Source organism: Streptomyces sp. NPDC005774 (assembly GCF_042871645.1).
Taxonomy (GTDB): Bacteria; Actinomycetota; Actinomycetes; order Streptomycetales; family Streptomycetaceae; genus Streptomyces; species Streptomyces pratens.
The window spans coordinates 1-56,014 of record NZ_JBIAIV010000047.1 but is presented as its reverse complement, the minus strand read 5'-3'; the positions used below and the strand labels follow the sequence as shown (position 1 = coordinate 56,014).

The 56,014-nt window shown below is 70.5% G+C and carries 48 protein-coding genes, 1 tRNA gene and 6 pseudogenes (1 of these 55 cut by a window edge); 26 read left to right on the top strand and 29 right to left on the bottom strand.

Going from position 1 to position 56,014, the window contains the following annotated elements; translation table 11 throughout:
- Positions 1 to 1,293 carry the 5' portion of a recombinase family protein gene (locus tag ACFYQA_RS31180; protein WP_388924974.1) on the bottom strand. It extends 156 nt beyond the left edge of the window, so 1,293 of the gene's 1,449 nt are visible here — the first part of the coding sequence; the start codon lies at positions 1,291 to 1,293; the stop codon falls past the left edge of the window.
- A 25-nt stretch (positions 1,294 to 1,318) separates the two neighbouring features.
- On the opposite strand from ACFYQA_RS31180, the pseudogene ACFYQA_RS31175 reads away from it, so the two are divergent.
- A pseudogene (locus tag ACFYQA_RS31175) lies at positions 1,319 to 1,437 on the top strand (EamA family transporter); the annotation flags it as partial.
- Between the two features lie 202 nt (positions 1,438 to 1,639).
- Positions 1,640 to 1,924 (top strand): DUF1876 domain-containing protein, encoded by a 285-nt coding sequence (locus ACFYQA_RS31170; protein ID WP_388924971.1) that lies wholly within the window; start codon positions 1,640 to 1,642, stop codon positions 1,922 to 1,924.
- 40 nt (positions 1,925 to 1,964) lie between these two features.
- Here ACFYQA_RS31170 and ACFYQA_RS31165 read toward each other — a convergent pair whose 3' ends face one another.
- From ACFYQA_RS31165 to ACFYQA_RS31150, 4 genes are all read right to left on the bottom strand, one after another.
- Positions 1,965 to 3,173: a serine hydrolase domain-containing protein gene (locus ACFYQA_RS31165; protein WP_388924968.1), complete on the bottom strand. Its 1,209-nt coding sequence runs from the start codon at positions 3,171 to 3,173 to the stop codon at positions 1,965 to 1,967.
- Between the two features lie 124 nt (positions 3,174 to 3,297).
- A complete protein-coding gene (locus ACFYQA_RS31160) occupies positions 3,298 to 4,083 on the bottom strand; it encodes an energy-coupling factor ABC transporter ATP-binding protein (RefSeq protein ID WP_388924965.1) in 786 nt (261 codons plus the stop codon).
- An 8-nt stretch (positions 4,084 to 4,091) separates the two neighbouring features.
- Positions 4,092 to 4,853: a cobalt ECF transporter T component CbiQ gene (cbiQ, locus tag ACFYQA_RS31155; protein WP_388924962.1), complete on the bottom strand. Its 762-nt coding sequence runs from the start codon at positions 4,851 to 4,853 to the stop codon at positions 4,092 to 4,094.
- Between the two features lies 1 nt (position 4,854).
- Positions 4,855 to 5,934 (bottom strand): energy-coupling factor ABC transporter permease, encoded by a 1,080-nt coding sequence (locus tag ACFYQA_RS31150; RefSeq protein WP_388924959.1) that lies wholly within the window; start codon positions 5,932 to 5,934, stop codon positions 4,855 to 4,857.
- Positions 5,935 to 6,119: 185 nt separating this feature from the next.
- Here ACFYQA_RS31150 and ACFYQA_RS31145 point away from each other — a divergent pair, with 185 nt between their 5' ends.
- Complete coding sequence (locus tag ACFYQA_RS31145) at positions 6,120 to 6,491, top strand: SsgA family sporulation/cell division regulator (protein WP_388924956.1); 372 nt, start codon at positions 6,120 to 6,122, stop codon at positions 6,489 to 6,491.
- A gap of 77 nt (positions 6,492 to 6,568) precedes the next feature.
- On the opposite strand, the gene ACFYQA_RS31140 is transcribed toward ACFYQA_RS31145, so the two are convergent.
- The 3 genes from ACFYQA_RS31140 to ACFYQA_RS31130 all read right to left on the bottom strand — a co-directional run bounded on the left by ACFYQA_RS31140 (position 6,569) and on the right by ACFYQA_RS31130 (position 10,663).
- On the bottom strand, positions 6,569 to 8,239 hold the full coding sequence (locus ACFYQA_RS31140; protein WP_388924953.1) for a penicillin-binding transpeptidase domain-containing protein: 1,671 nt from the start codon (positions 8,237 to 8,239) through the stop codon (positions 6,569 to 6,571).
- A gap of 158 nt (positions 8,240 to 8,397) precedes the next feature.
- Positions 8,398 to 10,065: a penicillin-binding transpeptidase domain-containing protein gene (locus ACFYQA_RS31135; protein WP_388924950.1), complete on the bottom strand. Its 1,668-nt coding sequence runs from the start codon at positions 10,063 to 10,065 to the stop codon at positions 8,398 to 8,400.
- 229 nt (positions 10,066 to 10,294) lie between these two features.
- Positions 10,295 to 10,663 carry a hypothetical protein gene (locus ACFYQA_RS31130; RefSeq protein WP_388924947.1) on the bottom strand — a complete coding sequence of 123 codons (369 nt, stop codon included), beginning with the start codon at positions 10,661 to 10,663 and terminating at the stop codon, positions 10,295 to 10,297.
- A gap of 209 nt (positions 10,664 to 10,872) precedes the next feature.
- On the opposite strand from ACFYQA_RS31130, the gene ACFYQA_RS31125 reads away from it, so the two are divergent.
- A complete protein-coding gene (locus ACFYQA_RS31125) occupies positions 10,873 to 11,187 on the top strand; it encodes a hypothetical protein (protein WP_388924945.1) in 315 nt (104 codons plus the stop codon).
- On the opposite strand, the pseudogene ACFYQA_RS31120 reads toward ACFYQA_RS31125, so the two are convergent.
- The 3 genes and pseudogenes from ACFYQA_RS31120 to ACFYQA_RS31110 all read right to left on the bottom strand — a co-directional run.
- Positions 11,184 to 11,442 (bottom strand): annotated as a pseudogene (locus ACFYQA_RS31120) (hypothetical protein); the annotation flags it as partial. The gene ACFYQA_RS31125 and the pseudogene ACFYQA_RS31120 sit on opposite strands and share 4 nt — an antisense overlap.
- 27 nt (positions 11,443 to 11,469) lie before the next feature.
- Positions 11,470 to 11,926 (bottom strand): annotated as a pseudogene (locus tag ACFYQA_RS31115) (ATP-binding protein); the annotation flags it as partial.
- A gap of 129 nt (positions 11,927 to 12,055) precedes the next feature.
- Positions 12,056 to 13,798 (bottom strand): dolichyl-phosphate-mannose--protein mannosyltransferase, encoded by a 1,743-nt coding sequence (locus ACFYQA_RS31110; protein ID WP_388924942.1) that lies wholly within the window; start codon positions 13,796 to 13,798, stop codon positions 12,056 to 12,058.
- 241 nt (positions 13,799 to 14,039) lie between these two features.
- Here ACFYQA_RS31110 and rsmI point away from each other — a divergent pair, with 241 nt between their 5' ends.
- The 5 genes from rsmI (at position 14,040) to ACFYQA_RS31085 (ending at position 18,348) form a co-directional block, all read left to right on the top strand.
- On the top strand, positions 14,040 to 14,888 hold the full coding sequence (rsmI, locus tag ACFYQA_RS31105) for a 16S rRNA (cytidine(1402)-2'-O)-methyltransferase (protein WP_388924939.1): 849 nt from the start codon (positions 14,040 to 14,042) through the stop codon (positions 14,886 to 14,888).
- 308 nt (positions 14,889 to 15,196) lie between these two features.
- Positions 15,197 to 15,541 carry a hypothetical protein gene (locus ACFYQA_RS31100; RefSeq protein ID WP_388924936.1) on the top strand — a complete coding sequence of 115 codons (345 nt, stop codon included), beginning with the start codon at positions 15,197 to 15,199 and terminating at the stop codon, positions 15,539 to 15,541.
- Positions 15,542 to 15,591: 50 nt separating this feature from the next.
- Positions 15,592 to 16,533 carry a TatD family hydrolase gene (locus ACFYQA_RS31095; protein ID WP_388924933.1) on the top strand — a complete coding sequence of 314 codons (942 nt, stop codon included), beginning with the start codon at positions 15,592 to 15,594 and terminating at the stop codon, positions 16,531 to 16,533.
- A gap of 34 nt (positions 16,534 to 16,567) precedes the next feature.
- A complete protein-coding gene (gene rsmA / locus ACFYQA_RS31090) occupies positions 16,568 to 17,455 on the top strand; it encodes a 16S rRNA (adenine(1518)-N(6)/adenine(1519)-N(6))-dimethyltransferase RsmA (RefSeq protein ID WP_388924930.1) in 888 nt (295 codons plus the stop codon).
- Positions 17,452 to 18,348, top strand: coding sequence for a 4-(cytidine 5'-diphospho)-2-C-methyl-D-erythritol kinase (locus tag ACFYQA_RS31085; protein ID WP_388924927.1), 897 nt, complete (start codon positions 17,452 to 17,454; stop codon positions 18,346 to 18,348). The genes rsmA and ACFYQA_RS31085 overlap by 4 nt, the downstream gene beginning before the upstream one ends.
- Positions 18,349 to 18,360: 12 nt before the next feature.
- Here the strand turns inward: ACFYQA_RS31085 and ACFYQA_RS31080 are convergent, their stop codons facing one another.
- Entirely contained in the window at positions 18,361 to 18,966 is a 606-nt protein-coding gene (locus tag ACFYQA_RS31080; RefSeq protein WP_388924924.1) for a Uma2 family endonuclease, read from the bottom strand.
- Positions 18,967 to 19,111: 145 nt separating this feature from the next.
- On the opposite strand from ACFYQA_RS31080, the gene ACFYQA_RS31075 reads away from it, so the two are divergent.
- From ACFYQA_RS31075 to ACFYQA_RS31060, 4 genes are all read left to right on the top strand, one after another.
- Positions 19,112 to 20,935 carry an ABC-F family ATP-binding cassette domain-containing protein gene (locus tag ACFYQA_RS31075; protein ID WP_388924921.1) on the top strand — a complete coding sequence of 608 codons (1,824 nt, stop codon included), beginning with the start codon at positions 19,112 to 19,114 and terminating at the stop codon, positions 20,933 to 20,935.
- A 299-nt stretch (positions 20,936 to 21,234) separates the two neighbouring features.
- The gene (locus tag ACFYQA_RS31070) at positions 21,235 to 23,082 is read left to right on the top strand and encodes a PQQ-binding-like beta-propeller repeat protein (protein ID WP_388924919.1); all 1,848 of its coding nucleotides are present in this window, start codon (positions 21,235 to 21,237) and stop codon (positions 23,080 to 23,082) included.
- Between the two features lie 123 nt (positions 23,083 to 23,205).
- On the top strand, positions 23,206 to 25,227 hold the full coding sequence (locus tag ACFYQA_RS31065) for a PQQ-binding-like beta-propeller repeat protein (RefSeq protein ID WP_388924916.1): 2,022 nt from the start codon (positions 23,206 to 23,208) through the stop codon (positions 25,225 to 25,227).
- A gap of 286 nt (positions 25,228 to 25,513) precedes the next feature.
- Positions 25,514 to 26,206, top strand: coding sequence for a LuxR C-terminal-related transcriptional regulator (locus ACFYQA_RS31060; RefSeq protein ID WP_388924913.1), 693 nt, complete (start codon positions 25,514 to 25,516; stop codon positions 26,204 to 26,206).
- 475 nt (positions 26,207 to 26,681) lie between these two features.
- On the opposite strand, the pseudogene ACFYQA_RS31055 reads toward ACFYQA_RS31060, so the two are convergent.
- A pseudogene (locus tag ACFYQA_RS31055) lies at positions 26,682 to 27,326 on the bottom strand (Na+/galactose cotransporter); the annotation flags it as partial.
- A 221-nt stretch (positions 27,327 to 27,547) separates the two neighbouring features.
- Between ACFYQA_RS31055 and galT the strand changes: the two are divergent.
- The 3 genes from galT to galK all read left to right on the top strand — a co-directional run bounded on the left by galT (position 27,548) and on the right by galK (position 30,808).
- The gene (gene galT, locus ACFYQA_RS31050; protein WP_388924910.1) at positions 27,548 to 28,609 is read left to right on the top strand and encodes a galactose-1-phosphate uridylyltransferase; all 1,062 of its coding nucleotides are present in this window, start codon (positions 27,548 to 27,550) and stop codon (positions 28,607 to 28,609) included.
- Entirely contained in the window at positions 28,606 to 29,565 is a 960-nt protein-coding gene (gene galE / locus ACFYQA_RS31045; RefSeq protein ID WP_388924907.1) for a UDP-glucose 4-epimerase GalE, read from the top strand. The genes galT and galE overlap by 4 nt, the downstream gene beginning before the upstream one ends.
- A 64-nt stretch (positions 29,566 to 29,629) precedes the next feature.
- Positions 29,630 to 30,808 (top strand): galactokinase, encoded by a 1,179-nt coding sequence (gene galK / locus ACFYQA_RS31040; RefSeq protein WP_388924904.1) that lies wholly within the window; start codon positions 29,630 to 29,632, stop codon positions 30,806 to 30,808.
- 193 nt (positions 30,809 to 31,001) lie between these two features.
- Here the strand turns inward: galK and ACFYQA_RS31035 are convergent.
- Positions 31,002 to 31,183, bottom strand: a pseudogene (locus ACFYQA_RS31035) (transposase); the annotation flags it as partial.
- 370 nt (positions 31,184 to 31,553) lie between these two features.
- Here ACFYQA_RS31035 and ACFYQA_RS31030 point away from each other — a divergent pair.
- Both ACFYQA_RS31030 and ACFYQA_RS31025 read left to right on the top strand, forming a co-directional pair.
- Positions 31,554 to 31,829, top strand: coding sequence for a hypothetical protein (locus ACFYQA_RS31030; RefSeq protein ID WP_388924901.1), 276 nt, complete (start codon positions 31,554 to 31,556; stop codon positions 31,827 to 31,829).
- Entirely contained in the window at positions 31,826 to 31,984 is a 159-nt protein-coding gene (locus tag ACFYQA_RS31025; protein ID WP_388924898.1) for a hypothetical protein, read from the top strand. The genes ACFYQA_RS31030 and ACFYQA_RS31025 overlap by 4 nt, the downstream gene beginning before the upstream one ends.
- Before the next feature lie 56 nt (positions 31,985 to 32,040).
- Here the strand turns inward: ACFYQA_RS31025 and ACFYQA_RS31020 are convergent, their stop codons facing one another.
- Positions 32,041 to 32,529 (bottom strand): GNAT family N-acetyltransferase, encoded by a 489-nt coding sequence (locus tag ACFYQA_RS31020; protein ID WP_388924895.1) that lies wholly within the window; start codon positions 32,527 to 32,529, stop codon positions 32,041 to 32,043.
- A 322-nt stretch (positions 32,530 to 32,851) separates the two neighbouring features.
- On the opposite strand from ACFYQA_RS31020, the gene ACFYQA_RS31015 reads away from it, so the two are divergent.
- Positions 32,852 to 33,619 carry a LuxR C-terminal-related transcriptional regulator gene (locus ACFYQA_RS31015; RefSeq protein ID WP_388924892.1) on the top strand — a complete coding sequence of 256 codons (768 nt, stop codon included), beginning with the start codon at positions 32,852 to 32,854 and terminating at the stop codon, positions 33,617 to 33,619.
- Here ACFYQA_RS31015 and ACFYQA_RS31010 read toward each other — a convergent pair.
- Positions 33,578 to 34,075, bottom strand: a complete 498-nt coding sequence (locus ACFYQA_RS31010) for a MarR family winged helix-turn-helix transcriptional regulator (protein ID WP_388924889.1) — start codon at positions 34,073 to 34,075, stop codon at positions 33,578 to 33,580. The genes ACFYQA_RS31015 and ACFYQA_RS31010 overlap by 42 nt on opposite strands.
- A gap of 125 nt (positions 34,076 to 34,200) precedes the next feature.
- Here ACFYQA_RS31010 and ACFYQA_RS31005 point away from each other — a divergent pair, with 125 nt between their 5' ends.
- The gene (locus ACFYQA_RS31005; RefSeq protein ID WP_388924886.1) at positions 34,201 to 35,028 is read left to right on the top strand and encodes a trans-aconitate 2-methyltransferase; all 828 of its coding nucleotides are present in this window, start codon (positions 34,201 to 34,203) and stop codon (positions 35,026 to 35,028) included.
- Between the two features lie 6 nt (positions 35,029 to 35,034).
- Here the strand turns inward: ACFYQA_RS31005 and ACFYQA_RS31000 are convergent, their stop codons facing one another.
- Genes ACFYQA_RS31000 through ACFYQA_RS30985 form a run of 4 tightly spaced genes read right to left on the bottom strand, consistent with a single transcriptional unit; the run spans position 35,035 to position 37,278 of the window.
- Positions 35,035 to 35,283: a type II toxin-antitoxin system RelE/ParE family toxin gene (locus tag ACFYQA_RS31000; RefSeq protein WP_388924883.1), complete on the bottom strand. Its 249-nt coding sequence runs from the start codon at positions 35,281 to 35,283 to the stop codon at positions 35,035 to 35,037.
- Positions 35,280 to 35,531: a type II toxin-antitoxin system Phd/YefM family antitoxin gene (locus ACFYQA_RS30995; RefSeq protein ID WP_388924880.1), complete on the bottom strand. Its 252-nt coding sequence runs from the start codon at positions 35,529 to 35,531 to the stop codon at positions 35,280 to 35,282. The genes ACFYQA_RS31000 and ACFYQA_RS30995 overlap by 4 nt, the downstream gene beginning before the upstream one ends.
- 41 nt (positions 35,532 to 35,572) lie before the next feature.
- Complete coding sequence (locus ACFYQA_RS30990) at positions 35,573 to 36,250, bottom strand: TetR/AcrR family transcriptional regulator (RefSeq protein ID WP_386400347.1); 678 nt, start codon at positions 36,248 to 36,250, stop codon at positions 35,573 to 35,575.
- A complete protein-coding gene (locus tag ACFYQA_RS30985; RefSeq protein ID WP_388924877.1) occupies positions 36,247 to 37,278 on the bottom strand; it encodes an acyl-CoA desaturase in 1,032 nt (343 codons plus the stop codon). The genes ACFYQA_RS30990 and ACFYQA_RS30985 overlap by 4 nt, the downstream gene beginning before the upstream one ends.
- Before the next feature lie 293 nt (positions 37,279 to 37,571).
- On the opposite strand from ACFYQA_RS30985, the gene ppc reads away from it, so the two are divergent.
- Positions 37,572 to 40,313, top strand: a complete 2,742-nt coding sequence (gene ppc, locus ACFYQA_RS30980; protein ID WP_388924874.1) for a phosphoenolpyruvate carboxylase — start codon at positions 37,572 to 37,574, stop codon at positions 40,311 to 40,313.
- Between the two features lie 95 nt (positions 40,314 to 40,408).
- On the opposite strand, the gene ACFYQA_RS30975 is transcribed toward ppc, so the two are convergent.
- The 7 genes and pseudogenes from ACFYQA_RS30975 to ACFYQA_RS30945 form a co-directional block, all read right to left on the bottom strand.
- Complete coding sequence (locus tag ACFYQA_RS30975) at positions 40,409 to 40,897, bottom strand: hypothetical protein (protein WP_388924871.1); 489 nt, start codon at positions 40,895 to 40,897, stop codon at positions 40,409 to 40,411.
- Positions 40,898 to 41,045: 148 nt separating this feature from the next.
- Positions 41,046 to 41,642 (bottom strand): aminoacyl-tRNA hydrolase, encoded by a 597-nt coding sequence (gene pth / locus ACFYQA_RS30970; RefSeq protein WP_388924868.1) that lies wholly within the window; start codon positions 41,640 to 41,642, stop codon positions 41,046 to 41,048.
- Positions 41,643 to 41,759: 117 nt separating this feature from the next.
- On the bottom strand, positions 41,760 to 42,347 hold the full coding sequence (locus tag ACFYQA_RS30965) for a 50S ribosomal protein L25/general stress protein Ctc (protein ID WP_388924865.1): 588 nt from the start codon (positions 42,345 to 42,347) through the stop codon (positions 41,760 to 41,762).
- 266 nt (positions 42,348 to 42,613) lie between these two features.
- Positions 42,614 to 43,594: a ribose-phosphate diphosphokinase gene (locus tag ACFYQA_RS30960; RefSeq protein WP_386400356.1), complete on the bottom strand. Its 981-nt coding sequence runs from the start codon at positions 43,592 to 43,594 to the stop codon at positions 42,614 to 42,616.
- A 144-nt stretch (positions 43,595 to 43,738) separates the two neighbouring features.
- Positions 43,739 to 45,187, bottom strand: coding sequence for a bifunctional UDP-N-acetylglucosamine diphosphorylase/glucosamine-1-phosphate N-acetyltransferase GlmU (gene glmU / locus ACFYQA_RS30955; RefSeq protein ID WP_388924863.1), 1,449 nt, complete (start codon positions 45,185 to 45,187; stop codon positions 43,739 to 43,741).
- 109 nt (positions 45,188 to 45,296) lie between these two features.
- Positions 45,297 to 45,369, bottom strand: a tRNA-Gln gene (locus ACFYQA_RS30950).
- A gap of 8 nt (positions 45,370 to 45,377) precedes the next feature.
- Positions 45,378 to 46,240, bottom strand: a pseudogene (locus ACFYQA_RS30945) (hypothetical protein).
- A gap of 167 nt (positions 46,241 to 46,407) precedes the next feature.
- Between ACFYQA_RS30945 and ACFYQA_RS30940 the strand changes: the two are divergent.
- A complete protein-coding gene (locus ACFYQA_RS30940) occupies positions 46,408 to 47,727 on the top strand; it encodes a sensor histidine kinase (RefSeq protein ID WP_388924860.1) in 1,320 nt (439 codons plus the stop codon).
- A 141-nt stretch (positions 47,728 to 47,868) separates the two neighbouring features.
- On the opposite strand, the gene ACFYQA_RS30935 is transcribed toward ACFYQA_RS30940, so the two are convergent.
- Both ACFYQA_RS30935 and ACFYQA_RS30930 read right to left on the bottom strand, forming a co-directional pair.
- On the bottom strand, positions 47,869 to 48,402 hold the full coding sequence (locus tag ACFYQA_RS30935; RefSeq protein WP_388924857.1) for an SUKH-3 domain-containing protein: 534 nt from the start codon (positions 48,400 to 48,402) through the stop codon (positions 47,869 to 47,871).
- Positions 48,403 to 48,543: 141 nt separating this feature from the next.
- Entirely contained in the window at positions 48,544 to 49,062 is a 519-nt protein-coding gene (locus tag ACFYQA_RS30930; RefSeq protein ID WP_388924854.1) for a YwqJ-related putative deaminase, read from the bottom strand.
- Between the two features lie 354 nt (positions 49,063 to 49,416).
- Between ACFYQA_RS30930 and ACFYQA_RS30925 the strand changes: the two genes are divergently transcribed.
- The 4 genes from ACFYQA_RS30925 (at position 49,417) to ACFYQA_RS30910 (ending at position 55,953) form a co-directional block, all read left to right on the top strand.
- Positions 49,417 to 50,403 carry an SMI1/KNR4 family protein gene (locus ACFYQA_RS30925; protein WP_388924851.1) on the top strand — a complete coding sequence of 329 codons (987 nt, stop codon included), beginning with the start codon at positions 49,417 to 49,419 and terminating at the stop codon, positions 50,401 to 50,403.
- A 9-nt stretch (positions 50,404 to 50,412) separates the two neighbouring features.
- The gene (locus ACFYQA_RS30920) at positions 50,413 to 52,977 is read left to right on the top strand and encodes an SUKH-4 family immunity protein (RefSeq protein ID WP_388924848.1); all 2,565 of its coding nucleotides are present in this window, start codon (positions 50,413 to 50,415) and stop codon (positions 52,975 to 52,977) included.
- 551 nt (positions 52,978 to 53,528) lie between these two features.
- Complete coding sequence (locus ACFYQA_RS30915) at positions 53,529 to 54,917, top strand: IS1380 family transposase (RefSeq protein WP_388924845.1); 1,389 nt, start codon at positions 53,529 to 53,531, stop codon at positions 54,915 to 54,917.
- 280 nt (positions 54,918 to 55,197) lie between these two features.
- On the top strand, positions 55,198 to 55,953 hold the full coding sequence (locus ACFYQA_RS30910; protein ID WP_388924842.1) for a LysR family transcriptional regulator: 756 nt from the start codon (positions 55,198 to 55,200) through the stop codon (positions 55,951 to 55,953).
- Positions 55,954 to 56,014 lie beyond the last annotated feature (61 nt).

Sequence of the window (56,014 nt, the reverse complement as noted above, 5' to 3'; positions counted from 1 at the left end):
CTCGGCGTCCGGTCCGGCGATTCCCTCCAGGACGGCGACGGGCCGCTTGACGGTCTTCCGCTGCCGCTCTTTCATCCGCTTGACGATTGGCGTGCGCATGGCCTGAAAGTCGGCGGTCGTGAAGTCGTCGTCGTTGAGCCACAGTTCCTTCAGCTCCCGCAGCTTCTCGCGGTCCTTCTCGTCCGCGATGACGTCGGCCTCGGGGCGCGTGGTCGTGGCGGGCTCGTAGCCGGCGGTGTCCAGCTTGGTCAGGACCTTGATCGCCACGTCCCGTACGAAGGCTTCCAGTGGCTCGGCTGAGATGGACCGGTTGCACTTCTGCTGGTCGGTGTTGTCGGCGCGGGTGCACCGGTAGTAGGCATACCGGCCGCTGTTCGTACCGCCCATGCGCGCGCCACACGCGCAAGTGGCGACTCCGCGCAGGAGGTAATTCCGGATCGGGCGCTTCTTCGTGTCCTGGTGCTTTTGGGCGCGGTACTCCCGGAGCCGCTGTACCTCGTCCCACTGCCCTCGGTCGATGATGGCGGGCCACGTCCCGACGGCCACTTCCTCGCCCAGGTGGAACCGCAGTCCGGCCACGAAGTGCGACGACAACAGATGGCGAACGTTCTCGGGGTTCCACGCCTTGCCCTTCGACGTGGGGATGCCGCGTGCGGCGAGATCCTGCGCTATGTGGTTCGGCGACTCGCCGTCCAAGTAGCGGCGGTAGACCTCACGGACGATCTCCGCCTCCTCCTCGACGATCGCGCGGCCGTCGCGGGTGTAGCCGTACGGCCGATTGCCCACGTGCGGCCGGCCTGCGCGGGCATGGTCCTTCAGAGCGTCCTTGAGACGGCGGGACGTGTCATCGGAAGAGCGGCACGCGTGGGCCACCTCGATACGGAGGATGAACCGGTCGTCGGGGTCCGACAGATCGCGCCGGTTCGCCTCGCCGTGCAGGAGGACGCGTTTGTCGTCGGCTACGGCGAGTAGTTCTTCAAGATCCTTGGGCTGCCTCATGAGGCGGTCGGGGTGGTAGACGATGACGTGCCGGATCTCTCCGTCCCCCATCGCCTTCAGCATCTCCTCCCACCCCGGCCGCTTGCGGTTGCGCTGCCATGCAGAACGGTTGTTGTCCACGTAGATGCGGGTCGGCTCAACGCGGAGCTGAAGGCGTTCGGCGATCTCCCGGCAGATGCGCTCCTGGCGGTCGACGCCGGTCTGATCCTCTTCCCTGGCATGGGAGATGCGGCAGTAGATCGCTGCGGGCTCGCCCGGCGTGATGGTGGCCTTGCCTAACTTGGATCGACTCATGGAAACACTGTATGAGCCGGGTATGACATCGGTCATCGTGGGGGCCGGCACCGGGGCGCTGTTCTTCCGGGAACGGTTCGGTGCTCCATGTGTCCCGGAGCCGGGCTGCCGGTCGTCGGCATCGGGTTGATGCCGAGAGCGGGACAGGGGCGGCGGCGTGAGCACAGGCGGTCGCGCTGTCCGAAGTGGCCTCGGACGGGCGGGCCGTGAGCACTTTCCCGGAAAGTACCCACGGTTTCCGGTCAGAGGCCACCCCGGGGCGCGCGGGATGCGGCGGGCCCCGGCCGGGTGCGGCCGGGCAGGGGGAGGAGCACCCTGGAATCAGGACTTTCCGGAGGTGACCGTCATGACGCACACCAGGCACACCACCGTGGGGTGGCACGTCGAGATGGAGTTCATGGAGGACGACCAGCACACGCGGGCGGCGGCGATGGTGCGCTTGCCCGACGGGACCGAGGTACGGGGCCACGGGCACGCGAGCCGGCACCGGATCGACGAGAACCAGCCCAGGGTGGGGGAGGAGGTCGCCGGTGCCAGGGCGCTCAACGAGCTCGCGATGCAGTTGCTGACCAAGGCGCACGACGAGATCGACGAGGTGTCGGGCCGCACCTCGCACCCGATCCACGTCTGAGCGACGGCGTCTGAGCGACGGCGTACGAGCGGCGCCCCGGCTAACCGAGGACGACGGAGCGCACCGCCCGTACCAATGCCTGGGCGCGGGGGTCCGACGTCACGGTGGTGCGGAAGCCGTTGGTGACGTAGCCGAAGGCGATGCCCGCCTCCGGGTCGGCGAAGCCGAGGGAACCGCCGCGGCCGGGGTGGCCGAAGGAGCCCGGAGCCAGGAAGGGCGACGCGCTGCCGTGCAGCATGTAGCCGAGGCCGAAGCGGGTGCCGACGATCAGGACGCGGTCCGGGCCGGCCGACTCCTCGGCGCGGGCGCGTTCGACGGTGGCCGCATCGAAGAGGCGTACGCCGTCGACCTGCCCGATGAGCGAGGCGTAGAAGCGGGCCAGCCCGTCCGCCGTCGCGATGCCGTTGGCCGCGGGGTGGGGCACCGCGCGGAACTCCGGGGCATTGTGGTCCGGGAACGGGTCGATCGCGGCGAAGGCCCGGCGGGTGACGGAGGCGGGGTCGGCGTAGGCCTCGGCGACCGAGCGCTTGGGACGGGCGCGCAGCACGCCGGACGGTTCGGACCCCTCGACCGGGCCGACCCTGCCCACCCGGCCGGCCTCCGCGTCCGGCAGGCCCAGCCAGAAGTCCAGCCCCAGGGGAGCGGCGATCCGCTCCGCGATCCACTCACCGGCGCCCCGGCCCGACACCCGCCGTACCAGCTCGTCCAGCAGCCAGCCGTAGGTGAGGGCGTGGTAGCCGTGGTCCGTGCCCGGCTCCCACACGGGTGCCTGGGCGGCGACGGCCTCGGCGCCCCGCAGCGGGTCGAGCGCCTCCCGCGGGGTGAGCGGGCGGTCGAGGAGAGGGAGCCCGGCCCGGTGGTTCAGCAGGTGCCGGACGAGCACCCGTTCCTTGCCCCGGGCCTTGAACTCGGGCCAGTAGTGGCCGACGGGCGCGTCCAGGTCCAGCTCGCCGTACTGGTGGAGCAGCAGGGGGACGGCGGCGGCGACGCCCTTGGTCGCCGAGCGGACGAGCTGGGCCGTGCCCCGCTCCCACGGCTCGGCGCCGGCGCGGTCGTCATCGCGTACGCCATCGCCGTCGGTACCGCCGTCGACGTCCTTCGTGCCGGCCCACAGATCGACGACCCGCTGCCCGTCCCGGTACACGGTGACGGCCGCGCCCCGCTCCCCGAGGCGCTCGAAGTTCCTTTCGAACGCTTCCCCGACCGGCTCGAAGCCCTCGGTCACCGTGCCGTGCACCTCGACGCCCACGTCCGTCGATCCCTTCCGTTCGCCCGTCGCCGGGCATGCGCCTGCGACACGAGGTGCAACAGAGGCCTTCCGCCTGGGATTCCTCGCCCGGTGGGGAGGGAGACGAAAGGTCTGGGGCCTGGCCCTAACCGGGTGTGGCCGGCACCGAGCGGGGATCGAAGCCGTACGGCAGCTCCAGGCGGTTCGCGCGCATCAGGGTGTCGTCGGCGAGCAGGTCCGCCGTCCGGCCGTCCGCCGCGATCACTCCGTCGCTCAGGACCAGCGAGCGCGGGCACAGCTCCAGGGCGTACGGCAGGTCGTGCGTGACCATCAGGACGGTCACGTCCAGCGAGCGCAGGATGTCGGCCAGTTCGCGGCGGGAGGCGGGGTCCAGGTTGGAGGACGGCTCGTCCAGGACCAGGATCTCCGGCTCCATCACCAGCACCGTCGCCACGGCCACCCGGCGCCGCTGCCCGTAGGAGAGATGGTGCGGCGGCCGGTCCTCGAACCCGGCCATACCGACCAGGCCCAGCGCCCGGCCCACCCGTTCCTCCAGCTCGGCCCCCCGGAGCCCGGCCGCCGCCGGGCCGAACGCCACGTCCTCCCGCACCGTGGACATGAAGAGCTGGTCGTCCGGGTCCTGGAAGACGATGCCGACCCGGCGCCGGATCTCGGCCATGTGCTCCCGGCCCACCGGCAGTCCGGCCACCTTCACCGTGCCGGTACCGCCGGTCAGGATGCCGTTGAGGTGCAGCACGAGCGTCGTCTTGCCCGCTCCGTTCGGGCCGAGGAGTGCCACCCGCTCGCCGCGCGCGATCGAGAAGTCGACACCGAAGAGGGCCTGGTGGCCGTCCGGATAGGCGAAGGCGAGTCCGGAGACCTCCAGAGAAGGAGAAGAAGACGCAGGAGAAGTGGGAGGAGTGGCTGTCACGGAAGGGATCACAGCACCCACCCCAGCACGCAGACGACCAGGGCGGCGGACGGGAGGGCCAGTGCGTACGACCACTGCGCCCGGGAGACGGCCACTTCGTCGATGACGGGCATCGAACCGGCGTAACCGCGGCTGATCATGGCCAGGTGCACCCGCTCGCCGCGCTCGTAGGAGCGGATGAAGAGCGCGCCCGCCGACTTCGCCAGCACGCCCCAGTGCCTCAGGCCCCGCGCCTCGAAACCGCGGGACTCGCGGGCGATCCGCATGCGCCGCATCTCGTCCGTGACGACATCGCCGTAGCGGATCATGAACGAGGCGATCTGTACCAGCAGCGGCGGCAGCTTCAGGCGCTGCAGGCCCAGCAGCAGCTCGCGCAGCTCGGTCGTGGCGGCGAGCAGGACGGAGGCGGCGACGCCCAGGGTGCCCTTGGCCAGCACGTTCCAGGCGCCCCACAGCCCGTTGACGCTCAGCGACAGACCGAGGACCTCGACCCGCTCGCCCTCCGCGACGAACGGCATGAGCACCGCGAAGGCGACGAACGGCACCTCGATCAGCAGCCGCCCCAGCAGGAACCCGGCCGGAACGCGGGCCGCGTACGCGACGAGGCCTAGCAGCACCGCGTACACCCCGAACGCCCACATCGCCTCACGCGGGGTGGACACCACGACCACCACGAAGGCGAGGACCGCGGCGAGCTTGGTGTGCGGGGGCAGCGCGTGCACGGGGGAGTGCGCGTGCCGGTACAGCCGGTGGACGTGGCCGCTGCCCATGTCAGACGTCGGTGTCGGAGTGCGTGTTCGCCGGCGGGGCCGTATCGGACATCTCGTCCGAGCGCCGCCGTCGGACCACCCAGAAGACCCCGGTGCCCGCGACGACGGTGAGACCGACGCCGATCACACCTGCGAGACCGCCGGAGATGCGGGCGTCCTCGACGTCCTTGACGCCGTAGTCGGCGAGCGGGGAGTCGGCGGCCCCGTGCTCCTCGGCTTGCTCGGCGATGCCGTGGTCGGTGGCGACCCGCTCCAGACCGTCGGGATCGGCGGAGGCGTAGAAGCTGACGAATCCGGCGAGAAGCAGCGACGTCACCAGCCCGACAATCCAGATCGGGCGTCGGGACCGGGTGGCGGCGGCAGGGTCGGGCGCCGGCTCGGCATCCGGGGCGTCGACCAGCTCGCCGTTCACCCGCAGCTTGAGCTTCTGTTCGAGTCCGTGCGCCCCGTACACCAGGTCCGGGCGTACGGAGAGGACGGCGCCGACGGTCAGCGCGGTGATCACGGCCTCGCCGAGCCCGATCAGAATGTGCACGCCCACCATCGCGGTGGCGACCTTGCCGATCGAGACGTCGGAGGTGCCGCCGATCGCGTAGATCAGGGTGAAGGCGACCGCGGAGGCCGGGACGGAGACCAGGGCGGCGACGAAGGACGCGGCGATCACCGAGAGGCGGGCGCGCGGCAGCACCTTCACCAGCCCGCGGAACAGGGCGTAGGCGACGACCGTCGTGACGATCGCCATGCAGGTGATGTTCACCCCGAGCGCGGTCAGGCCGCCGTCGGCGAAGAGGATCGCCTGCATCAGCAGGACGACGGATACGCACAGGACCCCTGTGTAAGGGCCCACGAGTATCGCGGCGAGCGCGCCGCCGAGCAGATGGCCGCTGGTGCCTCCCGCGACCGGGAAGTTCAGCATCTGCACGGCGAAGATGAACGCCGCCACGAGTCCGGCCAGCGGTGCCGCCCGCTCGCTCCCGAGTTCGCGGCGCGCGCCGCGCAGGCTCACGGCCATGGCGCCGGCGGCGACCACCGCGGTGGCGGCGGACACGGGGGCGTTGATGAATCCGTCAGGTACATGCACTGTTTGATGATGCTTGCTCCTGCGACAAGGTCGCAAGAGCGAGTGATTCGTCTTGGCGCGCCTTTGACCGCGCCCGTGTCCGTGACCGCGCCTGTACGGAGAGTCGGATTCCGGAATCTGTGCGACATTGGAGGAAGGGTGGGTATACGGCTTTCGTACAGGTAGCGCACCGTAAGGGGCCACTCATGAACGTAGTCGAGCAGTACGCACGCACCCAGATCGTCACGGACGCGGACGCCCCCCAGGCCATGGACCGGGGAGCGGTGCCGGTCAGGCTGAGCTACGACCCCGAGCGCGACCCCCGGATCGTACGGGTGAGGCTGACCGGTCCCCCCACCCATGAGTGGGCCCTGCCCCGTGACCTGCTCGAACATGGGCTGCGCACCCCCGTGGACCGCGGTGACGTGCGGGTGTGGCCGTGCGGTCGCGTGCAGACGATCGTGGAGTTCCACTCGGCGCAGGGGGTGACGATGGTGCAGTTCGAGACGAAGGCCCTGACACGGTTCCTGCGACGCATGCACGTGGCCGCGGCAGCCATCGAACCGGTCCCGCACTGACGGACGGCCCCGCTGGTCCGTGAGTGACCCGGGAGTGATCCGGGAGCGACCCGGGAGTGATCCGGGAGCCCTCCGGATCAGTCGCCGAGCTTCAGCAGGCTCGCCACGATCGGGCCCGCCGTGGAGCCGCCGTGGCCGGCCGCCTGCACGACGCCCGCCGCCGCGAGGTCCCCGCGGTACGCGGTGAACCAGCCGTTGGGCTTCTTCTGCCCGTCGACCTCGGCCGAGCCGGTCTTCGCGCCCTTGTCGCCACTGACCACGGCCATCGCCTTCGCCGCGGTGCCGCTGGTCGCCGTGTACGACATCAGCTGCCGCAGTTGCGTCGCGGTCCCGGCCGACATGGTGCGCGAGGCGGTGGCCAGCTTCCGGCCGTCCACCTCCGGCGACACCAGGTACGGCTGGTGGAACTCGCCCGCCTTGACGGTCGCCGACACCGACGCCATGTTCAGCGGGTTCATCCGCACGCCGCCCTGTCCGATCAGGGAGGCGGCCATGGGGGCGTCCTTCTGCACCGGCACCGAGCCGTCGAAGGACGGGATGCCGATCTGCCAGTCGTCGCGTGAGAGCCCGAAGACCTGCTGGGCCTGCTTGGTCAGGTCGTCGTCCTTCAGCTCGGACGCCTGGCTGATGAAGGCGGTGTTGCAGGAGGCGCCGAAGCTGTCGCGGAAGGTGCCGCCCTTGATCTCGAACTTGTCGAGGTTCTGGAACTTCCAGCCGCCGTAGCTGGAGTACTTCGGACACGGGTGCTTCTCGTCGATGGACGCGAGGCCCTTCTCGATCAGCAGCGAGGCGGTGAGGACCTTCATCGTCGAACCCGGGGCCAGCGAGCCCTGGAGCGCGGTGTTGAACCCGCGCGAGGAGTTCGCGGCGGCGAGGATCTCGCCGGTCGACGCGCGCATCACCGCCACCGACGACTTGGCCTTCTTGGCCACCTGCTCCTCGGCCGCCGCCTGGAGGGCCGGGTCCAGTGTGGTCTTCACCGTGCCGGGGGTGCCCTCGCTCAGCTCCAGCACGGTCTTGTCGGAGGCCTCCGCCTTCTTGGACGCCTCGCCGCGGACGACCCGCAGCTCGATGCCGGCCTTGCCGCCCGCCGTCTTCCCGTACTTCTCGCGCAGCCCGTCGAGCATCGGGCCCAGGGACGGGTAGGTCTTGGTGGTCAGCTCGCCGCCGTCCCGGTCCAGTGCCTTGATCGGCGGGGTGTCCGTCTCGCCCGTGACCAGCTTGTCGCCGTCCTTGAGGTCGGGGTGCACGACCTCGGACCGCCATGCGACCTGCGGTTCGCCGTCCCCGTCCCGGCGTACGACGGTCAGCCTGCTGTCGTACGCCAGTGGCTCGGCGTTCTCCTCGTACGCCACCGTGCCCTTGACGGAGAACGGGACCTCGGCGCCGGCACGGGTGCCGGCGGTGAGGGTGACGTCCTTGACGCGGGCGTCCTTGGCGTAGCCGGTGAGCAGGGCGGTGGCCGCCTCCGGGTCGTCGGTGGCGTCGGCGGCCTCGCTCACCTTGCCCTGCTGCCAGGCGGTGAGGAAACGGTCGGCCGCGGCGGTGACCTCGGCGGCGGACAGCGGACCGCTCTTGGCCTTGGCCTGCTGGGTGGCCGATGTCGAGGGGTCGTCCCCGCTTCCGGACCCGCCCCCGAACAACGCGTAGGCACTGATTCCGGCGCCCCCGACGACGACGGCGATCACTCCGCCGAGCACGGCGGGGTTGGTCTTCCGTCGCCCGGCGACGCGCCTTCTGTTGCCCACTGCTGTTCGATCCTCCGTAAAGTCCGCCGGGACGCCGGCCGTACTGCCGTACCGTCATGTGGCCATGTCGTCACATAGTCATACCGGACCGATGGGCGCCGATGCTCCCAGGCCAATGACGGCCCCCAGCCTAGAGTCCCGCCTCCCGCGCGTCGCGCTCAGCCGCCCGCTCGTAGCACAGCTGCGACAATCGGACCGGCCGCGTCGCCGCCGTGGCCGCCCTGCTGGGTCATGGCCGCCGCCGCGACGTCGCCCCGGAAGCCGGTGAACCAGCTGTCGGAGGTGGCGTTGCCGTCGACCTCGGCGGAGCCGGTCTTCGCACCGATGTCACCGCCGAGACCGGACATGGCCTGCGCGGCGGTGCCCTGGGTGGCCGTCAGACGCATCATCTGCTTCAACTGGCTCGCGGTGCCCGCCTGCAGACCCTTCGCCTGCGCCAGCTGCCGGCCGTCGAGCTCCGGGGAGACGAGGTACGGCTGGCGGAAGGTACCGGTGATGGCGGTGGCCGTCACCGACGCCATGTTCAGCGGGTTCATCTGCACCTGGCCCTGGCCGATGGCGTTCGCCGCGCGGTCCGGGCCGCTGACGGCGGGGACGCTGCCGTCGAAGGAGACGACGCCGGTCGCCCAGTCGTCCCGGCCGAGCCCGAACCGCTCCTGCGCTTCCTGGGTGAGCGAGGCGTCGGTCAGCGGTTCCTCGTCGATGAGCTTGATGAAGGCCGTGTTGCAGGAACGCAGGAAGCTGTTGGCGAGGGTGGCGCCCTCGTTCGGCTCCATGCCGGTGAGGTTCTTGAAGGTCTGGCTCTGCCAGGTCGCGGTGGGCGGGCAGGGCGCCGGGCCGTTCATCGAGGCCACGCCGTTGTCGATGAGCATGGCCGCGGCGATGATCTTCATGGTGGAGCCGGGGGCGACCCGGCCCTGGAGCGCGGCGTCGAACCCGTCCTCGCGGTGGTTGGCCACGGCCAGCACTTCGCCGGTGCTCGGCTGCACGGCCACCACCGACGACTCGGGGAACCCCTTCACCGCCTTCTCGGCGGCCGCCTGCACGCCCGCGCTGAGCGTCGTCCGCAGCTTGCCGGGCTTGCCCTTGGCGAGCGTCACCAGCGTGGAGTCGGCGGCGCCCGTCCCGTCCGTGGTCCCGTCCCCGGAGCCGTCCGCGTGCCGGATGGTCAGCTCGACGCCGGGGGCGCCGCCCGCCTTGTCACCGTACTTCTCGCGCAGGGTGTCCAGGATCGGGCCGAGCGAGGGGTACTCCTCCTCCGTCAGCACCGTGCCGTCCCGGCCCACGGCCTCGATCGGCGGCTGCGCGGCCTCCCCGGTGACGAGGGTGTCGCCGTCCTTGAGTTCCGGGTGGACGACGGACGGCTCCCAGTCGACCAGGGCCCGCCCGGTGTTCTGCCCGCGCACGACGGTCAACTCGCTCTTGTAGGTGAGCGGTTCGGACTTCCCGTCGTACGAGACGGTCGCCTTCACACTGAACGGCACGGTCGTGCCGGCGGGTGTGCCCGGTGTGATCTCGACGTCGGCTATGCGGGCGTCCTCGCCGTAGGCCGCCAGCAGCGGGGCGGCGCCCTCGGCGTTGTTCGTGTACGACGCCGCCTGTGCCGCCTCCCCCTTCTCCCAGGCCGCGAAGAACGTCCCGCTCGCCTTCTCGACCTCCTCCTTGTCCGGCGGCCCGGACTTCTTCGTCACGGCCGCGTCCGAACCGCCACCGCCGCCCCCGTCGCCGTTCACCGCCGACACGAAGTTGTAGACCCCGTACCCGGCCCCGCCCACCATCGCCGCGAACACACCACCGATGACGGCGGTCTTGACCCCCTTGCCCATCGGGCGTTTCCCCTCCCCCGCCGGACCCCCACGTCTTCTGAACGTGTTCAGAAAGTTCGGCGAGTGAGCACTCTACGCACAAGGAGTGGCGGCAGGGGCGACTGTTTCTTTTTGTTGTCCGAAAGGAGATCGAGTCCGGCCGCCACCCACCACGGCAGGTTCAACCTCGAACGGCGGAAGGGTAGTTACGCCCCAGGGCGCGCGGTACACCCCGCCCCGTACCGCTTCCTCAGCTCGGCTTCTCGCCGAGTGCCGCGCGCAGCCGGTCCAGTGAGCCGGTCGCAAGTATCGCGTCGGCCCGCAGCCGGGGTCCGCTGGTGGCCGCTCTCCTGGTCGGCCTGCTGGCTGGGGGCAGAGGCGTGGGCGCGGCCTGGGCGCTGACCGGTGGCCCGTCGGGCGCGGGTGGCAGCGCCGGTGACGACGCCCGAGGCGCGTGCGACGCGCCGGCCGGTGTGGACGAGTCGAAGTTCTCGACGAAGGGCAAGGCGGGCGAGCCGGCGATGTACCGCTTCGCGGGCGCCTTCGACCTGTCCACGGCCGCCGCCGAGGGCGACTCCTCGTACGAGCCGCTCGCGGAGGCCATCAGCCGGGCGCGCAACCAGTCACCTCCAGGTCTTCGAGGTCGACGCCGAGGTGAAGAAGGAACTGGCCAAGGCCCGCGGAACAGGGGGCCGCCCTTGGCGTAGCCAGGACTGTCCGGCTGATCAGGAGGGGCATGGGCTACGGACGCGCGTGGACGCGGAGCGCAGCGGGTGTCATGATCACGGCGGCGTCCGGCGCGGGGCCGGCGCGCAAGGAGGGGGAACGATGCTGCTCTCTATCGCCATCCTTTCTGTGGTGGTGGCGTTACTCTTCGCCGCTTCGGGCGTAGCGGCGGTTACCCGGGGCTGGGTTCTCCCCGTGAACCGGCGTCCGGTTCACCGCGTTCGCCTCTACGGCTGGGGCCAGTTGGTGGCTGCCTTCGCCTTGTGCTGGCAGTTGGTCTTCTGGCTGGTGATCAGCGACATCGGCACCCGGCAGTGGGGGATCTTGACAGGAAGCGGGCTTCTGCTGACCGGCATCATCGCGATGGGGGTGAGCCACCGCCCGGGTGGTGATCGACAGGGCAGCGGCATGCCCTAGCCGTGGAAGTGGTTGCACTTGAACGTCGCCCTGCGGATGTTCACCGTCGTGCCGCCCTTGTGGGCCGCTCGTGCTGAGGACCTGGACGGCGATCCAGCCGCCGAAGACGGCGGCGGCCAGGGTGATGAGCTGGGTGACGAACGCGGTCAGCGCGGCGATGAACGAGGTGAGCAGCAGCAGACCGCCGCACACGGTGAGGAAGCCGACGCCCCCGAGGGCGACGTTCACCGCCGTGCGGGAGACGGCCGGCACGGTCTCGGCCGGGGTGTGCTGGGTGTGGTCGATGGGCGTAGGACCATGAGGGTTCCCTTCGCGCCGGAGTCGGCGATCCACAGCCGCACCGTGCGGGCCGCCCCGGGGATGGTGATGAACACCTCGTGCTCGTGCCGGGTGAGGTTCTCGGCGAGCTTGCGGCGCCGGTTCTGCACCTCGTTCGTCGACACCCCGAGGGCAGGGTGACGTCGACTTCCAGGCCGCATCCGGCGATGCGGATCGGTCCGAGCATGGACGCGCCGGCGTCGCCCATCTCCTTGATGGCGCCTCGCAGGGCCGGGCCTCCGAGGTCGCGCAGGGCCTTGACCACGATCGACGGCGTGATCGGCTCCCCCTCACCCGAGCGGACGTTGCCCGGGAGGACCCATTTCGGTGCGGTCTGCTGCTTGCGGCCGACCGACCACAGGGTGAGCAGGGCCAGGAACGGGCCGATCGTGAGCGCGGGACCCCAGACGATCTGCACGATAAACCTGCTGTTGCCATGAGCTGGGCCGTCTTCGGGCCGTCTCCGGGCCGTCCGAGGGCGGCCCACGACGACCAACGACGACCATGGGGGCCCGGTGGGATGCCGCGCCCCCATGGCGCATCCGTCCGGCTAGACCCACGTGTCGAGCCACATCCGGGCCCGCCAGTCGTCGATCGGGATGGCCGTGCCGGTGTAGATGGGCCAGAAGTAGATGAAGTTCCAGACGATCAGGAGGGTCAGGACGCCCGCGGCCGTGGCGCCTGCCACGCGGCGGGTGTCGCCGGCGCGGGGTGGGCCGATGAGCGCGCCCAGGAGCATCGCCACCGCCAGGCACAGGAAGGGGAGGAAGACGACGGAGTAGAAGTAGAAGATCGTGCGCTCCTGGTAGAAGAACCAGGGCAGATAGCCGGCCACGATGCCGCAGGCGATGGCGCCCGCCCGCCAGTCGCGGCGGAAGAACCAGCGCCACAGGACGTAGAGGAGCGCGAAGCAGCCCACCCACCACAGCAGGGGCGTGCCCAGGGCCAGTACCTCGCGGGCGCACTTCTCGGCCGCGTCGGCCGGGCAGCCGTCCGTGCCGGGTGCCGGGGAGTCGTAGTCGAACGAGACCGGGCGGCCCGCGATGATCCAGCTCCACGGGTTGGACTCGTAGGTGTGCGGCGAGGACAGGCCGACGTGGAACTCGTACACCTGGTTCTCGTAGTGCCAGAAGCTGCGCCACCAGTCGGGGAACAGCCACGACCAGGCGCTGTCCTTGCCGTCGGTCACGGCCCAGTCGCGGTAGTAGCCGCCGCTGCCGTCGTCCGAGGAGAGGAACCAGCCGGTCCAGGAGGCGAGGTACGTCGCCAGGGCGATCGGCACCGTGGACAGGAACGCCCAGCCCAGGTCGCGCTTCATCACGGCCCGCACGGGGCTGTGGGCGCCGGCGGTCCGGCGGGAGCCGACGTCCCACAGCACCGCCATCACACAGAAGGCGGCCATGATGTACAGGCCGTTCCACTTCGTGGCGAACGCCAGGCCCAGCATCAGCCCCGCCGTCAGCCGCCACGGCCGCAGGCCCAGCCGCGCGGTCTCGGCGATGTGCGCGTCCGGCAGGGCCCTGCCGTCGGTGCCCACGGGCAGCGCGGCCGCGAGCTTCTCCCGCGCCCGGTCCCGGTCGACGACCAGACAGCCGAAGGCCGCCACCACGAAGAACATCAGCACCCCGTCGAGCAGCGCGGTGCGGCTCATCACGAAGTGCAGGCCGTCCACCGCCATCAGCGCGCCCGCCAGGCAGCCGAGGAACGTAGAGCGGAACAGGCGCCGGCCGATCCGGCACAGCATCAGGACCGAGAGCGTGCCCAGCAGGGCCGTCATGAACCGCCAGCCGAACGGGTCGAACCCGAACATCAGCTCGCCCAGCCCGATGACGTACTTCCCGACCGGCGGGTGCACCACGTACGCCGCTTCGATCGGGACGGAGACGTCGCCGCCGGAGGAGAGGATCTGCTTGTCCGCGGCCTTGTCCCAGTTGACCTCGAAGCCGCGCTGGACCAGCGCCCACGCGTCCTTCGCGTAGTACGTCTCGTCGAATATCACCTTTTTGGGGCTGCCCAGGTTCCAGAAGCGCAGCACCCCCGCCAGCAGCGTGACCAGCAACGGACCGCCCCAGCCCGACCAGCGAGTGATCCGCTCGCCGAGCGTCGGCGGCACCCCGAGCGCCGTCCACAGTCTGCCCGCCGGCTTCGTGTACGGCGGGACCAAGCGGTCGCGGACGTCGCCCCCGGGCCTCGCCGTGTAGCCGAAACGGCGGAGCCGCTGCTGCCACGACGGTTGCTGGTCCTGTGGCGGCTGTTCCTGCCGGGTGTCCGTGGAGGACGCGGTACTCGTCACCGCGCCATCGTAGGGAATGGCCCTGTGGGAGTCCCGCGCATGGGAGGTACGGGCCCGGTATGCCCCAGGTGCGCCCGACTCCGCCGCACTGGGTGCGAGGGCGGATGCGGGGTGGGTGCGGGGCCCGAGCGGGTGCGGATGCGCGCCGGGTGCGGGTGCCGGGCCGGGCAGGGTGCGGGCCGGGTACGGGGCGGGGTGCGGGCCGTCCTCGTGGGGGCTCCGGTGCTGGGAGGATGAGAGGGTGACCGGAATCCTCGTACTCGCAGGCACCCCCATCGGCGACGTCTCCGACGCACCGCCCCGGCTCGCCGAGGAGCTGGCCGGCGCCGACGTCGTCGCCGCCGAGGACACCCGGCGGCTGCGACGGCTGACCCAGGCGCTCGGCGTCACCCCCAAGGGACGGGTGGTCTCCTACTTCGAGGGCAACGAGTCCGCCCGTACGCCCGAACTGGTCGAGGAGCTGGCGGGCGGCGCCCGCGTACTGCTGGTGACGGACGCCGGGATGCCCTCCGTGTCCGACCCCGGATACCGGTTGGTCGCCGCCGCCGTCGAGCGGGACATCAAGGTCACCGCCGTGCCCGGACCGTCCGCGGTACTCACCGCGCTCGCCCTGTCCGGGCTGCCCGTCGACCGGTTCTGCTTCGAGGGGTTCCTGCCCCGCAAGGCCGGGGAACGGCTGGGGCGGCTGCGGGAGGTCGCCAAGGAGCGGCGCACCCTCGTCTACTTCGAGTCCCCGCACCGGCTCGACGCCACGCTCGCCGCGATGGCCGAGGTGTTCGGCACCGAACGCCGCGCCGCCGTCTGCCGTGAGCTGACCAAGACGTACGAGGAGGTCAGGCGCGGTCCGCTGGCCGAGCTGGCCGCATGGGCGGCCGAGGGCGTACGCGGCGAGATCACCGTCGTCGTCGAGGGCGCCCCGGACCACGGGCCCGAGGAAGTGGACGTCGCCGAGTTGGTGCGCCGGGTACGGGTGCGCGAGGAGGCGGGGGAGCGGCGCAAGGAGGCCATCGCGGCGGTCGCCGTGGAGGCGGGAGTGCCCAAGCGGGAGGTCTTCGACGCCGTGGTGGCGGCGAAACGCTCCGAGGGGTGAACGGGGCCGGCTAGCGCCGTCGGTGGTCGGCTTCGTCGCGGGCCGACGGTGGTGTGCGGCCGGACGCGCCCACGCGGCGGAGCCGCAGATCGATACGGTCCCGCGCCCCTCCGGGGCGCGTACGGCAGGCATGGGTAAAGAGCACGGGTGGCATCGGTAAGGGAACGCCTAAATCGGCACCAAATAGCTCGTCGGGCCCGGTGCGTTTCCGCTCGCGGAGGAGTCCACTGGAAGCGAGGAACGGGGCGGGACCGCTCCGTTCCCTCCAGGTATGTCCGTGGACCGTCCGTGGACCGACAGGAGTCGGGATGACCGAGATCGCAGAGGGGCCCGGAGCGCGCGCCGACGCCGGCGCCGTCATCAGGGAGTCGTACTCCTTCGCCTGCATGCGCTGCGGGTACGGCTGGGAGCAGTCGTACGAGATAGAACACCACCAGGACACCGACGGCCACGACCTCGTGTGCTATCTGGCGAACGGCCGGATCGTGCCCTCCCCGCTGAGCCGTCCGACGTGCCTCCGCTGCGACGGCCATGTCGTACGGATCATGCGGCCCGGCCGGGTCACCACGGCGCTCGACGCGGCCCACATCGAGCCCGGCGACCGGCACTGGCATCTGGCCGGCCTCATGCACCCCTTCCGCCGGAAGGAGTGACCGTTCCCGGCCGCGGGATGCCGTCTCCCGGCGGTCCGTAGGATCGGTGCATGTCTTCGAACGCCCGCGACACCGCCACCGGGACCACCTCGGACACCTCGGACACCTCGGACACCTCCGGCAAGAACGCGGCCCCGCCGCTCCCGGCGCCCCTGCGGGTGCCGGTCGCGGACTCGCACACCCACCTCGACATGCAGTCCGGCACGGTGGAGGAGGGGCTCGCCAAGGCCGCGTCCGTGGGGGTGACGACGGTGGTCCAGGTCGGCTGCGACCTCGCGGGCTCGCGCTGGGCCGCGGAGACGGCCGCCGCGTACGACAGCGTGCACGCGACCGTCGCGCTCCACCCGAACGAGGCGCCGCGCATCGTGCACGGCGATCCCGATGGATGGTCACGGCAGGGGGCGCGGGAGCCCGGCGGCGACGCGGCCCTGGACGAGGCGCTCGCAGAGATCGACCGGCTGGCCGCGCTGCCCCAGGTCAAGGGCGTCGGCGAGACCGGACTGGACTACTTCCGCACCGGGCCCGAGGGTAAGGAGGCGCAGGAGCGGTCCTTCCGCGCCCACATCGAGATCGCCAAGCGGCACGGCAAGGCCCTGGTGATCCACGACCGCGACGCCCACGCCGACGTGCTGCGCGTGCTCAAGGAGGAGGGCGCACCGGAACGCACCGTCTTCCACTGCTACTCGGGGGACGCCGCGATGGCGGAGATCTGCGCCCGCGCCGGGTACTTCATGTCGTTCGCCGGCAACGTCACCTTCAAGAACGCCCAGCACCTGCGCGACGCCCTCGCCGTCGCCCCGCCGGAGCTCGTCCTGGTGGAGACCGACGCCCCGTTCCTGACGCCGGTGCCCTACCGCGGCCGGCCGGGCGCCCCGTACCTGGTGCCGGTCACCGTGCGCGCCATGGCGGCCGTACGCGGGACCGACGAGGACACCCTCGCCACGGCCCTCGCGGCGAACACGGCACGGGCCTTCGGTTATCCACAGGCGTGACCTGCGGGGTCCCGCGCCCCGTACCCTTGTCCCCGTGACGAGCCCCACCCCCGACGCCCTCCTGGGCCCCGCCGACGTCCGCGAACTCGCGGCCGCGCTCGGCGTACGGCCCACCAAGCAGCGCGGCCAGAACTTCGTGATCGACGCGAACACGGTCCGCCGTATCGTTCGCACCGCCGGGGTCCGCCCGGACGACGTGGTCGTCGAGGTCGGGCCGGGGCTCGGCTCGCTCACCCTGGCGCTGCTGGAGGCCGCCGACCGGGTCACCGCCGTCGAGATCGACGACGTCCTCGCCGCCGCGCTGCCCGCGACCGTCGCGGCCCGGATGCCGGAGCGGGCCGGCCGGTTCGCGCTGGTCCACTCCGACGCGATGCAGGTCACCGAGCTGCCCGGCCCCGCCCCGACCGCGCTGGTCGCCAACCTGCCCTACAACGTGGCCGTCCCGGTGCTGCTGCACATGCTCGAGACCTTCCCGAGTATCGAGCGCACCCTCGTCATGGTCCAGGCCGAGGTCGCCGACCGGCTCGCCGCCCCGCCCGGCTCGAAGGTGTACGGCGTGCCCTCGGTCAAGGCCAACTGGTACGCCGAGGTCAAACGGGCCGGCGCCATCGGGCGGAGGGTGTTCTGGCCGGCGCCCAACGTGGACAGCGGCCTGGTCTCCCTCGTCCGCCGCGAGGAACCGCTGAAGACCACCGCCACCCGGCGCGAGGTCTTCGCCGTCGTCGACGCGGCCTTCGCCCAGCGCCGCAAGACCCTGCGGGCCGCCCTCGCCGGATGGGCGGGCTCGGCCGCGGCGGCGGAGACCGCGCTGGTCGCCGCCGGGGTGTCGCCGCAGGCCCGCGGCGAGTCCCTGACCGTCGAGGAGTTCGCGCGCATCGCCGAGCACAAGCAGTCCGAGCAGTCCGAGGAGCCCGTCGCGTGAGTGTCACCGTCCGCGTGCCCGCCAAGGTCAACGTCCAGCTCGCGGTCGGCGCGGCCCGCCCCGACGGCTTCCACGACCTGGCCAACGTCTTCCTCGCGGTCGGCCTCCACGACGAGATCACCGTGGCACCGTCGCCGGACGGACTGCGCGTCACCTGCGCGGGCCCGGACGCCGCCGAGGTGCCCCTGGACCGGACGAACCTCGCCGCCCGCGCCGCCCTCGCGCTCGCCGGGCGGTACGGCCGGGACGCCGACGTGCACCTCCACATCACCAAGGACATCCCCGTCGCCGGCGGCATGGCGGGCGGCAGCGCCGACGGCGCCGGCGCCCTGTTGGCCTGCGACGCGCTGTGGGGGACCGGCGCCTCGCGGCAGGAACTGCTCGACATCTGCGCCGAGCTGGGCAGCGACGTGCCGTTCGCACTGGTGGGCGGGGCGGCACTGGGCACCGGGCGGGGCGAGAGACTGACGGAGCTGGAGGTCGGCGGCACCTTCCACTGGGTGTTCGCGATGGCCGAGCGCGGGCTGTCCACCCCGGCGGTCTTCCGGGAGTTCGACCGGCTCGCGGAGGGCCGGGACATCCCCGAGCCCATGGCCTCGCAGGACCTGCTCGACGCCCTCGCCAAGGGCGACCCCGACGCGCTCGCCGCGACCGTCTCCAACGATCTCCAGCCGGCGGCGCTGTCAATGTTCCCGGAACTCGCCGGCACCCTGGCCGCCGGGCGTGGCGCCGGCGCCCTCGCCGCCCTGGTCTCGGGATCCGGGCCGACCACGGCCTTCCTCGCGCGGGACGCGGAGGCGGCGGAGGCGATCGCGGACGCGCTGAGGGCCTCCGGCACCTGCCGCACCGTACGTACGGCGGCGGGGCCGGTGCCGGGAGCGACGGTGATCTGAAGGGGGTTCGGCTCAGAGCTCGTCGACGGCGGTGAGGTCGATGTCGATGGCATACGGCTGGTCGACCTTGACGCGCTCGCGCTGCATCCCCATGTGCACATACGCGTGAGTGAGCGGGTCCAGCTCGTAGACGTGGACCAGCGGACTACGGCCGGTTCCGTCGCGCTCAACGCGCCAGAAGTTGGGGATGCCGGCAGCCGCGTACTTCTGGGGTTTGGTCGTGCGGTCGCGTGACTCCGAGTCCGGGGACACGACTTCGACTGCCAGCAGTACGTCCTGAGCCTGATAGCTCGTCTGGTCCGGTCCGCTGACCGCATCGGTCAGGACGACGCTCACATCGGGCTCCGGGCCATTGCGCCGGTCGAGGATGATGGTCATCTCCCGCTTCACCCTGAACTTCTTCGGCACGCTTCGCCGGAGGCCGCTGACCAGCAGGTCGATCACGTCTGCGTGGAAATTGCGCTGCGGACTCACGAGTACGAGGCTCCCGTCGATCAGCTCGGTGTGCGGCGGGAGATCGGGCAGTGTGAACAGATCGTCCACGGTGTAGCCGTCCCTGGGCGGCACGTGCCAGTGGCAGTGCTGCTTCACGGACTCGGCGGTCATGGTTCCTCCCATGGACGGGATCCTGCTGCCTGCCCTCTAAGGTAGCCGCCCGTTTCCGATCACGTCATCACAAAGAGTGACTGTTGCCTCGCACTCCGGCCGCCGTCGGGAACGCCCTACGCTTGAAAGTCGATCGATCCCCCAGTACAGGAGAGAAATGGCCGTCAATCTGGTCAATGTCGAGAACGTCAGCAAGGTGTACGGCACCCGTGCCCTCCTCGACGGCATCTCCCTGGGGGTCTCGGAGGGGGACCGCATCGGTATCGTCGGGCGAAACGGCGACGGCAAGACCACCCTGATCCGGATGCTCGCCAAACTGGAGGAGGCGGACACCGGGCGGGTCACGCACTCCGGCGGGCTGCGCCTCGGCGTGCTGACCCAGCACGACTCCCTCGACCCGCAGGCCACGGTCCGGCACGAGGTCATCGGCGACATGGCCGACCACGAGTGGGCGGGCAACGCCAAGGTCAGGGACGTCCTGACGGGGCTGTTCGGCGGCCTGGACCTGCCGGGCTTCCCCAAGGGCCTGGACACCGTCATCGGACCGCTGTCCGGTGGCGAGCGGCGCCGGATCGCGCTCGCCAAGCTGCTCATCGACGACCAGGACCTGGTCGTCCTCGACGAGCCCACCAACCACCTCGACGTCGAGGGCATCGCCTGGCTCGCCCGGCACCTGCGGGAGCGGCGCTCCGCGCTCGTCTGCGTCACCCACGACCGCTGGTTCCTCGACCAGGTCTGCACCCGCATGTGGGACGTGCAGCGAGGTGACGTGTACGAGTACGAGGGCGGCTACACCGACTACGTCTTCGCCCGCGCCGAACGGGAGCGCATCGCCGCCACCGAGGAGGTCAAGCGGCAGAACCTGGTTCGCAAGGAGCTGGCCTGGCTGCGCCGCGGGGCCCCCGCGCGGACGTCCAAGCCGCGCTTCCGTGTCGAGGCCGCCAACGAACTGATCAAGGACGTCCCGCCGCCCCGGGACAGCAGCGAGCTGATGAAGTTCGCCTCCTCCCGGCTCGGCAAGACGGTCTTCGACCTGGAGGACGTCACCGTCCAGGCGGGGCCCAAGGTGCTGATCAAGCACCTCACCTGGCAGCTCGGTCCCGGTGACCGGTTCGGCCTGGTCGGTGTCAACGGCGCCGGGAAGACGTCCCTGCTGCGGGCCCTGACCGAGGCCGCCCGCAGCGAGGGCGAGATCCAGCCCACGGCGGGACGGATCCACGTCGGCAAGACGGTCAAACTCGCCTACCTCTCCCAGGAGGTCGCCGAACTCGACCCCACCTGGCGGGTGCTCCAGGCCGTGCAGGCGGTCCGCGAGCGCGTCGACCTCGGCACGGGGCGCGAGATGACCGCCGGGCAGCTGTGCGAGACGTTCGGCTTCAACAAGGACAAGCAGTGGACGCCCGTCGGCGACCTGTCCGGCGGTGAGCGGCGGCGGCTCCAGCTGCTGCGGCTGCTCATGGACGAACCCAACGTCCTCTTCCTCGACGAGCCCACCAACGACCTCGACATCGAGACCCTCACCCAGCTCGAGGACGTCCTCGACGGCTGGCCCGGCTCGATGATCGTCATCTCCCACGACCGGTTCTTCGTCGAGCGCACCACCGACCGGGTGTTCGCCCTGCTCGGCGACGGCGCCCTGCGGATGCTGCCGCGCGGTATCGACGAGTACCTGGAGCGGCGCAAGAAGATGGAGGAGGGGGCGGCCGCCACCTCCGCCGCCCCGCCCTCGGCGGCGAAGCCGGCCGCGGACGCCGCCCCCGAGAAGAGCGCCGCCGACGTGCGCGCCGCCAAGAAGGAGCTGCAGAAGATCGAACGGCAGCTCGACAAGGTCTCCGAGAAGGAGGCCAAGCTGCACGCCGCGATCGCCGAGAACGCCACGGACTTCGCCAAGGTGGCCCAACTCGACGCCGAACTGCGGGAGACGGCCGGTCAGCGGGATGAGCTCGAACTGCGGTGGCTGGAACTCGCCGAGAACGCCTGACCCCCTGGCCACCCTGGCCACTCCTCCCTCCACGTGCCCCACACGCACCCACGCGAGCCCCGCACGCCGGTCCGTGTGCGGGGCGTGCGAGGTGTGAAGGGGGCGTGGAGGCGCGTAACGAGGGCATCACAGGCCGGTTCTCCCTTGGGAACAGCGGTGGACGGGGCCCGGTGGCCTGTCGGTACCGGGTGATAGAAAGAGCCCGTCCGAGAACCGTCGGAACCGCGTGAATACGACTCTGGGGACATTGCGCGCCTCAGGGTGTGGCTAAAAATCAGTGAGCAAGGGGGAACACGCTGATGGCTCAGCCGCCCAGCCAGCCGCCGCAGGGTGGCTTCGGAGCACCGCAGGACCCGCCCGCGCCGGGTGGTGGCTTCGGGGCTCCGCCCCCGCAGCCTCCGCAGGGCCCGCCCCAGACGCCGCCGCCCCCGCAGGGCCCGCCGTCCGGATCGCCGCAGCCGGGGTACGGCTACCCGCAGCAGACCCCGCCTCCGCCGCAGCCGGGACCGTACGGGCAGCCGCAGCAGCCTGGACCGTACGGGCAGCAGCCGGGACCGTACGCCTCCGGGCCGTACGCCTCCGGGCCGTACGCCTCCGGCCCCTACGGCGGCCAGCCGCAGCAGCCCGGCCCGTACGGGCAGCAGCCGGGGTACGGCTACCCGCAGCCGCAGTTCCCGGGCGCGCCCGGGACCCCGCCGCCGGGACCCGGCTCCCGCAACCCCTTCAAGGGCAAGTCCGCCGTGATCATCGGCGCCGTGGCGGCGGTGCTGATAGCCCTCGGCACCACCGTGTGGGCGGTCTCCGGCGGCGACGAGGAGAAGGGTAAGAAGCCCGTCGCCCAGCAGACCGGCGACGACCCCAAGCCCCAGCCCTCCGGCGCCCCGGTCAACCCGGGGGACGGCAGCGGCGACGGCGACTCCGGCCCCGAGGACCTCAACGAGGGCCGCAAGTCCGGCGAGTCCAAGGTGCTCTGGTACAAGGAGGCGCCCGACGCGCCCGGTTCCGGAGCCGACGCCCCCGGCATGTGGATCACCGGCAAGACGGCGGTGAAGGCGGCCTACAAGGAGCTCTCCGCCTACAACGTCGCCGACGGCAAGCCGGCCTGGGAGCCCCTGGTCCTCCCGCAGAAGATCTGCGCGGTCACCTCGGAGAAGACGTCCGACGACAAGGTCGTCGTCGCGTACATGAGCGGCGGCAGCGACCGCGCCAAGTGCAACCAGCTCCAGCTCGTCGACCTCGACACCGGCGAGAAGGGCTGGACGAAGAAGGTCGACGACGGCGCGCTGTTCGACTCCGTGATCTCCATCGAGATGACCCTCAGCGGCAACACGCTGATGGTCGGCCGCTCGCAGTCCGGCACCGCGTTCGATGTGACGTCCGGCGACAAGATGTACGACAAGAAGAAGTACGGCGAGGCCTGTTTCCCCGCCGGGTTCGCGGGCGGCGAGCGGCTGATCCAGGTCGCGTCCTGCGGTGCGGGCGGCAACAACGAGCACGACGAGGTCCAGGAGCTCGACCCGAAGACCGGCAAGGTCAAGTGGACCCAGAAGTTCGACAAGGGCTGGCGCGTCGAGCGCGCCTACTCCGTCGACCCGGTGGTCATCTACAGCACCAACCAGGGCAAGAAGGCGTGGAACATCTCCACGCTGGGCTCCAGTGGCTCGATCCGCTCCCAGGTCTCCGTCGACGAGGACTTCTCCGCCCAGTGCGGCTGGGCCATCCTCGCCCGTGACCTCCAGGGCTGCGAGGGCGTCGCCGTCGACGGGGACACTCTCTACCTGCCCACCAAGGCGACCACCGGGGCCAACGAGATCGTCGCGGTCAGTCTCGCCACCGGCAAGGAGAAGTGGCGGGTGAAGTCCCCCGTGGCGAACTCGATGGTGCCCATGAAGGTCGAGGACGGCAAGCTCATCGCCTACGTGGAGCCGTCGTACGACGGGGGCGGGCGGATCGTGTCCATCGCGACCACGGGCAGCAGCCACAAGCCGGGCACACTGCTGCAGAACCCGCAGGGCACCGCGGCCATCGAGAGGGGTTTCTTCAGCAAGTCCATCGACTGGGTCGACGGCCGCTTCTACCTCTCGACCACCCGGCTGACCGGCAATGACGACGCGAAGGAAAAACTGATGCTCGCCTACGGCAAGTAAGGCGCGCAGCAGTGGTGAGGTGCGCCGGCCCCCCGCCGGCCCCCGCCGGCCGGCGCCCCCGCCCCCTCCGGTCCCTTCCCCGCCGCCCGTCCCCGTCTTCGAGTTCTTCGAGGTACTCACGTCATGACGCAGCCGCCCCAGCCGCCCAACCAGCCGGGCTTCGGCCCGCCGCCCGAGCCGTCCCCGCCCGAGCAGCCGCAGCAGGCCCCCGCGGCCCCGCAGGCTCAGCCGGGCTTCGGTCCGCCGCCCGAGCCCGCGCAGCCGCCGGCGCAGCAGCCCCCGTCCGCACCGGGCGGCCCCGATCTCAGCAAGACCCCGGAGCCGGGCTACGGCTACCCGCAGGCCCCCCAGCCGCCGCAGCAGTCGCCCCGGACGGCCCCGCAGACCCCGCCGCCGGCTGCTCCGGTGCCGGGCGGTCCGCAGACGCCGCCCGGGTACGGCTATCCGCAGCAGCCTCCGGTCGGCTACGGATACCCGGGCCAGCCGCAGCCGGGCCAACCCGGTGCGTACGGCCAGCCGCAGCAGCCCTATGGTCAGCAGCCGTACGGTCAGCAGCCGTACGGTCAGCAGCCGTACGGTCAGCAGCCGTACGGCCAGCAGCCGTACGGCCAGCAGCCGTACGGCCAGCCCTACGGCTATCCGCACCCGACCGTGCCGATGCAGCCGCAGCCGGGGCAGCCCGGCGGCGGGCGGAAGGTCAACGCGACGTCGGCGATCATCGTCGCCGCGGTCGTGGCCATCGGCCTGATCGTCGGCACCGGTGTCTGGTACTCCTCGTCCAGTGGTGACGACGACAAGAAGAACACCGCGAACTCCGGCGACAGCGGCGGCACGAAGGGCGCCGAGGGCGGCGGCTCCGGCGGCGACGAGACCACCGGCGGCGACGAGAAGGCCCCGGCCGACCCCTCCGCCAAGGTCCTCTTCCAGGTACCGGCGCCGAAGGTCCCGAAGGACGCCACGACCATCGTCACCTCCGGCTCCTGGACGACCGACAAGGTGTACGCCAAGAGCGGCATCGCCGAGGTCGTCGGCTACGACGCCGCCAAGGGCAGCGAGCTGTGGACACTCGACCTGCCCGGACCGGTGTGCGAGGCCAGCGACCACGCCACCGAGGACGGCAGGACGGCGATCATCTACAAGCCGAAGATGCCGACCAAGACCGAACCGCAGAGCTGCACGCAGGTCGCGGCCTTCGACCTCGCCACCGGCGAGAAGCTGTGGTCCGAGACGGCCAAGAGCGGCACCCAGGAGATCAGCTTCAACAACATCACCGTCAGCGGGAACACCGTCGCGGCGGGCAGCACCAGCGGCGGCGCCGCCTGGGACATCACCTCCGGCAAGGCCCTGTGGGCACCCAAGACGTCCGGCGCCTGCTACGACTCCGGCTACGGCGGCGGCCCGAAGATGGTCGCGGTGCGCAAGTGCGGTTCGTACGACCAGCGGCAGCTGCACATCCAGACCATCGACCCGAAGGACGGGAAGGTGATCTCGGAGTACAAGATGTCCGAGGGCATCGACTACGCGGCCGTGGTGTCCACCGACCCGCTGGTCGTGGCCGCCGACGTCGGCGACTCCGCCGGTGACGGCAGCGGCATATCGGACTTCTTCTCCATCGACAACAAGAGCGGCGGGCTGCGGTCCCGCATCTCCGCGCCCGGTGAGGAGTTCGGCGCCCGCTGCGACGGCATCACCAAGATCGAGCACTGCAGTGGACTGGCCGTCGGCAAGGACCGGCTGTACATCGCGACCGAGGAGCACGAGGGCTCCGGCGACGGGTACAGCCGGACCAACGAGATCGTCGCCTTCGACCTGTCCACCGGCAAGCAGACCGGCCAGCGCGCCGACGCGGGCGACGACTACACGATCGTCCCGCTGCGGATGGACGGCGACAACGTCATCGCGTACAAGCGTCCGCCCTACGACAAGGGCGGGCAGATCGTGAGCATCGCCGGCGGTTCCTTCAAGGAGACCAAGCTGATGGAGAACCCGGCGACGAAGTCCGTGCGGGACGTGGAGGCGCGGATGTTGCCCCAGCACGCCGAGATCCTGTACTCCCAGGGCCGGCTGTACATGTCGGACGTGTACGCCAGCGAGTTGTCCTCGGGCGACAAGGAGTACCTGGCGATCGCTTTCGGTACCGGCTGATCGTTCCACGACCTGCCTGGACCAGTTTCGATCTGCTCCGGCTCTGTTCCGGTCCGCTCGTGAGGCCCGCTCGTGAGGCCCGTTCGTACGGCCCCGCCCCTGCTCAGGGGTGGGGCCGTACGCGTACCGCTCATGGGGTGTTCATGGTCGACGAATACGAGAATTTCGGCGTTCCGGGGCGATTCTCGCCGGTAGGGGGAGCGCGACGTCGAACAAGCGTGTAGCTTCCGGGACCGGACGGGGAGGCGGCGCACGGGGGTGCGCTCGCGGTTTGGGGGGATGATCGATGGGCGTGCGGTTGATGGTGGTCGACGACCACCGGCTGCTCGCGGAGGCGTTGGCCTCGGCGTTGAAGCTGCGGGGGCACCGGGTGCTGGCCGCGGCGGCACCGGTGGCGGGGGCGGCGGATCTGGTGATCAGCAGAGCGCCGGAGGTGTGCCTGCTGGGGACGGCGGCCCCGGCGGAGCCCGGGATCTTCGACCCCGTGGTGAAGATCAAGCGGGAACGACCGCAGGTGGCGGTGCTGGTGCTGGGCCCGGTGCCCAGCCCCCGCGGGATCGCGGCGGCGTTCGCGGCGGGCGCGTCCGGCTATGTGCGGCACGACGAACGCATCGAGGGCGTCGAACGGGCGATCATGAAGGCGCGGGCGGGGGAGGCGGCTGTGGCGCCGCAACTGCTGCAGGGCGCGTTCGGCGAACTGCTGAACCCGGCGGTCCAGCCGGACGACGAGGGCCAGCGGCTGCTGCGGATGCTGACCCCGCGGGAGGTGGAGGTCCTGGTCCGGGTCGCCGAGGGTGAGGACACCCGGCTGATCGCGGCGGGCATGGGCATAGCACCGTCCACGGCGCGGACGCATGTACAGCGCGTCCTGATGAAACTCGGTGTGGGCTCCCGGCTGGAGGCCGCGGCGCTGGCCGCCCGGACGGGGCTGCTGGACCGGGCGGGCCCGGTGCGGGGGACGTCGTCGCCCGAGGAGTGAGGGTGAGTGGGGGCGGGCGGGAGTGAGGGCGGGTGAGGGCGCTCGGGGGGCGGGATGCCGGCCGGTTCCGGCGCTTGTGCTGCCGGTACCGCGGACGTCCCGCCCCGCTGCGACGCGCCCCCTCGGACGTCCCACCGCGCGCGGGTGATCGGCCGCCCCGTCGGGGCCGCCCCGCCGTGTGCTCAGTCGCCCCGCTGTTGCTCCTGTGCGGGGTCCGTGACGTCCGGGGCGGTGGAGCCGTGGGCCGCAGCTTCAGCCGGACGAGGAAGAACAGGCCCAGGGCCAGCATGCCCAGGCCGTTCCACAGGTTGATGTTGACGCCCTCGGCCTTGTCGATGTCCGCGTCGGACGCGGTGACGCCCGCGGTCGTGACGATGACGCCGTACACCACGAACAGGCCGCCGATGAGGCGGCGGATGTCGAAGAGGCGGGCGGCGGTCGCGGACTTGGTCTGCAGCTCGGAGACCTCCTCCTGGAGGTCCTTGTAGATGGCCGAGGAGAGACCGCCGAGGGTGATGTAGGCGAGGACGAAGAAGCCGGCGATCACGATGGCCACCCACTGCGGCCAGCCCGGCAGCGCCTCGACCACGATCGCCAGTGCGTAGAGGTTGACGCCGGCGATGAGGATGGCCGCGCAGGCGAACAGGGTCGAGCTGAGCAGGTGGGCCGCCTTGTCGAAGCGCAGCAGCAGGAACTCGGGGACCGAGCGGACCTTGGAGCCGTAGTGGAACGGCATCATCACCAGGCCGAGGAAGACCATCGCCGGGATGGCGCCGATCCAGTACCAGTGCGTGGTGCAGACGCCGTACTGCGCGCTGTTGGCGGCCATGCCCAGGATCTCGGTGGCGCCCAGGTTGGCGGCGACGAAGGCCAGACCGGTGACCCGGGCGGGCAGGGAGCGGCCGGACAGGAAGAAGTCGAGGCTGGTCTTCACCGACCGGCGGGCCGCGAACCCGATGCCGAGGACGACGAAGTAGATCGCGAGGATCAGGTAGTCGAGCCGGTTGGTGGGGAGCCGCAGTTCGGCGGCGAGGTGGAGCGGGCCGGCGGGATCGGTGGGGTCGGTGAGGGAAGTGAGGTGTGGGGTGCATGGTGCAGGCAGATGTGTGGGGGTCTGCATGAGTACTCGCTTCGTTGCGCGAACCCATACGTCGCGGAACCTACGCCTCCGATTTCACCGATCGAACACGTCCACTGGTGCTGTTTGTTTGATGGTGATGTTGACGACCCTGGTGAGTTGTGTTTTGGTGTGTTGAGTTATGTTGAAACAGTATGAAGACGGTGTAGTGAAAACCGTGTGGTGAAAACCGTGCAGTGAACGGCTCGAATGGAGCGTCCGGCGTGAAGAAGACCTCGACCCGACTGGCCGACGGTCGCGAACTCATCTACTACGACCTCAGTGACGACACCGTGCGCGACGTGGCCGACCGCCGCCCGCTGGACGCCACCGTCACGACGTCCGAGATCCGCCGCGACCCGCTGCTCGGCGACTCCGTGGCCATCGCCTCCCACCGCCAGGGCCGCACCTACCATCCGCCGGCCGGCGAATGTCCCCTGTGCCCCTCCGAGGGTGACCGGCTCAGCGAGATCCCGGACTCCTCGTACGACGTCGTGGTCTTCGAGAACCGCTTCCCCTCCCTGGCCGGCGACTCCGGCCGCTGCGAGGTCGTCTGCTTCACCTCCGACCACAACGCCTCCTTCGGCTCCCTGAACGAGGAGCAGGCACGCCTGGTCCTGGACGCGTGGACGGACAGGACGTCGGAACTGTCCCATCTGCCTTCCGTTGAACAGGTGTTCTGCTTCGAGAACCGGGGAGCCGAGATCGGCGTCACTCTCCAGCACCCGCACGGGCAGATCTACGCCTACCCCTTCATCACCCCCCGCACCTCCCTGATGCTCCGCCAAGTGGCCGCACACAAGGAGGCAACCGGCGGGGCAAACCTGTTCGACACCGTCCTGGCGGAGGAACTGGCCGGGGAGCGGATCGTCCTGGAGAGCGACCACTGGGTCGCCTACGTGCCGTACGCCGCGCACTGGCCCTACGAGGTCCACCTGTACCCCAGGCGCCGGGTGCCCGACCTGCTCGGGCTCGACGAGGCGGCACGCACAGAGTTTCCCCAGGTCTATCTGGAACTGTTGCGGCGGTTCGACCGGATCTTCGGCGAGGGCGAACCCGCGACCCCGTACATCGCGGCCTGGCACCAGGCCCCGTTCGGCACGCTGGAGGAGTTCGACGGGGTCACGCGCGACGACTTCGCGCTCCACCTCGAGCTTTTCACCATTCGCCGCACATCCGGCAAGCTGAAGTTCCTCGCGGGTTCCGAGTCCGGCATGAACGTGTTCATCAACGACGTGCCGCCGGAACGCGCGGCCGAGCGACTGCGAGAGGTAGCGAGTTCATGAGCGGGAAGTACCTGGTCACCGGCGGCGCGGGCTATGTCGGCAGCGTCGTCGCCCAGCATCTACTGGAGGCCGGCCACAAGGTCGTCGTCCTCGACGACCTCTCCACCGGCGTGCGCGAGGCCGTCCCGGCCGGTGCTTCCTTCGTCGAGGGCGACATCCGGGACGCCGCCACCTGGCTCGACCCCTCCTTCGACGGCGTCCTGCACTTCGCCGCGTTCTCCCAGGTCGGCGAGTCGGTCGTGAAGCCCGAGAAGTACTGGGACAACAACGTCGGCGGCACCATGGCCCTGCTCGGCGCCATGCGCGAGGCGGGCGTGCGCCGGCTGGTCTTCTCCTCCACCGCGGCCACCTACGGCGAGCCCGAACAGGTCCCGATCGTCGAGTCCGCCCCGACCCGCCCCACCAACCCCTACGGCGCCTCCAAACTCGCCGTCGACCACATGATCACCGGCGAGGCGGCGGCCCACGGCCTGGGTGCGGTCTCCCTGCGCTACTTCAACGTGGCCGGCGCGTACGGCCACTGCGGTGAACGGCACGACCCCGAGTCCCACCTGATCCCGCTCGTCCTCCAGGTCGCCCGGGGCCGCCGCGACGCGATCAGCGTCTACGGCGACGACTACCCGACGCCGGACGGCACCTGCGTCCGCGACTACATCCACGTCGCCGACCTGGCCGAGGCCCACCTGCTGGCCCTGACCGCGGCGACCGAGGGCGAACACCTCATCTGCAACCTCGGCAACGGCAACGGCTTCTCGGTCCGCGAGGTCGTCGAGACGGTCCGCCGGGTCACCGGCCATCCGATCCCCGAGGTCGTGGCCCCCCGCCGGGGCGGCGATCCGGCGGTCCTGGTGGCGTCGGCCGCCGCGGCCCACGAGAAACTGGGCTGGGAGCCGTCCCGCCCGGACCTCGCCGGGATCGTCGCGGACGCGTGGGAGTTCGCGCAGCGGCAGCAGTAGCAACAGCAGAGCAAGCAGCAGCAGCACATTCAGTATGACGAAGGGTCAGGGAATGGGGCAGGGCATGAGCGAGTCGATCGCCGGCGAGGCGGACGCGGGAGCGGTCGGCGAGCGATTCCGGGAGCTGTACGGAGCCGAACCGCAGGGCGTCTGGGCGGCACCGGGCCGGGTCAACCTCATCGGTGAGCACACCGACTACAACGACGGCTTCGTCATGCCGTTCGCCCTGCCGCACACCGCGGTCGCGGCGGTCTCCCGGCGCGACGACGGCGTCCTGCGCCTGCACTCCGCCGACGTGGCCGCACCCGTCGTGGAGGTCACGGTCGACTCCCTCACTCCCGGCACGGACAAGAACTGGACCGCCTACCCGGCGGGCGTCGTCTGGGCCCTGCGCGAGGCCGGCCACGCCGTGACCGGCGCCGACATCCACCTCGCCTCGACGGTCCCGGCCGGCGCCGGCCTGTCCTCCTCGGCGGCCCTGGAGGTCGTCGTCGCCCTCGCCCTCAACGACCTGTACGCACTGGGCCTGCGCGGCTGGCAGCTGGCCCGCCTGTGCCAGCGCGCGGAGAACGTCTACGTCGGCGCCCCCGTCGGCATCATGGACCAGACGGCGTCCGCCTGCTGCGAGAGCGGCCACGCCCTGTTCCTCGACACCCGCGACCTCTCCCAACGGCAGATCCCCTTCGACCTGGCCGCCGAGGGCATGCGCCTGCTGGTCGTCGACACCCAGGTCAAGCACAGCCACAGCGAGGGCGAGTACGGCAAACGCCGCGCCGGCTGCGAGAAGGGTGCCGCGCTGCTGGGCGTCGACGCCCTGCGGGACATCCCGCACGCCGGACTCGACGCGGCGCTGGAGCGGCTGGGCGACGAGGAGGAGGTCCGCCGCCTGGTCCGCCACGTGGTGACGGAGGAAGCGCGGGTGGACCGGGTCGTCGCCCTCCTGGAATCGGGCGACACCCGTGCCATCGGCCCCGTCCTCGTCGCGGGCCACGCCTCCCTCCGCGACGACTTCCGTGTCTCCTGCCCCGAACTCGACCTGGTCGTCGACACGGCCGTCGCCGCCGGTGCCCTCGGCGCCCGCATGACCGGCGGCGGCTTCGGCGGCTCGGCCATCGTCCTGGCCGAGGCGACCGACGTGGACACCCTCACCAAGGCGGTGGAGACAGCCTTCGCAACGGCCGGCTTCAAGACCCCCCGCGTCTTCGAGGCGGTGCCTTCGGCGGGGGCACGGCGGGTGCGCTGAAGCGGTTCGGTGACACCGGTCAGGCCCCGGCGTCACCGGCCCGAGAAGCACACGGGCGGTACGAGAGCGACGCGGATCAGGCCGGGCTCGGACGGAGGGACGTCCGAGCAGTCCTGCACCTCCGCCGCGCATCCCGCTGCCTGACCATCCCCTGGGGCTCCAAGGATGTCCTGTCGGGCGAAGCGTCGTAGCCGATCAGGGCACTGGCCAGGCCGACGAAGGCCAGGAAGCGCTCGGCCTTGCGCTCATGGCGACGGTGTAGCCGGTGGCACCCGTTCAGCCAGGACACGTTCGCTCGACGACCCAGCGGTGTTTGCCGAGGCGGCTGGACGTTTCGACGCCTCGGCGAGCGATGCGCGGCACGATCTGCCGGGATGGTGTCCCACCGGGTGGTGCAGGGGATCTCCGCGGTCCCGACGCTGCGGGGCCGGAGACGGATGCCTTGCGGAAAGCGTGAGCAGTCGGCGGGCGTGTGTCACGTAAGCGCTCAAAAGAGCGGTATCAGGACAGTGGCAGCCAAAGTGCTCACTTCTTTGGAGCGGAGTGTCCTCCCCGGGGCGTGGGCGGGATGAGGGTGCCGCAGAGGCTTCCTCCTGTGGCATCACCGGGCCCATGAAGGCGTGTCAGGGCGGTTGCTCCGGCAGTGCCCCCGGCCGACGGGCCGTGCCTCGCGGCCGGACCATGGGTAAAAGGTTGACCTGAGGTACTGAGGTGCTGAGGTACCTCGTGAGTGGAGGTGGTATTCATGACCACGGCTTCGAAGGCGCCCCGGCAGGCGCCTCTCAAGGTGGACCCGGCGACGGACAAGTTGATCAGCCAGGGCGCGCATTTCCTGGGGCTGGCGAAGAAGGGCCTGGTCGCGGAGGCGGTACGGGTCTGTCTGGACCAGCGGCGCGAGGATTTGCGCGAGGGCATGGTGGAAGCGCTCCGTGTCCTGGACGGCTCCCTGAAGTCGGACGTCATGCTCCTGACCGGTCTGACAGCGGAGGAGATCGACGCGGTGGGGGGGATCGACGAATGACCGGTTCTGCGGTGGCGATGAGGCCGGCAAGGCCCACTCTGCGGTGCTTACGCGATGACCTCGGACTCTCCGTTCCGGCGGTGACCGATCCGCTGGACGAGGTCGAGCACCCCATCCTGGCGAAGACCGCCGAGCAGTTCACGGCGGACCAGTAACGACGGGACAGAGGCGACGGCAGAGGCTTTTCGGGAGGATGGTCTGTCGGGCGGCGTCAACTCGGATGTGCTCGGTGTGTTCCGGTGTCCGGCTTCAGCCGCTTCACCAGCGTGTACTCCGTGATGCCCGGCGGGTAGTCCGGGATCACGCAGACCACCTCGTAGCCGTGCCGCCGGTAGAACCTCGGGGCCTGGAAGTCCCAGGTCTCCACGCGGGAAGAGCGGCAGCCGCGCCGGCCGGCGGCGATGCGTTCCGCCGTGGACAGCAGGAGGGTGCCCAGGCCCGCTCCGCGGTGGCGTTCGTCGACCCAGAGGTAGGTCACGTGCAACCAGGTCGTCCAGGTGTGGCCGACCAGGCCGCCCGCCAGATCACCGGCCGGGTCCGATGCCCACACGTGCAAAGGGGACTCGCGTTCGTCCGGGGTTCCTCGCAGCGCCCGCAGCACCGGGGACGCTGCCGTGTTCGTGTCCCTCAGCCTCCTGCGGAGCAGATCACGTCGGTCCTTGTCGACTTCTGTCTCAAGACGAAACATGCGGCTCACCATAAACGCGCAGGAGCGCCAGTTCTGCAAATAGCCTTCCACTCCCGGCCCTCGTCCGTACTCTGTTGAACAGCGCCGGTGGGGGCCGGCGCCGTTCAGGGGGCGAGACACTCGGGTACGCGATCCGGGGCGGGGCGGCGGTGACGTACGGCGGCGGCCGGGCGGCTCCGGGCGGCCCGTCCCGGGAGCGGTGGCTCCGGTGGTTCCGGTCGGGTTCCGTCGGTCCGGGACAGGGCTCCGGCGTCTTACCCGTGCGAGTGTCGGTGTCGTCTTCCGGCGACGGGGTAGTCCCCTGCTCTGCAGAGAGCATGGGGAAGGGGGTTTCGTGCAACGTATCCGAGTGCTGGTCGTCGACGACCATCGCATCTTCGCCGAGTCGCTCGCCGCGGCCCTGGCCGCCGAGCCGGACGTCGAGGTGTCCGCGGCGGGCAGCGGACCGGCCGCACTGCGGTGTCTGGAGCGGGCGGCCGCCGAGGGGCGGCGGTTCGACGTCTTACTCGTCGACGCCGACCTGGGCGGCACAGTGCCGTCCGGCCCGTCCGCCGTACCGGCGCGAGCGGGCGACGAGGACGGCATCGTCGATGGGATGTCCCTGGTCACCGGGGTGCGCTCGGTCCAGCCGCGGGTACGGATCGTGGTGCTCGCCGAGAAGGACGACCCCCGTCGTGCCGCGCTCGCCCTCCAGGCCGGTGCGGGCGGCTGGGTCGCCAAGGACTGCTCGTTGAGCCGGCTGCTCACCGTCATCCGGGGGGTGCTGCGCGACGAGACGCATCTGCCGCCCGCCCTGCTCACCGGCGTTTTGCGCGAACTCACCGCCGCCCGCAAGCACCGCACCGAGAGCGAACAGCTTGTGGAGTCCCTGACCCCGCGCGAGCGGGAGGTGCTGCGGTGCATGGTCGCGGGACTGGGGCGCAAGGCCGTCGCCGAGCGCCTGTACCTGTCCCCGCACACCGTCCGTACACACATGCAGAACGTGCTCGGCAAGCTGGGCGTGCACTCCACCCTCGCCGCCGTCGCCCTGGCCCGGCGGGCGGGTGTCGGACCGGCCGACCTAACCGGGGATGTTGTCGAACGGGGCAGTCAACCGGCGTAGCAGGCCCGCCAGTTCGCCGCGCTGGGCGCGGGAGAGCTCGGCGAGGATCGCCCGCTCCTGCGCCAGCAGCCCGGCCAGCGCCTTGTCCCCGCGGTCCTGGCCCTCGTCCGTGAGCCGGACCAGGACGCCACGCCGGTCGTTGGGGTCGGGCAGGCGCTCCACCAGACTCTTCTTGGTCAGGCGGTCGATGCGGTTGGTCATCGTGCCCGAGGTGACCAGTGTCTGCGTGAGGAGCTGCCCAGGCGAGAGCTGATAGGGGGCGCCCGCGCGGCGCAGCGCGGTCAGGACGTCGAACTCCCAGGGCTCCAGCCCGTGCTCGGCGAAGGCCAGCCTGCGGGCCCGGTCCAGATGCCGGGCGAGCCTGCTCACCCGGCTGAGCACCTCGAGCGGTTCCACGTCGAGGTCCGGGCGCTCCCGGCGCCATGCTGCGACCAGCCGATCGACCTCGTCCTCCATGACGATCAGTGTAGTGGTTGTGTCGACGTGAAGTCTCTTGACGTCAAGAGGATTGCTGTCGAGCCAGTAGGTGCGGGACGCTGGGTATCCGTCAGCCCGTTCGTCGGCCGACTCCAGGAGGTTCCATGCCCGCGGTCACCGATCCCCGGTGGGACCCCGCCCAGTACCTGCGTCACGCCGGTCACCGCACCCGGCCCTTCCTCGACCTCCTTGCGCGCGTCCCCGGGCTGCCCGGCGACCCGCCCCGCATCGCCGACCTCGGCTGCGGCGCGGGCAACGTCACCGCGCTGCTCGCCGAACGGTGGCCCCGCGCCCGCATCACCGGCTACGACAACTCGCCCGAGATGCTCGACCGTGCCCGCACCGACCACGAGGGTCCCACCCCCGGCGGCGGCCGGATCGACTTCGCCCGCGCCGACGTCCGCACCTGGACGCCCGAGCCCGGCCGGCCGTGCGACCTGATCGTCAGCAATGCCACCCTGCAGTGGATCCCCGGTCATGCGGACCGGTTCGCCGACTGGATCGCCGGACTCGCCCCCGGCGGCACCCTCGCCTTCCAGGTGCCCGGCAACTTCGACGCCCCCAGCCACGTCCTCATGCGCGAACTCGCCCACTCCCCGCGCTGGGCCGGCCACCTCGACGGCGTCCTGCGGCACACCGGCGCCGTGCTCCGTCCGGAGGCGTACCTGGAGCGACTGACCGGCCTCGGCCGCACCGCCGACGTGTGGGAGACGACGTACGTCCATCTCCTCCAGGGCGAGGACCCCGTCCTGGACTGGGTCAAGGGGACCGCCCTGCGGCCCGTCCTCACGGCCCTCGCCGACGACCCCGGGGCGAGCGACAGCTTCGTCGACGAGTACCGCACCGCCCTGCGCACCGCCTACCCGGCGGGCCCGCACGGCACCCCGTTCCCGTTCCGGCGCGTTTTCGCGGTGGCCCGGAAGGCTGGATGACCCCGCTCAGGGTGTGCGGCCCAGGTGGGTGACGAGGATGTGGATCACGTCGTCGTCGATGATGTACAACACGCGGTAGTCACCGACCCGCAGGCGGCGGGCTGACGGCCCGTAGGCGGCGGAGTTGGCGGGGCGGGGCTCCTTGGCCAGGGTGTCGACGGCTTCATAGACGGCGGCCAGTCCGGCCGGGTCGTCCTGGAGGAACCGCACAGCCGCATTGGTGGCGTTCGGCTCCCAGATGATGCGGTAGGTCACGGCCGTAGTCCCAGCATTCGTCCGACCTCTTCGTGCGGGACGCCCTCGCCGAGCGTGCCTTCGGCCCTGCGCCGCTCGTATTCGGAAAGTGCCAGGGCGTCTTCGAGATCCTCTATGACGTGTGGTGATACGAGCAGAGCCGCTACGTGTCCGTGGTCCGTGAGAGCGATGGTCTCGCGGCTGTGGGCAGCGCGGCGGACCAGGTCGCCGAGCTGGGCGCGGGCTGTACTGATCGTGATCTCGGTCATGACCACATGGTGTCACAAGGTTAATCTTCCGACATCATGGTTCAGTTCTTCCGGTGACCGATCAGCCGCGGCTTCTGCTCCAGGCCGTCCAGGCCGTGCCAGGCCAGGTTGACCAGGTGCGCGGCCACCTCCGACTTCCTCGGCTTGCGGACGTCCAGCCACCACTGGCCGGTCAGCGCCACCATCCCGACCAGCGCCTGCGCGTACAGCGGAGCCAGCTTGGAATCGAACCCGCGGCTCTTGAACTCGCGGCCCAGGATGTCCTCCACCTGGGTGGCGATGTCCGAGATGAGGGAGGCGAAGGAACCCGTCGACTGGGGGATCGGGGAGTCCCGGACCAGGATGCGGAACCCGTCCGTGTACTCCTCGATGTAGTCCAGCAGCGCGAACGCCGCCTGCTCGCACAGCTCCCGCGGATGGCCCGCGGTCAGCGAACTCGTCACCATGTCCAGCAGACGTCGCATCTCGCGGTCCACCACCACCGCGTACAGGCCCTCCTTGCCGCCGAAGTGCTCGTACACCACCGGCTTGGAGACCCCGGCCTTCGCCGCGATCTCCTCCACCGACGTGCCCTCGAAGCCCTTCTCGGCGAACAAGGTGCGGCCGATCTCCAACAGCTGCTGACGGCGCTCCGCGCCGGTCATCCGGGTGCGGCGGGCGCGCCGCGGCTTGTCATTGCTCGAGGTGCTGCTGGAGTCGGTCGCCACGGCGACCATCATGCCGCCTCGGCCGTCTTTCGCCCGCGCCGGGAGCGGCCTTCCCCGGTCTCACGGCGCGAATCGATACGCGAGCGTGACGGCCAGCGCACGTCGTACGCCCAGCCCAGCATCTCGAACCAGCGGATCAGCCGGGCGCTCGAATCGATCTGCCCCCGCTCCACACCGTGCCGCGCGGACGTCGGATCGGCGTGATGCAGGTTGTGCCAGGACTCGCCGCAGGACAGCACCGCCAGCCACCACACGTTGCCCGAACGGTCCCGCGACTTGAACGGCTGTTTGCCCACCGCGTGGCAGATCGAGTTGATCGACCACGTCACATGGTGCAACAACGCCACCCGGACGAGTGACCCCCAGAAGAAGCCCGTGAACGCGCCCCACCAGGACATCGTCACCAGACCGCCGATCAGTGCCGGCAGCGCCAGCGACACCCCCGCCCACAGCACGAACTGGCGGGAGATCGCACGCAGTGTCCGGTCCTTGATCAGATCCGGCGCGTACCTGTCCTGCGGAGTCTGCTCCTCGTCGAACATCCAGCCGAGATGAGCCCACCACAGGCCCTTCAACAACGCCGGCAACGACTCCCCGTACCGCCACGGCGAATGCGGGTCGCCCTCGGCGTCCGAGAACTTGTGATGCTTGCGGTGGTCCGCCACCCAGCGCACCAGCGGACCCTCCACCGCCATCGAACCCGCCACCGCCAGGGCGATCTTCAGCGGACGCTTCGCCTTGAACGAACCGTGCGTGAAATGGCGGTGGAAACCGATGGTGATGCCATGGCAGCCCAGGAAGTAGAAGAACACCAGCAGGCCGAGATCCAGCCAGCTCACCCCCCAGCCCCAGGTCAACGGCACCGCCGCCAGCACGGCCAGGAACGGAACGATGATGAAGGCCAGCAGCGCGATCTGCTCGATCGAACGCTTGCGCTCCCCGCCCAGCGTGGCGGAGGGGGCGGCTGCGGTATCGGCGCCGGTGCCGGAGGGCGGCGGCTTCTTCGAGGCTTCGTCGATGACATCAGGATGTGAGGTCATGCGTGTCCCTTGTGGGGTATGAGGGGTGAGGGCGGTACCGGACCGCCGGAACCGAGCAGCATTTCCTACGGGACCGTAACCTACGGCATCGTAAGTATGGCAGTGCGCGGCCCGGCGGCACGAGCCCACGAACTCGCGCATCCCGGCCGACACCTATCCTGGGAACCGGTCGGACAGCGCGGTCCGCTCTGAGTACCTACTTCCCGGATACCCGGCCCGTATGCGGTGCCAGCCGCCCACAGACGCCGTCCGGGCCCTCCAGACCAGCTTCCACACTGCAAGGAGCCGCACCTGTGAGCAGTGCCGACGACCAGGCCGTGTCCACGGCGACCACGAGCAGCGAACTGCGGGCCGACATCCGCCGACTGGGTGATCTCCTCGGAGAGACCCTCGTCCGCCAGGACGGCCCCGAACTCCTCGACCTCGTCGAAAAGGTCCGCCGACTCACCCGCGAGGACGGCGAGGCCGCAGCCGAACTGCTGCGCGGCACCGAACTCGACACCGCCGCCAAACTGGTCCGCGCCTTCTCCACCTACTTCCACCTGGCGAACGTCGCCGAACAGGTGCACCGCGGCCGTGAGCTGCGCGCCCACCGCGCCGCCGAAGGCGGACTGCTCGCCCGCACCGCCGACCGCCTCAAGGACGCCGACCCCGAGCACCTGCGCGAAACCGTGCGACACCTCAACGTCCGCCCGGTCTTCACCGCGCACCCCACCGAGGCCGCCCGCCGCTCCGTCCTCAACAAGCTGCGCCGCATCGCCGCCCTCCTCGACACCCCCGTCATCGAGAGCGACCGGCGCCGCCTCGACACCCGCCTCGCCGAGAACATCGACCTCGTCTGGCAGACCGACGAACTGCGCGTCGTACGACCCGAACCCGCCGACGAGGCCCGCAACGCCATCTACTACCTCGACGAACTGCACGCGGGCGCCGTCGGCGACGTCCTCGAGGACCTCACCGCCGAACTCGAACGCGTCGGCATCACCCTCCCCGACGACACCCGCCCCCTCACCTTCGGCACCTGGATCGGCGGCGACCGCGACGGCAACCCCAACGTCACCCCCCAGGTGACCTGGGACGTCCTCATCCTCCAGCACGAACACGGCATCAACGACGCCCTGGAGATGATCGACGAACTCCGCGGCTTCCTCTCCAACTCCATCCGCTACGCCGGCGCCACCGAGGAGCTCCTGAGCTCCCTGAAGGCCGACCTGGCCGCCCTCCCCGAGATCAGCCCCCGCTACAAGCGCCTCAACGCCGAGGAGCCCTACCGGCTCAAGGCCACCTGCATCCGGCAGAAGCTCGAGAACACCAAGCAGCGCCTCGCCCAGGACACCCCCCACCAGAGGGGCCGCGACTACCTCGGCACCGGCGAACTCCTCGCCGATCTGCGGATCATCCAGACCTCCCTGCGCGAGCACCGCGGCGCCCTCTTCGCCGACGGCCGCCTCGCCCGCACCATCCGCACCCTCGCCGCCTTCGGCCTCCAGCTCGCCACCATGGACGTACGCGAACACGCCGACGCCCACCACCACGCCCTCGGCCAGCTGTTCGACCGGCTCGGCGAGGAATCCTGGCGCTACACCGACATGCCCCGCGACTACCGCACCAAGCTCCTCGCCAGGGAACTCCGCTCGCGCAGGCCCCTCGCCCCCACCCCCGCACCCGTCGACGCGGCCGGCGAGAAGACCCTCGGCGTCTTCCGGACCGCCAAGCGGGCCCTGGAGATCTTCGGCCCCGAAGTCATCGAGTCCTACGTCATCTCCATGTGCCAGGGCGCCGACGACGTCTTCGCCGCCACCGTCCTCGCGCGGGAGGCCGGGCTGATCGACCTGCACGCCGGCTGGGCGAAGATCGGCATCGTCCCGCTGCTGGAGACGACGGACGAACTGAAGGCCGCCGACAGCATCCTCGAGGACATGCTCTCCGACCCGTCCTACCGGCGCCTCGTCGCGCTCCGGGGAGACGTCCAGGAAGTCATGCTCGGCTACTCCGACTCCTCCAAGTTCGGCGGCATCACCACCAGCCAGTGGGAGATCCACCGCGCCCAGCGCCGACTGCGCGACGTCGCCCACCGCTACGGCGTACGCCTGCGCCTCTTCCACGGCCGCGGCGGCACCGTCGGCCGCGGCGGCGGCCCCACCCACGACGCCATCCTCGCCCAGCCCTGGGGCACGCTCGAGGGCGAGATCAAGGTCACCGAACAGGGCGAGGTCATCTCCGACAAGTACCTCATCCCCGCCCTGGCCAGGGAAAACCTCGAACTCTCCGTCGCCGCCACCCTCCAGGCGTCCGCCCTGCACACCGCACCCCGCCAGTCCGACGAGGCCCTGGCCCGCTGGGACGCCGCCATGGACGTCGTCTCCGACGCCGCCCACGCCGCCTACCGCCGGCTCGTCGAGGACCCCGACCTCCCCGCCTACTTCTTCGCCTCCACACCCGTCGACCAGCTCGCCGACCTGCACCTCGGCTCCCGCCCCTCCCGCAGGCCCGACTCCGGCGCCGGCCTCGACGGACTGCGCGCCATCCCCTGGGTGTTCGGCTGGACCCAGTCCCGCCAGATCGTCCCCGGCTGGTACGGCGTCGGCTCCGGCCTCAAGGCCCTGCGCAAGAGCGGCCTCGACACCGTGCTCGACGAGATGCACGAACAGTGGCACTTCTTCCGCAACTTCATCTCCAACGTCGAGATGACCCTCGCCAAGACCGACCTCAGAATCGCCCAGCACTACGTCGACACCCTCGTCCCCGACCACCTGAAGCACGTCTTCGACGCGATCAGGGCCGAGCACGAACTCACCGTCGCCGAAGTGCTCCGCGTCACCGGCGAGCCCGGACTCCTGGACGGCACGCCGGCCCTCAAGCAGACCCTCACCATCCGCGACGCCTACCTCGACCCCATCTCCTACCTCCAGGTCGCCCTGCTCAAGCGCCAGCGCGACGCCGCCACCGCCGGCGACCAGCCCGACCCGCTGCTCGCCCGAGCCCTCCTCCTCACCGTCAACGGCGTCGCGGCGGGCCTGCGCAACACCGGCTGACCCCGAAGCCGCCCACGGCGAAGGGTGCCTCCGGGCCGTACTACGGCCCGGAGGCACCCTTCGCCGTTCCGCACCGGAACCGCGGGGGCCCGGCCTCACACCACCAGGAACGCCGCCGTCACCAGCGCCACCCCCGACAACCCCATCACCCACGCCATCCGCGTCCGCAGCAGCCCGCCCGCCACCACCACCGACGCCAGCATCAACGCCCCGCCCAGCGGCACCCACGCGTAAAGAATCCCGGCGGGACCGGAACGGACCCCCTCGGCCCCGCCCGGCTTCATGACGACGGTGTACGTCCGCCCCTTCGCCACGGCCGCGTTGTTCTCCAGCACGACCTCCGCCCGCGGCTGCGACCCGGGCGACACCGGCGTGTACGCCCCCTTACAGGTCCGCTCACCACAGGACGTCACCGCGACCGCGCCCCGCTCCCGCCCCTTCGTCAGCATCGCGTACTGCGCCGTGCCCCACGACGCCCACACACCCGCGATCAGGATCAGCACGGTGACCGCGCCCATCGCCGCGAACCGGCCGAAACGCAGAGCGGCGGACGAACCCCGGGAGGACGAGACGGCTGAAGGCATGGCCGAGATCCTTGGCCATGCCCTTGCGGTCGGTCAACTCCGTGGAGGGATCCACACCCACTCGAAAGACGTACGCACGCAGGAGTCGGCTACACACTCAGAACCGGCTACACGCCCAGGAGCCGGGAACCCACGAGCCGTGAACCCCTCAGGAGTTGTACGTGCCCTGTGCCCGCTCCAGACCGTCGAGCACCAGACACTCCACCGCGTCCGCCGCCCGGTCCACGCAATAGTCCAGCTCCTTGCGCTCCGCCGACGAGAAGTCCCGCAGCACGTAGTCCGCCACCTGCATCCGCCCCGGCGGCCGCCCGATCCCGAACCGCACCCGGTGATAATCCGGACCGAACGCCTTCGTCATCGACTTCAGCCCGTTGTGGCCGTTGTCCCCGCCCCCCAGCTTCAGGCGCAGCGTCCCGTAGTCGATGTCCAGTTCGTCATGGACCGCCACCACATGCGCCACCGGCACCTTGTAGAACTCCCGCAGCGCGTTCACCGGCCCGCCCGACAGATTCATGAACGACGTCGGCTTCGCCAGGATCACCCGCCGGCCGGCCGGGCCCGGCGGCCCGATCCGCCCCTCCACCACCTGCGCCTGAGCCTTCCCGGCCCGCTTGAACCGGCCCGAGATCCGCTCCGCCAGCAGGTCCGCCACCATGAACCCCACGTTGTGCCGGTTCCCGGCGTACTCCGGCCCCGGATTGCCCAGCCCCACGATCAGCCAGACAGCCGCCGCATCGGTCGTCACGTCCCTGTCTCCTTCATCCACGTCCACGGCCACGCCCCGTGCTCGCCCCCATACACGCGTCGGCCGCTGCCCCCGCACGGGAACAGCGGCCGACGCGTAGGAAGACTACGAGAAGGATCAGGCCTGGGCGGCCTCGTCCTCGTCACCCTCCGCGGCCTCCTCGGCCTGCGCGGCCAGCACCTGCAGCACCACGGTGTCCTCGTCCACCGCCAGCTTCGCACCGGCCGGCAGCACCAGGTCCTTGGCGAGAATCGTGGCGCCGGCCGACAGGCCCTGCACCGAGACGCTCACGCCGTCCGGGATGTTCGTGGCCTCGGCCTCGATCGGCAGCGTCGGAATGACGTGCTCCAGCAGGTTGCCGCCCGGAGCCAGCTCACCCTCGGCAGTCACGTGGATCTCGACGGTGACCCGCTCGCCCCGCTTCACCATCAGCAGGTCGACGTGCTCCAGGAAGCCCTTGATCGCGTCACGCTGCACGGCCTTCGGGATCGCCAGCTGGCTGCCCTCACCGTCGATGACCAGATCGATCAGCACGTTCGGCGTACGCAGCGCCAGCAGCAGCTCGTGGCCCGGCAGGGTCAGGTGCAGCGGATCGATACCGTGCTCGTACACCACGCCCGGAACCTTGCCGTCGCGACGGATACGACGCGCCGCACCCTTGCCGAACTCACTGCGCGTCTCCGCGTGAATCTTCACCTCGGACATGCTCACCACTCCTCGAAGTCAGAAACCGTTGGGGATACCCCCCGCTCCATGGAGCTTGGGGAAGGTCACCCGGCCACGAACGGCCTGCTACGAAGAGCGCGTCGATTACGGACCGCCGTACTCCACCCCTCACGGAGCGGTACGGCCTCCCTCGCCGAGCAACTGGAGCAGTCTACTCGGACAGGGAGGCCGTACCCAAAACGATCAGCCGGGACGCAGGAGAACCCCGCAGGAGAACCCCGGAGGAGAACCCCGGAGCAGAACCCTTACTGCTCGTCGAACAGGCTCGTCACCGAACCGTCCTCGAACACCTCACGCACCGCACTCGCGATCGTCGGCGCGATCGACAACACCGTGAGCTTGTCCAGATCGGCGCTCAGCTCACCCGGGGTCGGCAGCGTGTCCGTGAACACGAACTCGCTCACCCGCGAGTTCTTCAGCCGGTCCGCCGCCGGACCCGACAGCACACCGTGCGTCGCCGTCACGATCACGTCCTCCGCACCGTGCGCGAACAACGCGTCCGCCGCGGCGCAGATCGTGCCACCCGTGTCGATCATGTCGTCGACCAGGACGCACACACGGCCCTTCACCTCACCGACCACCTCGTGGACCGTGACCCGGTTCGCCACATCCTTGTCCCGCCGCTTGTGCACGATCGCCAGCGGCGCACCCAGCCGGTCGCACCAACGGTCCGCCACCCGCACCCGGCCCGCGTCCGGCGACACCACCGTCAGCTTCTCCCGGTCCACCTTCGCACCCACGTAGTCCGCCAGCAGCGGCAGTGCGAACAGGTGGTCCACCGGACCGTCGAAGAAACCCTGGATCTGGTCGGTGTGCAGATCCACCGTCAGCACCCGGGTCGCACCCGCGGTCTTCATCAGATCCGCGATCAGACGCGCCGAAATCGGTTCACGCCCCCGGTGCTTCTTGTCCTGCCGCGCGTAACCGTAGAACGGCACGATGACAGTGATCGACCTCGCCGACGCACGCTTCAACGCGTCGATCATGATCAGCTGCTCCATGATCCACTTGTTGATCGGCGCAGTGTGGCTCTGGATGAGGAAACAGTCGGCACCACGGGCCGACTCCTCGTACCGCACGTAGATCTCGCCGTTGGCGAAGTCGAAGGCCTTGGTCGGAACGACCCCCACACCCAGCAGGTGGGCGACCTCCTCGGCAAGCTCGGGGTGGGCCCGGCCGGAGAAGAACATCATCTTCTTCTGGCCGGTCGTCTTGATCCCGGTCACAGCACTATCTCCTCAGAGGTGTCGCAGAAACTCGCGGCTCGAAGGCGAGAGACCTCTCGGAAGGCGCGCGAGAGGTCATCTCACCTGACGGGATGCGGATGTGCACTTATCACGATACGACGACTCTGGCGCACCGCTTTCCGGTCAACCCTCCTCGGCCGACCCCCGGACAGCCTCCTCCGCAGCCTTCGCGGCAGCACTCCCCGGACGCTTACGAGCCACCCAGCCCTCGATATTCCGCTGCTGCCCACGGGCCACAGCCAACGAACCGGGCGGCACATCCTTCGTGATCACAGAACCGGCAGCGGTGTAAGCACCGTCCCCGACCGTGACAGGCGCCACAAACATGTTGTCGCAGCCGGTCCGGCAGTGCGACCCGACCGTCGTGTGATGTTTGTCCTGTCCGTCGTAATTCACGAACACACTTGCCGCACCGATGTTCGAGAACTCGCCGATCGTCGCATCCCCCACATACGACAGATGCGGAACCTTCGTCCCCTCACCGATCGACGCGTTCTTCGTCTCCACGTATGTGCCGATCTTGCCCTTGCGCCCCAGCCGCGTCCCCGGACGCAGATACGCGTACGGCCCGACGGTGGCCTCCGGCCCGATCTCGGCACCCGCCGACACCGTGTTGTCCACCCGTGCGCCGGCACCCACCAGGGTGTCCGTCAGCCGGGAGTTCGGACCCACCTCACACCCCTCGGCAAGATGCGTCGACCCGTGCAACTGCGTCCCCGGATGCACCACCACGTCCTGCCCGAACGTCACCGAGACATCCACCCACGTCGTGGCGGGGTCGATGACGGTGACCCCGGAGAGCATGGCGGCGTTCAGCAACCGGTCATTGAGGATCCGCCGCGCCTGAGACAACTGCACCCGGTTGTTGATCCCCGCGATCTCCCGGTGGTCGACTGCCACCGACGCACCCACCCGGTGCCCCGCCTCGCGCAGGATGCCGAGGACATCGGTGAGGTACTCCTCGCCCTGGCTGTTGTCCGTCCGCACCCGCTTCAGCGCGTCCGCCAGCAACCGGCCGTCGAACGCGAACACACCCGAATTGATCTCCCGGATCGCCCGCTGCTCCTCGGTCGCGTCCTTGTGCTCCACGATCGCGGTCACCGCACCCGAGGCCGCGTCGCGCACGATCCGCCCGTACCCCGTCGCGTCCGGCACCTCGGCCGTCAGCACCGTCACCGCGTTCCCGTCCGCGGAATGCGTGGCCGAAAGCCGGCGCAGCGTCTCACCGGTCAGCAGCGGGGTGTCACCGCAGACCACGACCACGGTCCCGTCCACGGAACCGCCCAGCTCCTCCAGCCCCATCCGCACCGCGTGCCCGGTGCCGTTCTGCTCCGCCTGCACCGCGGTACGGGCGTCGGGGGCGATGCCGGCGAGGTGCGCGGCCACCTGCTCGCGGGCGTGCCCCACCACGACGACCAGGTTCTCCGGCTCCAGCTCACCGGAGGCGGCCAGCACATGACCCACCAGGGAACGGCCACAGAGGTCGTGCAGGACCTTCGGGGTGGCCGACTTCATACGGGTGCCCTCACCCGCTGCGAGAACGACGACGGCTGCCGGGCGATTGGCGCTCACAAGGATGCCCTTCGGCTGTAAGTGGGGAGGGGACATCCGCAGGATACCGGGGTGGTCGTGGGTGGACATGAGTGCGGGCCCCGACCTGGAGGTCGGGGCCCGCTGGCAGCTCCGCCGCTAGGACTCGAACCTAGACCGAACACCTCCAAAGGGTGCCGTGCTGCCAATTACACTACGGCGGATTGCTGCATCAGACCTTACCGGAGCCTGGCGAGCTGCCAAGGACGATTCCGTTCCACCAGCCCTCGATCCGGCGGTACAGATCCGCGCTCTGCAGGACTCTGATCACCAAGCAACCGCGATAGTCCTCGCCCACGTTCTTGCGGACTGTCTTGGGATTGTGCTTCTTGATCGTCGTCTTCTGGAACTGGCAGACGTCGGTCCCCACCAGGCCGGCCCAGTACCTCTCAGCACCCTCGACGTCGGCTGTCACGTGGATCATGACCCGGTACCGCAGGCGGTCGCGATCCACGTCCAACAGGTCCAGCAAGCCAGGAAGATGCGAATCACGCCGGGGTCGCTGTTGACGAACTGCACGCTTTCACGCCTGGCGTAGGGCTTGTCCTTCGATTCAGCCCAGTAAAGGGCGATACCAGTGACGAGCAGCTCGCGTGCGGTCATGGTGCCGATCTCCTCGGCGGCAGCCGTCTTCGTCCGTTGTCGCTTCTCGTCCCGCACCGTCAGCTCATGTTCCCAGCGCTTGCGCGCAGCCAGTTTGGCCTGTTCGGTTGGGTCGCGCCGTTCTGGCTTCGGCAGATCCCGTACCCACAGCGAGATCGAGCCCTTGGAGCAGCCCAGTTCCATCTCGATCTGGTCGTAGGTCCAGCCCTGGAGTCGCAGTTCACGCGCCCTGGCCCGCAGGTCGTCCTTGGCGCGCGGGCGCTTCGTCCACTGCGGTGGCGGTTCGCCCTTCACCAGCCGGTTGAGGATGTCGTTGTTGTGGATCTTCAGCTCGTCGCGGATCTGCCGGAGGCTGTAGCCCGCCCGTCGCAGCGCCACCGCCTGGTCCCGCAGTCCGTCGAAGTCGGCGTATTTGCCTGGTGCGTGTGTCACATGCATACCGTCCGGGCGGAATGTCTGCTTCCGGGGTCGAACGGTGTGCGGTTCAGTAGTTCGAGGGATTTCGGGGCGTATCGCGGCCGAACGGTCACGGAACGTGGTGGGGGTCGGTCGGGGAAACTCCCCGGAAAACCGGCACCGGGCGCCCGTAGGCTGGAGGCATGACCACGACGGGGGAAGATGATGTGACGGCTCGTGGAGGGCCGTGGTGGTGGGACAGGCGGCGCAGTGCCGTGCTGGATGTGGGCCTTGCGGTGGTGTCCGCGCTGGAGTGCGGGCTGGAGGGAATTCCGTTCGCGCGGGACGCGGGGATCCCGGTGGCCGCGGGTGTGGTGTTCGGGTTGCTGGCAGGTTCGGTGCTGCTGGTGCGGCGGCACTGGCCGATCGCCGTGGTGCTGGTGGTGATCGCCATCACGCCGGCCCAGATGGGTTTCCTGATGGGCCTGGTGGGCCTGTACACGCTGGCGGCGTCGGAGCTGCCGCGCCGGATCATCGCGTCGCTGGCGGGGATGTCGCTGGTGGGGACGTTCATCGTGACGTTGGTGCGGGTGCGGCAGGACATGGTGCGGGGGGAGTTGGACCTGGGGGACTGGTTCCTTCCGTTCGCGTCGGTCACGACGTCGTTGGGGCTCACCGCGCCGCCGGTGCTGCTGGGGCTGTATGTGGGGGCGCGGCGGCGGTTGATGGAGAGTCTGCGGGAGCGGGCGGACAGTCTGGAGCGGGAGCTCCAGTTGCTGGCCGAGCGGGCCGAGGAGCGGGCCGAGTGGGCGCGGGGTGAGGAGCGGACGCGGATCGCGCGGGAGATGCATGACGTGGTCGCGCATCGGGTGAGTCTGATGGTGGTGCACGCGGCGGCGTTGCAGGCGGTGGCGCGGAAGGATCCGGAGAAGGCGGTGAAGAACGCCGCGCTGGTGGGGGACATGGGCCGGCAGGCGTTGACGGAGTTGCGGGAGATGCTCGGGGTGCTGCGGTCCGGTGGGGACGGCGCGGGGCGGGGTGCTGGGGCGTCGGTGCCGTTGGCGGCGGTGGGTGCGGCGGCTGCCGCGGCGGCGTCGCGGGCGGTGGACGAGGCTCGGGGGGCCGGGGGCGAGGGGCCGAGCCTGTCGGAGATCGATGAGCTGGTGGGGCAGTCGGCGGCTGCGGGGATGGTGGTGGCTCTGTCGGTGGAGGGGGAGGACCGGTCGTATGCGGGGGAGGTGGAGTCGACGGCTTACCGGGTGGTGCAGGAGGCTTTGACGAATGTGCACAAGCATGCGCCGGGGGCGAAGACGTATGTGCGGCTGGCGCATCGGGTGTCGGAGATCGCGATGCAGGTGGAGAACGAGTCGCCGCCGGAGGCCGGGTCGTCGGCGCGGTTGCCGTCGGGGGGGAACGGTTTGGTGGGGATGAAGGAGCGGGTGTCGGCGCTGGGTGGGGTGTTTGTGTCGGGGCCGACGGATGCGGGGGGTTTCCGGGTGTCGGCGGTGATTCCGGCGTCGTAGGGGGCGCGTCGGGGCGGGGTGGTGGGCAGGGCGGCCGGAGGGCGTGGTGTCCGGTGGTGCCTGGTGCCTGGTGCCTGGTGCCTGGTGCCTGGTGCCTGGTGCCCGGTGCCCGGTGCCTGCGGCCTGGTGTCCGGTGTGCGGTCAGCCTGTGGTGAGACGGGCGGGTTCGGTGCCGGTGATGAGGGCGCTGAGGCCCTGATCGATGTGGTGGCCGAGGTACCAGTCGCCGGTGTGGTCGAGGGCGTAGACGCGGCCTTCGGTGTCGATGGCGACGAGGGTGTGGGTGGCGGGGTCGGCGCCGAGGGGGCAGACGTCGGTGTCGAGGGCGCGGCCGAGGTCGCCGAGGGTACGGGCCATGTGGAGGCCGTGGAGGGGGTCGAGGTGGAGGGTGGCGGGGGCGAGTTGGCGGCCGGGGGCGGTGGGGGTGATGTGGAGTCCGCCGAATTCGGCCCAGGCTTCGACGGCGGCGGGGAAGACGGTGTGGCGGTGTCCTGCGGGTGAGGTGTGGTCGCGCAGGGTGTCGGCCCAGACTTCGGCTTGCTTGATGTCCCAGCGTCCCGGTTGCCAGCCGGCGGTGCGCAGGACGGCGGCGACGGGGTCGGGGAAGCGGTGTGAGGTTCCCCCTGGCTCGGGTGGGGCCGGGTGGTTGGGGGAGGGGGTGCGGTCGGTGCGCATCTGCCGTTCGTTCGTCGTGGTGGTGCGGCCGGTGGAGGGTGAGGGGGTGGCCGGCCGGAGGGTGGTCGAGGGGTGGGTGGGTGTCAGGGGTTGGTACGGGTCGGGTGTACGGAATCGCTCACCGGGTCGGGTCGTCCGGGGTCATCGGGGGTCGATGATGCGGACGCCGAAGTGGGTGGCGAGGGTGGTGCAGGCGCGGCAGGGTGCGGCGTAGGTGCCGTGGAGGGGGTCGCCGTCCTCGCGGATGTGGCGGGCGGTGAGTTTGGTGTGTTTGAGCGCTTTGCGTGCTTCACCGTTGGTCATGGGTTTGCGTGCGGCGCGTTTGCTGCGTGTGGCGTCGGCGGCGGTGAGGTGCCGGGAGATGAGGATCGTTTCGGCGCAGCGGCCGGTGAAGCGGTCGCGTTGGCCGCTGGTGAGGGTGTCGAGGAGGTCCTGGACGAGGGGGTGCAGGTCGGGGGGTGTGTCGCCGCGGGCGGCGGTGCCGGTGAGGGTGGCGCCGCGGATGGAGAGGGCGGCGGCGATGGTGGGCAGAATGCCGTCGCGGCGGTGGCGGAGGAGGGGGGTGCGGGCGGTGTCGGTGCTGCTCCAGCCGATGCGGGGGTCGCCGGTGTGGGGGTCGGCGGCGTGTCCTGCCGGTGCCCCTGTTTGAGTCATGTTCATGATCGCATTCCCCTCCTGTGCATCCCCCGGAAGGTCACAGGGTGCCAAATGGCGTGGCTGATGGGGAAGCTGGGGCGGGGCGACACGCCCAGGTTCGGGCGTGCTGTCACGGGAGGGTGACGTTTGGTCACGGAACCGGAGGGGTGGGCGGCCGGTGACCGGTGACCGGTGCCGTCGTACCGCATAGGCTGTTGGTGTCGCGATTCCTGCGGTGATCCGTGCGAACGACGTACGGGGCGCCGGTGGGAAGGGCGGCGGCAAGCAGTCGAAACAGACGTGACAGTCGAATACGTTCCGTAACGGCACGATGGTGGTCGGTGCGGGTCGTACAGAGTGCCGCAGGGGGCAACCGCCATGACGACAGGTCGGCTCGGGCAGAGAGCCGTGCCGCCGAATGCGGCCTATTCCGGGCAGGTAGTGCACTTCCCGGATCCGGTGCGGGCGGCCCGTCACCCGAGAGGGGTACGGGTGGACGAGCGCGGTTACCCCGATTTCTCGCCGTACGCGCGTGCGACGGTGGAGATCGCGGAGCCGCCTGAGGGATTCGGTGTCGACGAGCTGCGGCTGACGGACTACGTGTCGGCGAACGCGGCGCTCGCGGCGACCGGTCATGAGCTGTGGGGCACGGTGCCGGCGGTGGCGACGCCGCACGGCTGGACGTGGCATCACGTGGTGGCGTCGCGGCGGCTGGAGCTGGTGCCGGTCGAGGTGAAGGCGCTGCTGCGGCACCACGGTGGTGTGGTGACGTCGGGCGTGGACCAGGAGAAGCGGGGCACGCGGCCGCTGCAGGAGACGCGCCCGGCGCATTTCCGGCTGCCGAAGTCGGGGCCGGCGGTGAGCGAGGCCCAGGTGCTGAACGTCGAGGAGGATCTCGGCTACCGGCTGCCCGGCGCGTACCGGTCGTTCCTGAAGGCGGCGGGCGGTTGCGCGCCGGTGGGTACGGCGCTGGACGCCGAACTGGGCCTGCTGGTCGACCAGCCGTTCTTCACGGTGCGGGACGAGGCCGCGGTCAACGACCTGGTGTACGTCAACAAGTGCCTGCGTGATCACCTCACCAAGGACTATCTGGGCGTCGGTTTCGTCCAGGGCGGTCTGCTGGCGGTGAAGGTGCGGGGCGACCGGACGGGTTCGGTGTGGTTCTGCGCTTACGACGACGCGCGGGACGTGGATCCGTCGTGGCCGCCGGCGGAGCGGGTGGAGCGGCTGCTGCTGCCGTGCGGGGACGACTTCGACGCGTTCCTGGCCCGTCTGGCGGGGTCGCCGCCGGAGCTGGAGACGGTGGCGAATCTGATGGTGGACGGCGGCTTCGCGCAGGTCGTTCCGGTTGCTGCGGGGGAGTGAGGTCCGGCGATGGTGACGTTCGCGCAGGCGCAGGAGCGTGCGGAGGAGTGGATCAACGGGGATGTGCCGTCGTATCAGCACCGTGAGGTGCGGGTACGGGAGTTCGGACTCGGGTTCGTGGTGTGGGCGGAGGACCGCGGGGACGGGCCGCGTTCGGACGGCGGTGCGCAGCGGCTGGTGATCGCCCGGGACAGTGGCGAGGCGACGCTGTGGCCCGCCCTGGCGGTGGGCGAGGTGATCCGCCGCTACGAGGAGGAGTACGCCCGTACGGACGCGGCGGCCGAACCGGCGCCGGCGGCTCCGGCGCGGGTGGATCTGAACCAGACGTCGTTCCTGCTGAGTCCGCCGGAGTGGTTGCAGGAGGCGGCGGACCGGTTGGGGATTCCGGACCGGCGCGGGGAGACGTCGGGCGGTTCGGCCGGCACGGCCGGTGGGTCCGGTTCGGCGGGTGCGTCCGGTACGGCCGGTACGGTGAGTGCGTCCAGTGCGTCCAGTGCGTCCGGCGGCTCCGGTGCGGGTGATTCCGGGACCCCGGTACCGGGTGCGCCGGGCGCGCCGGTGGCGCCCGGGAGCGGTACTCCCTGGCCTGCTGCCGGGGGTGACTCCCCGGCAGGGGCCGGCGCGGGCACTCCGGGTGGACCGGCCGGGGCGACGCCGTGGGCCGGTACGGACACGAACGCCGGCGAGGGCGGTTCGGTGCCGCTTCCGGTCACCGTTTCCGCTCCGCCGCTGAGCCAGTCCGACGACGACACTCCGCCGCCACCGGCGTCGGCTTCGAACGCTCCGACGGCGCTGATGTCGGGGGGCAGCCGGCTGCCGCCTACGGCGCTGACACCGGCGTTCCCGGACGCGGACGCGCCGCAGACTCCTTATGGCGCGCCGGGCGGGCCGCAGACTCCGGCGGCATCGAGCGCCGCGGACATCGCCGACGCGGCGACCAGCAAGGCGGCTCCGCCGCGCCGCCCCTCGGGCCCGACGATGCCTCCTCCCCCGGGTGCCCCGGGTACGCCGGGCGTGCGCCCGGGGGGTACGCCGCCGCCTCCGTCGTCGCCCCCGTCGGGCCCCGGCGGGCAGGGCGCTCCGGCGGGCGGGTACGTACCGACGCAGATGATGTCGTCCCCGGGGTCCAACGGCCTCGGCGGTTTCAACAGCCCAGTGGGCCCGGGAGGTTCGACGGGCGGCCCGCAGCCGCCCGGTGCCCCGGCGTTCCCGCCCGGTGCTCCGCCCGCGCCGGGTACGCCGCCCGGTGGTGTCCATCACGCGGTGACGATGTTCGCCGACCCCGGCCGGCCGGGTGCCGGTGCGCCCCAGCCTCCTGGCGTTCCCGGTGCTCCTGGCGCCCCGGGGACTCCGGCTGCTCCCGGTGCCCCCGGTGCCCCGGCGGGCGGGCGGGGCACCGTGCATCACGCGGAGACCGTGCTGGCGGGCCCCGCGATCGGTGGGCCCGGTATGCCGCCACCGTCGGCCCCCGGTGGTCCGGGTGTGCCTCCGCCTCCCGGACCACCCGGGATGCCCGGCGGGATGCCGGGTGCGGTGCCGCCGGGTGTACCCGGGCCCGGCGGACCGCCGACGTACGGCTATCCGCCGCAGCCGGTCGGGCAGCCGACGGTCGGCCCCGGCTATCAGGCCGTGCTGCGCTACCGCGCGCAGGACGGTTCCGAGCAGCAGCTGATCCGGCGTTCGGCGCCGGGCACGCCGCACCCGGAGTGGCAGATCTTCCACGAGCTGCGGGCGATGAACGTGCCGCCGAATCAGGTGCTGGAACTGCACACGGAGTTGGAGTCGTGCGAGCTTCCGGGTGCGTACTGTGCGCGGATGATCCGGGAGCAGTGGCCGCAGGCACGGATCACGAACATTGCGCCGTACGGCACCGATCAGGCGAGCCGCCAGCAGGGCATGCAGCAACTGCTCGTTCATCAGGGTGAGTTGCATCAGGTGGCGGACGGGCCGGCCCGTCCGGCGCCGGTGCGCGCGCCGCTGACGCCGGTGCAACCGGTGCCGCCGGTTCCGCCGGAGGTCATCGGGCAGGAGCTGGCGGGGGCGTTCGGGACGGGGGTGTTCCGGTTCGAGCAGCAGGCGGTGTCCCGGCAGGGTGTGCCGCCGGTCGTGGCGCACACGCTGGTGGCCGCCGGACTGCCGCTGGACGTGGGTCCTTTCTTCTGGACGCAGGCCCAGCCGGGGCGTCCGGTGCCGACGCTGGCGGAGCTGGCCGTGGAACGGGGTGTGCAGCCCGCCTCGGACGCGGGCTCGTACCTCGTCATGGGCAGCGACTTCGGCAAGGCGGTCTGTGTGCAGTACGGCACGGCGAACATCGTCGCGGTGCCGGTGGAGGCGGGGCCGGGGGGTGTGCCGGTACCGCCGCAGTTCGTGAACACGGGGCTGCCGGAGTTCGCCCGCTGCCTGGCGTTGCTGGGGCGGATGTGGCGGCTGAGGTTCGGGTTGAACCAGGAGCAGGCGGGCCGCTGGACCGTCGACTTCCAGATGCAGTTGGCGGCGCTGGATCCCGCGGCGCTCGGCTCGCCGGAGAGCTGGTGGTCGGTGCTGCTGGAGCAGATGTGGGACGGACTGCTGTGAGCGGCACCCGCCGCTGACGCGAACGCGGAGGTGACGAGCCGGGCCCGGTCGGACATGCGTGTCCCGGCCGGGCCCGGCCGCGTGTGATCGCCGCGCAGCGCGTCAGCATGTCGCCGTTGCAGATCCCACCCCGATACATGGCGACGAACGCGAGCGGGCAGGGGGACGGTGGATGACGTGGTCCACCGTCGTCCGTGTCCGCTTTTGAGGTGTCGGCCCCGGCGAGGTCAACCGGCACGTGCACCTACCCGCCGCCGGACGGCTTCGCACTTGAGTCCGAGGTCGAGGGAGAGTGGTCACGGGAGAGCGGAGCCTCAAAGGGCTGCGTTCGGTTCGGGCCTCGCCGGCTGCCTCGGTGGTCACCAGGACGACATCGGGCTGAGGTGATGACCATCAGAGGCGGCGTTTTCAAGGACTTCCCTTTCTGAACCTGGATCCACCGGCTTGATGTCTGTGGACAGTTTCTCGGGGAACGAAGAAGTGCCTTGTGACCTGCGATGATGGGGTTTCTCTAGGACCACATCAGGCACGATCAGCAAGGCACTTCCGAGATGCAATCTTCCCATGCCGCAGCGGCGGTCTCATCCGCGTTCGACGACCCGAACCTGATCGCGTACGGCGGCCTGGAGCCGGTGGTGCGGCTGGCCGAGCGGTGCGGTCTGCCCGCACTGGTCGGGGAGTGCATTCGTCTGCCGGCCTCGAAGGACGGCACCGGTGCCTTCCCCGCGGCGAAAGTGATGTCGCTGGTGGGCGGCATGGTCGCGGGCGCCGACAGTATCGATGACATGCACCGGCTACGACACGGCGCGATGGGCCGCCTGTTCTCCGGTGTGCGGGCCCCATCCACGCTGGGGTCGTTTCTGCGTTCCTTCACGCACGGGCATGTGAAGCAACTGCACGCTGTGGCCCGCCGGTTCCTTCCCGAACTGGCCCGTCACGCCCCGCTGCTGCCCGGCGCGGACCAGGTCGCCTACGTGGACATCGATGACACCATCCGCCGCACCTACGGCTACGCCAAACAGGGCGCCGGCTACGGATACAGCAAGGTCAAGGGCCTAAACGCGCTGCTCGGCATCGTCTCCACACCCCTGGCCGCCCCAGTGATCGCCGCCACGAGGCTGCGCAAGGGACCATCGAACTCCGCGCGCGGGGCGGCAGCGTTCGTCGCCGAGACCATCCGCACCGCTCGCGCCTGCGGCGCGAGCGGCCTGCTGGTGATGCGCGCGGACTCGGCGTTCTACGGCGCCGATGTCGTCAACTCCTGCCGGGCGCTGGGCGCGCGGTTCTCCATCACCGTGCGGATGAACGCCTCCGTCAAGGCCGCCATCGCCCGCATCGACGAAGACGCCTGGACGCCGATCAAGTACCCCAAGGCAGTCTGGGACGAGGAGGGCCAGTGCTGGATCTCCGACGCCGAGATAGCCGAGACCGGCTACACCGCCTTCACGTCCAAACCGAAGAAGCAGCAGGTCACCGCCCGCCTGATCGTGCGCCGCGTCAAACGCCTGAGCGCCGAAGCCGTCCCCGCCGGACAGGGCACGCTGTTCGACACCTGGCGCTACCACGCCGCGTTCACCGACTCCCCGCTCTCCTTGAACGATGCCGAGCGTGATCACCGACGGCACGCTGTCGTCGAGCAGGTGATCGCGGATGTCAAGAACAGCGCCTTCGCCCACGCACCCTCCGGGCATTTCCAGGCCAATGCCGCCTGGCTCACCCTGGCAGCCCTGGCGCACAACCTGACCCGCGCCGCCGGCGCACTGGCCGACACGTTCCATGCCAGAGCGACCACCGCCGCCATCCGTGACCACCTGATCAACGTGCCCGCCCGCCTGGCCCGCTCGGCCCGCCGCCTCACCCTGCACCTGCCCGAACGCTGGCCCTGGAGCACGGACTTCACCCAACTCTTCAGCACCGTGCACGCGCCACCAGCCCTCTGACACTCCCCGACCGACCTGCCCGAAAGGGCCCGAGACCTGCGGAAAAGTGGAAAGGCTGGGCAGACCAGCAGCCACCCCACGCCCGAATCCGCAACTCAACCCCGACACGCCCTGCACGACCCCGAACCGATCACACCACAATCAAGCCGGTGGATCCGGGCTGAATCAACGAGCCCGATCGGCCCGCGTACCACCCGCGATTCACAAGACACCCGTACAGTCCTCTCCGGTCGGCCGCCCATATGTTGACATTCCTCGAGGTCAATTGAAATGTGGGTGCATGGATTTTCGTCAACTCGAGTACTTCAGAGCCGTCGTCGAGGCGGGGTCGGTTTCACAGGCCGCCAAAAATCTGAACATGACGCAGCCGCCGGTGAGCCACGCCATCGCCAAGTTGGAGCTGGAGCTCGGAGTGCGGCTGCTCGAGCGGACGGCGAAGGGCGTTCACCCCACCCAGGCCGGACTTCACCTGGTCTCCAGGGGTGAGCGTCTGATCGCCGACCGGAATCGAGTCGTGGAGACGCTGAAGCTGATGGGCGAGGGCGCGGTCGGAGACCTGCGCGTCGGCGTGGAACCCATGGTCATCAACGAGATCATCGCCGATGTACTGGCGGAGTTCCTCGAACAGGCCCCGAGCGCGCGCGTCAGCCTGGCCGATGTCACTCCCGATGTCATCGTGCAGAAGATCCGGAGCGGCGAATTGGATATGGGCTGCGTCCCGTTCGGCCCCGCGCAATTCGCTGGATTCGTCGCAGACATCTGCGATTGGTATCCCATTATGGACATCGGCATCAAGCTCGCCGTGCCCCGGTATCGTGCGCAGGAGTCACATCCTGACGGAAAAGGGTGGGGGCGCTGGATTCTGCCGTCCCGGATTCATGCCTTCTCGGGTATGCCTGACGCCGCGGAGGAAGCCCTGGCGGACGATGAATCCTTCGAAGTCCTCGAAGTCTCCACGCCACAGACGGCATTCGCTTTCGTGGCTGCCGGACTCGGGGTTGCCCCCAATGGCCATGAGTTAACGATCTACATGTGATGATCTTCGGGTGGAGCGAGCTGAGGGTGGGGCCGCGAGGCGGCTGACGGATGACGTGTCG

Excerpts from the sequence above, each read along its gene's own strand:
- ACFYQA_RS31030 (WP_388924901.1), top strand. The coding sequence starts at position 31,554 with ATGACCACGGCTTCGAAGGCGCCCCGGCAGGCGCCTCTCAAGGTGGAC.
- ACFYQA_RS30915 (WP_388924845.1), top strand. The coding sequence starts at position 53,529 with ATGCAATCTTCCCATGCCGCAGCGGCGGTCTCATCCGCGTTCGACGAC.
- ACFYQA_RS30990 (WP_386400347.1), bottom strand. The coding sequence starts at position 36,250 with ATGATGGTCGCCGTGGCGACCGACTCCAGCAGCACCTCGAGCAATGAC.
- ACFYQA_RS30920 (WP_388924848.1), top strand. The coding sequence starts at position 50,413 with ATGGTGACGTTCGCGCAGGCGCAGGAGCGTGCGGAGGAGTGGATCAAC.
- ACFYQA_RS31125 (WP_388924945.1), top strand. The coding sequence starts at position 10,873 with ATGCTGCTCTCTATCGCCATCCTTTCTGTGGTGGTGGCGTTACTCTTC.
- ACFYQA_RS31170 (WP_388924971.1), top strand. The coding sequence starts at position 1,640 with ATGACGCACACCAGGCACACCACCGTGGGGTGGCACGTCGAGATGGAG.
- galE (WP_388924907.1), top strand. The coding sequence starts at position 28,606 with ATGAGCGGGAAGTACCTGGTCACCGGCGGCGCGGGCTATGTCGGCAGC.
- ACFYQA_RS30940 (WP_388924860.1), top strand. The coding sequence starts at position 46,408 with ATGACCACGACGGGGGAAGATGATGTGACGGCTCGTGGAGGGCCGTGG.
- ACFYQA_RS31005 (WP_388924886.1), top strand. The coding sequence starts at position 34,201 with ATGCCCGCGGTCACCGATCCCCGGTGGGACCCCGCCCAGTACCTGCGT.
- ACFYQA_RS31065 (WP_388924916.1), top strand. The coding sequence starts at position 23,206 with ATGACGCAGCCGCCCCAGCCGCCCAACCAGCCGGGCTTCGGCCCGCCG.
- ACFYQA_RS31020 (WP_388924895.1), bottom strand. The coding sequence starts at position 32,529 with ATGGTGAGCCGCATGTTTCGTCTTGAGACAGAAGTCGACAAGGACCGA.
- ACFYQA_RS30975 (WP_388924871.1), bottom strand. The coding sequence starts at position 40,897 with ATGCCTTCAGCCGTCTCGTCCTCCCGGGGTTCGTCCGCCGCTCTGCGT.
- ACFYQA_RS30935 (WP_388924857.1), bottom strand. The coding sequence starts at position 48,402 with ATGCGCACCGACCGCACCCCCTCCCCCAACCACCCGGCCCCACCCGAG.
- ACFYQA_RS30985 (WP_388924877.1), bottom strand. The coding sequence starts at position 37,278 with ATGACCTCACATCCTGATGTCATCGACGAAGCCTCGAAGAAGCCGCCG.
- ACFYQA_RS30910 (WP_388924842.1), top strand. The coding sequence starts at position 55,198 with ATGGATTTTCGTCAACTCGAGTACTTCAGAGCCGTCGTCGAGGCGGGG.
- galK (WP_388924904.1), top strand. The coding sequence starts at position 29,630 with ATGAGCGAGTCGATCGCCGGCGAGGCGGACGCGGGAGCGGTCGGCGAG.
- ACFYQA_RS31100 (WP_388924936.1), top strand. The coding sequence starts at position 15,197 with ATGACCGAGATCGCAGAGGGGCCCGGAGCGCGCGCCGACGCCGGCGCC.
- ACFYQA_RS31075 (WP_388924921.1), top strand. The coding sequence starts at position 19,112 with ATGGCCGTCAATCTGGTCAATGTCGAGAACGTCAGCAAGGTGTACGGC.
- ACFYQA_RS30995 (WP_388924880.1), bottom strand. The coding sequence starts at position 35,531 with ATGACCGAGATCACGATCAGTACAGCCCGCGCCCAGCTCGGCGACCTG.
- ACFYQA_RS31095 (WP_388924933.1), top strand. The coding sequence starts at position 15,592 with ATGTCTTCGAACGCCCGCGACACCGCCACCGGGACCACCTCGGACACC.
- ACFYQA_RS30965 (WP_388924865.1), bottom strand. The coding sequence starts at position 42,347 with ATGTCCGAGGTGAAGATTCACGCGGAGACGCGCAGTGAGTTCGGCAAG.
- ACFYQA_RS31025 (WP_388924898.1), top strand. The coding sequence starts at position 31,826 with ATGACCGGTTCTGCGGTGGCGATGAGGCCGGCAAGGCCCACTCTGCGG.
- ACFYQA_RS31070 (WP_388924919.1), top strand. The coding sequence starts at position 21,235 with ATGGCTCAGCCGCCCAGCCAGCCGCCGCAGGGTGGCTTCGGAGCACCG.
- ACFYQA_RS30925 (WP_388924851.1), top strand. The coding sequence starts at position 49,417 with ATGACGACAGGTCGGCTCGGGCAGAGAGCCGTGCCGCCGAATGCGGCC.
- ACFYQA_RS30930 (WP_388924854.1), bottom strand. The coding sequence starts at position 49,062 with ATGAACATGACTCAAACAGGGGCACCGGCAGGACACGCCGCCGACCCC.
- ACFYQA_RS31145 (WP_388924956.1), top strand. The coding sequence starts at position 6,120 with ATGAACGTAGTCGAGCAGTACGCACGCACCCAGATCGTCACGGACGCG.
- ACFYQA_RS31010 (WP_388924889.1), bottom strand. The coding sequence starts at position 34,075 with ATGGAGGACGAGGTCGATCGGCTGGTCGCAGCATGGCGCCGGGAGCGC.
- ACFYQA_RS31135 (WP_388924950.1), bottom strand. The coding sequence starts at position 10,065 with ATGGGCAAGGGGGTCAAGACCGCCGTCATCGGTGGTGTGTTCGCGGCG.
- cbiQ (WP_388924962.1), bottom strand. The coding sequence starts at position 4,853 with ATGGGCAGCGGCCACGTCCACCGGCTGTACCGGCACGCGCACTCCCCC.
- ACFYQA_RS31080 (WP_388924924.1), bottom strand. The coding sequence starts at position 18,966 with ATGGGAGGAACCATGACCGCCGAGTCCGTGAAGCAGCACTGCCACTGG.
- ACFYQA_RS31060 (WP_388924913.1), top strand. The coding sequence starts at position 25,514 with ATGGGCGTGCGGTTGATGGTGGTCGACGACCACCGGCTGCTCGCGGAG.